Genomic DNA, 57671 nt, shown 5'->3' with positions numbered 1-57671 from the left:
TGTTAGACGCTGTCCCTCGACATCATAGACGCGAATCTTTTGGTTGCCTCCGGCAGTCGCATACACATGTTTGCCATCCGGACTATAGGTGACACCCCAAGTCAGAGATTGCGGATATTTGTACTCCAGAGTTTGAATGATTTCCCCACTCTTCACATCAACGACCATCAGGGAATGGATGGATGTTCCACTATTGCTGTATATAATGGTTTCTCCATCCGGGCTCATGACTGAACTGTAAGGGCGATCACCCAACTTCACTTGTTTTCCAGCAGGCGTGAGGGCCCAACCGTCTGCCGGTTTTTCAATTTCCGCTCCCCAAGGGAATTGATTATAAGCAGCCAAAACTGCTGTTCCCCCACCGAATGTCAAGCTTACGGCCAAAGTTACCCCCATCCACTTCTTCCATTTCTTTTTCATATTCTCACTCCTTACCAAGATTTTGTATGTGCCAAACTACATAACTTGTTCGACTTCCGCGATTTTTCCTGAATCAAGTGCTGACTTCCGATTCATCCATTCATAAATAATAGGGATGATAAACAAGCTAATGCATGTCGATGTGAGCATGCCCCCTACAACCACAATTCCGAGACTCTGCGTCACAATCGTGTCCCCCCCGGACGTAAAACATAGGGGAAGAACCGTTAAGATGGTTGTACCCGCTGTCATTAAAACGGGACGAATTCGTGTCATTGTGCCTTGCAGTACGGCATCTCGCGGTATCATTCCTTCCCTGAGGTTCCGTTCGATTTTGTCCACAAGTACGATTCCGTTGGTCACAACAATTCCAGTGAGCATCAACAGCCCGACAAAAGCACTCAAATTCCACTCTTTACCGAATAAGATTAGCCCCCAGACGGAACCGATCAAGGCTAAAGGGATGCAGACAAGAACAGACACCGGAACCTTCCAGCCTCGGAAAAAAGTACTGATGATAAGGAGAACTAACAGCGTCGATATCCCCAACGCGATAGCCGATTCGACCACCATTTGCTTCACCTGTTCCGAAATTCCGCCAAAAGTATACGTAACTCCCCGTGGCATTTGCACATCCTTCAAAATGCGCTCCACTTGGTCAGTGACCTCTCCCACATTCCTTGAGATAACATCAGCTGATACGACTGCAAAAGGACGCCCATCCCGTTCACGGATAACCGGATTGCGAAAATTGTGCTGAAGGGTTGCCAACTTGTTAAGAGCGACAACGCTTCCATCCGCTGCGGTAAAAGTTTCATTGGCTAATGCATCAATGATGTTTTGTCCCGGCAGGACGGTAGCATCCGCTGCCACAGGTACGGCTTCCACTGAGGTGACCGCATCATTTTCCAGGACAATCGGAACTTCCCTAGAATTGATTTTGACCGAGAGCTTTTCCCCTTGAGAAAGATAAGGCTTAATCCGATCTAGGACATCCTCCATTTTAATTCCAGTACGCTTAAGCTCGTCTCGATTGATGTTTAATAGATAAATAGAGTTGCTGTCATCGTTATCCGCTGCCCCTTCCACACTTAAGCCCTGTACTAACTTCAGCTTGCTTTGGATCACTCGCGCCTGTTGTTCCAGCATAGCAGTATCTGATCCTGTAAGGACCACCTTCAACCTCGAGTCGTCCCCGGCGATATTCATATTCGTGACCGTAAACAACGCTTTGCTCGGGATCGCTTTGACTTTTTTGGTCAGTTCCGCCGAGTAAGCTTCCACATCTGTTCCCTCTTTCACCGTGACTGTGATGTTAGCTACATTATTGCGTGGAATCCAGCCTCCGCCTTCATCAAACACATCGTCAAATTGCGGCAGAAAATTAGAGCCAATCGTAGCCGAAAAGGTATCAATGGCAGGCTCCTTGCCTAGCACATCTTCAATCTTTTTCACCTCAGCATTAACCTGGGATAGGGAACTATTTTCCGGGAGCTCTACCTCAATGTTGATTTCCCCCGAACGTCCCATTGGCAAGACATTGGCGGGCAGGAGCAGCGCTGCAGCCAATGTAACAGAAAAAAGCCCTGCACAAACCGCTGTCACTGTCTTCTTACGTGGCAGTGCCCAACTAAGCATACGGTGAAGAATGTTTTCCATCCGTTTGCTGTCTCCCTTGAGGGAACCTTTATTCAACCAAAATAGCGACAGACCCGGTATCACTACTAGCGACACTACCAAGGAGGTTACCAGCGCGATCACCACCGACCAGGCGAATGTTGAGAATGCGGCACTAATCATCCCTCCAACTAAAGCGATAGGGATAAACACTGCCACCGTTGTTGCCGTTGAAGAGACAATCGCTGGAATCATTTCCTTTACAGCTCCTGCAATGACAGGAATCGTAGCCTTTCTTCCAGTCTCCTTCACCCGACGATAGATATTGTCCAAAATGACGATCGAATCATCGACGACCCGGCCCATCGCCACCACTAGACCGGATACAGTGAGCATATTCAGAGTTATGTCCATCGCCTTCAGAAAGCCGGTTGTCACTAAGAAACAAATTGGCAGCGTCAAGGCGATCAGCATTGTGGCCCGAACATGGCGGAGAAAAGCAAAAACACAAATCATGGCAAATAAACTGCCCAATACCCCTTCCTTTAGCAGGCCAAAAAGAGACTTTTGAACTTGAGCCCCGTAATCATAAAGGATGTTCATCTTTACGTCTTCGGGCAATTTTGCCTGAACTTCATTCACCCGTTGTTTGATTCGATCTGATACGTCCGTCACATTGGAGGAAGGCGTTTTCAGCACATCGATGAGAACGCTCGGTTTACCGTCCGTCCGCGAAATCGTCTTTAAATCTACCATGCCTTCGGATACACCGGCCACAGAGGAGAGATTTACCGATTTGCCCTCAGCATTGCTTATCTTTATCTGCTTCAGCAGTTCAGGATTGATAGTATCGCCTGTTACTTGAATCGGAATCAGAGCCTGCTGACTCTGAATCTTTCCTTTCGGCCATACCGTATTGGCGGAAGACAACGCCTTCTCGACGTCTTTCAACGTCAACCCGTTTTTTTTCAATTCATTCATGCGGACCGTTACGACATAACCTTTCTGTCCTGTCCCCGTAAGGCGTACTTCTTTTACCCCCGGAACATATTCCAGCTCCTTTGCTACCTTTGTTTGGATTTCTGTGCGAAGCTGTTTCTCGTCGGTCGCTGTCCCTTCACTTACTAATCCGATTCTCATCATAGGAAAAGAGTGTGTACTGACTCTCGTGACCACCGGCTTTTCGACTCCTGCTGGAAACTGAGAACCGTTCAAGGCTTGAATAATCTCCTGTTCCGCCTTTTGCACGTCAAAATTGAGCGGAAAATAAAGACTGGCAAACAACCCACCATCATAGGAGTTGGTTTCTAGATATTGAAGCCCATCTATTCCTCTCACAGCTTGTTCCACTTTACTTGCAACATCACTTTTCACCTGATTGGCATCAAAGTTCTCCGCTCTTACCGTAATCATCAAAGTCGAATTGTTAATGGCTGGCATGTAATCACGCTGCATTTGATAAGCTGAAATCCCGCCCCACAGCATAATCAGAAGGATCGACATCATAACCAGCATAGAACGTTTCGTTACTGCTTCTATCAATCGTTCCATCGTTTTTTAATCTCCTTCTTTCGCATGTAGAATATCGTCTGCTACCTTTCCCATTCCGCTCTTTTCATTTTTTATTTGCTCTCCCTTTGTTTCCTTGTAAAAAATTTTGATTAAAAATACGCTATGAACATTGATTTATCAATACGACTTCGTTTTATTTTTTGAAAAAAGATTGATCAAAATCTTTTTTCATCTGATATTTCAGACTGTATATTTTAGAATAAAGTTCGATTTAAAATGTTCATAAGTCTTGTTTTATCAACGTTCTTATAAAATATGTACTGTATTTTAATCAATCTTTTTTATAAACGGTGCAACTTTATTTTAAATCCCCCTTCAGAATCAAATTTGCTTTTCTGCTTAATCGTAAGTGAAAAAATTTAATAGAGCGTAAATCCAATGTAAAATTTTCGTAATTTTTCGTAAACGATAGAGGAACGAGGATTATCAATGGCTCACAAGACCATTATGTGGTGGGTTCATCAGTATAGTTCTGAATTAGACAAGCGACTTCGGCTTCATCTAAAACATACAAATGATTCATGGAGAGTATACGAGGCGTATTTCAAAGTTTCGATTTAAAAATAGGAAAAAGTTCGGCATATAACCGAACTTTTTTCATCTGTTTATCACTTCAATAAAAGGTGTATTCCCATTGTTCCTAATTGTAGAATGGAATTTTTGATTTTCTAATGTCTCAGCAACTTGTTCTAATTTTTGTACATCATCATGATGAATGAGTAAACTGTCTGATCCACTTTCTTCAATGTGGATATGTTCAATATTACCAATGGCTTTGTGTACGGTTTGTAAAAAATCGGGTTTCATAAATAAGGCCTCCTATATTTACAGTTATTTGCTTCTATTATTTCCTTATTTATGAAAAATTAGGCCGGTTTATAAACGAATCTTGGTAATTTTGTTTTTTTAACTTGTATATATCCTAACTATCAACTGACTCATTATTTTCAATCAGCATTTGAATTTGACAACTATACGATTCCGTATTAAAGAAATCATTAAATAACTCCACTTCGATGAAACTTTTAACTTTTAAGTTATTTTCTTTTATATATTTAATTATTTTATTTCTACGTTCCTCTTCATTCTCTTTACTATAGGCTAACGTTACATACTTTCCCTTTGGTAATATTTTTATATTTTCTTCAACTTCTATATTAGAATCCCCTTGAAATCTACTAAAAACATACCTCGGTTCTACATTCCATTCTGAATTAACGCTATATATAATTCCTATTTCCATTGACATTTTTTCTTCCTTATCTTGAATGATTTTCTCTAAGTCTGAATAGTAAAGTAACTCCTGTAAACTTCCCACTTCTTTACATGGTGCTACAATTACATAACGCTCTTCAAAGAATGTAATAGATATTTCGCCATTTTGTAATACATCCTTAGAACTCTCTACCTTCATATGTAAGGTATCAATGGTTTTGATTATTTCTTTCATTTTATTTATGTTTTCTTCTGCTTCATCTCTTTTTAATTGTAAAAATTTTAGTAATTTCTCCGTATCACAGTCCTTAAAAATCTCTTGTAGTTCTACTATACTCGTTCCTAACTCTCTACAGCTTTTTATAATATCCATATGAATAAATTGATCTATAGAATAATATCTATAACCTGTTTCCTCATCAATATATCTTGGAATAAGAATCCCCATTTTGTGATAATATCTTAACGCTTTTATTGTAATGTCCTTTATTTTCGCAACTTCCCCAATAGAGAATAAGTTTTTCACCCGAATCACTTCCTTTATATTTTTTCTTATATTCTCGTTGACTCTCCTCTTAGGGGAGACCTTATGATCATAATAAGGCATTTGCAAGAAAATACGAAATGAAAGTTTACTTATATAAAGAGGAGTTTATAAACATGGATAAAGTAATATATAGAAGCCTAGTTAAAGAAGATTATGAACCAGTTAAAGAATTGATCGGTGAAGCATTTGGCTTCAATGAATTTATTAAGGATAAGAAATTTTTAGATTCAATATTAAACATCTATCTACAAGGTTGTATTTTAGAAAGTTCATTTAGCAAAGTAGCAGAAAAAAACAATAAGATTATTGGTGTTATTTTGGGCGATTCCAAAAAAGACAAAAATCGTTTAAAGAAAGCTCATAATACTTTAAGCCTTGCCTATAGTATGCTTAAAGTACTCATGGCTAATAAGGAGAATAAAAAATTCATAAAAGAATTCTCAAAGGTTCAAGACACATATAAAGAACTTATACAAGGAAAAGAAGATGATTTTCAAGGTTGTATACAGTTATTTATTGTATCAGGGGAATCTAGAGGTCTTGGTGTTGGAAAAGCTCTAATGAACCATTTATATAATTATATGAAAAGTATGGATGTAAAATCCTTATATCTATATACAGATAATAGATGTAACTATGGATTTTATGACAGTCAAAACTTTGAACGTATAAATGAAAAAGAAATTAATTTTGATTCAATGAAAGATAAACTGAATGTATTTTTATACTGTTATGATTTTTAACTAGTAGTAAAAACCGTATCACTTATTTGTGATACGGTTTTACGTAACAGGGCAGACGGTCAATTTCCCAATTTCGTACTACTTCGGCTTCCCTACGACCAACCCAAAGAAAAACAAATCTATCAATTGATCCATACTCCTCGTTATGCGTTCTTGATTCGACGCTTCCAAATGCCGCCCCAGCTCATTTTTGTACATCTTGAAGTACAGCATAATTATCTCTTCTGTTTGATCTCTATGAATGTAGCCCTCTTGCTTTCCAATCGCGACAAACTTCATAAAAAATTGCATGACTTTCTGCTCACTATAATTTTTCAGCTTTTGCATCAACCCACTCCCCTCAGAGAATGGGGATTTCTGAAACTTATCCGATAAAATTTGTAAATTTTTAGCTTCCAGAAGCATAATTTCCTTCGTCTTCTCAGGAAAGGAACACGCTGAATCCAGAATCTTCTCATACTGCTCCAACTGTTTGTCCATCCAATTCATAAGCATGTCGGCATAGAGCTGTTCTTTTGTTCCAAAGTAGTTATAAATGGTAGAGGGAGAAACATTCGCATTTTGAGCGATTTCATTCATGCTTACTTTTTGAAAACCATATTTGGAGAACAATTCAAATGAGGAGCTGTATATTTGCTCAATTTTGTTCTGTTTCCGTCGTTCGAATCCATTCATATTCTCCACCTCACTTGTAGCTCAAGTTTTAGAGTAAATGCAGAAAATGTAAGTTTGTACCGGAGATTCGGGTTTACTCAAAGCAAAGAAACACAAATCGACAAGGTACAAGTATATTGTATGTTCTATCAAAAAAATAGTTCGGGCAACGGAAATTCCGAGATTTCGGCTCTATTATATAAATAAAAAAGTGGCCGATTTAATGGCCACTTTTACTAACTTGTATGTCCAAAATAAAGGGAAACCTAAACGATAAAGGTTTCCCTTTATTTATTGAAGTATGAATCTATAGCACGATACTATAGCGGCGGATTTTCCACTCCTAAATGAATCCAATCTTCTTTTGGCGGACCATACACTCCAAATGGTTTTATTCCTGCTTGGCGCATAAGAATTGTAACTTGCCCACGATGATGAACAATGTGCTTAATGAGCCCCATTAAGATTGTAGCGTTTGATTCCTGTCTTCCAAATGCTTCTTGTACTTGCTTTAGGGATTCATCTGTCCATTGTTCTTCAATCACTTTGGCTGCATCAAGACTTATATTTTTAAAGGTTTCAGCAATTTCCTTCGCTGAAGTTGGTACACTCTCTGCATTTTCTACTCCATCGATCTTCAACCCAAAATGAGCTAAATACTCTGGGATACTTGTTGTAAAATGCCATGCAATCCTCCCCAAAGTACGACCTTCTGAATACACTGGTTGTTTTAATGAATCATCTGTCAAACCATCCAAAACGTTTTGAGTTAGTAATGCTTCCCTATTCCATTCATTAATAAAATCTGAAATTGTTACATACATAAATAATTCCTCCTCAATCAAATATTTTCTCGAAATACAGTACAAAACATTCGTTTCTATATCTTAATTTCCCTGCTTGAATTAGAACAACTCATTGATAGAATTGTTTTTTTGTATGTGGTACAAGCTATAAAATGCTTTGCTCACTTTGATAGTCAATCAGAACATCTGTTCTCTATTTAACTATATCAAGAATTCAGAAAAACATCAAATAGATGGTAATCATTTAAGAAATTAAATTGGAAGCTGTGTCTGAGAGACCTTAGCTCGCCCGTTCGCTCCAACCTGCTTATTTCGTCATCATAACAATCCACTCTTCGGATAAAGTAAAACTTCCATCAGTGGGAGATTTTCATCCCACTCTTATCTTCTTTGACTCTCTCTAAGTCTTAAGGTAGAATCTTACTGCCCACTAATGCTGGATAAACACCAAAAAAAGCCATACAAGTTTGATAAATTTTTAAAGGCAGCAAAAAAGTGACAGAAAGAATCGGAGAAATTGAGAATAATCATTCTTGACTGTCAGCTAATTGTAAAATTGCAAAGGAGTGTTCCTTGATGACAAATAGTAGAATGAATCCTAAGGTCGATGAATTTTTAAATGCGGCCAAAAAGTGGAAGGAAGAATACGAGAAGTTGAGAAATATCGTTCTTGACTGTGAGCTAACCGAAGAATTTAAATGGATGCATCCTTGTTACACGTTTGAGAAAAAAAACATAGTTTTAATACATGGATTTAAAGAATATTGTGCGCTTTCGTTTCACAAAGGTGCTTTGTTACAGGATACTCATGGGATTCTAATCCAACCAACGGAGAATGTACAGGCGGGGCGCCAGATTCGATTCACCAATGTTCAAGAAATAGTTGAAATGGAAGCCATCTTGAAAGCCTATATTTATGAAGCCATTGAAGTTGAAAAAGCCGGTTTAAAAGTGAAAAAGAAAGAGCATAAAGAATTCATAATTCCTGAAGAACTTCAAAATAAATTCGATGAAATGCCTACTTTTAAAACTGCTTTTGAATCATTGACACCGGGACGGCAAAGAGCATACATTCTTTATTTTTCTCAAGCCAAACAATCCAAAACTCGAGAGTCAAGGATTGGTAAATATATCCAGAAAATTCTCGATGGAAAGGGATTAAATGATTGTACTTGTGGGCTATCTCAAAAACAGCCCAACTGTGACGGCTCACACAAGTCATTGGATAAGAAAAAATAATAATCAAACTTTAAGATATTGTCTCACTTTGCGTTCATTCGAAATCTTTTTAGATCGCAGGTAACATTCAATCAAATAATTTATTCGCAGAGTATAAACAAACTACCGTATAACAGGCTTACGCATTATCAGTTAAGAAAAGAAAAATACTGTACACAAAAGTGTACCCTTTAGCTTTTTGCTGAAAGATACACTTTTCTTGAACTAACAGGTGCTTTAGTTGAATAAGCCAATCTAAAAAAGTCGGTTCCTTAGCGTACAGGAATTCGACTTTTTTTAGATTGGCTTAGCGTACAAAATTTCCGAAATGTTGGCGGGACCCCATGCCTATCAAACCAAGACAAATCATTACCCCCATAACGAAAAAACGCCATCTTTTCTGTAATTTAATGGAAATTATGGTATTTTTTAAGTGCATTGAAGTTTCAAATGCAAGAAACAGGGGTATGTAGTAGAATAGATCATACTGGAGGGGGATTGATGAAAGAATATATTTATGCGAAAAACGAAAAAAAGGCGAACTTGAAATTTGGAATTTTAAAAAAAGACATTGTATTTACTATATCACTCTTATTAGCAATCGTAAGCTGTTTATTCCATGCACCAAAAATAGAATATATTAATTTTAAAGTATTAATCAGCTTATTTAATCTTATGCTCGTAGTTAAGGCTCTGGAAGATCTTAAACTATTAGATAAGTTCGCCATTGCTATACTAAGTAAATGTCATACTAGTAAAAGTGTTTCAGCAATCCTAATTTTATTATGCTTTTTTAGTTCCATGCTTGTGACGAATGATGTGGCATTAATAACATTTGTACCATTAACACTTATAATTAGTAAGTTTATACAAACTTCTATGTTAGATACTATTATACTAGAGACAATTGCGGCTAACATCGGCAGCAGTCTAACTCCTATGGGAAATCCTCAAAATCTTTTCATATTTACTAACTATGGAATAAAGCCTATACAATTTTTTACAACAATCCTTCTATTAGTGGTTCTTGGAATTATTCTGTTATTCTTTCTTAATCAAAGATTGAATAGTAAAACATTGGAAATGGAACTTCCGTATATTCCTATAAAAAATAAAAAAAAGGCAACAGTATGGGGAATACTATTTGGCATCATATCTGCATCCATACTAGGGGTTTTAGACTACAAACTTGCGTTCATCATCGCCTTGGGAACCGCATGTATACTTGATATAAAATTATTGAAGAAAATTGATTATTTATTGCTTATTACTTTTATATGTTTTTTTATATTTATAGGAAACATATCGGAATTACAGGTAGTTCACACATTTGCAAGCGAAAATCTCAAAAGTCCCACATCTATCTTTTTCAGTTCCATAATTTTAAGCCAACTGATAAGCAATGTACCAGCTGCGATCTTTTTATCAAAATTCACCATGGATTGGCAGCCTTTATTAGTAGGTGTGAATTTAGGTGGACTTGGTACGATTGTTGCTTCCCTCGCAAGTGTAATTTCATTTAAACTTTTTATTAAGAGAGATCCACAAAAAAGTAAAATGTACCTTATAAGGTTTAGCTTTTATAACTTTTCGATTTTAGCTCTTTTAACTCTTGTTTATTATTTTACGATGAAAAATCAACATTTCTTTTAATACAAAGTAATAGATTTAAACAACTTTGGGTCCTACCAAGATAAAAACCAAATTTCTCGAATTTTAATACTGAGAAATTTGGTTTTTTATCTTGGACTTGCCTTTACGTATGCCTATAGGGGTACCACCCCATCGCCATCAAGTTAAGATTTTGAAGTATCCCCAAAACGAAAAATACGCTATTCTTTTTGAAGAAATATGCAGAAAGGATGGCGTTTTTGGTATAAATTTATCGATTTCTGATGAACTAGAATTGTTTCTAAAGAACCCCTTCCACAAACCTCCCATACTCCTTCAAAAAACATACCTCCTCCTTGTTTCATCCTTTTTGTATTCTTCTCACAAATTTGCTTGAAATATAATGGTATTCATTTAAGGTATAATAAACTGTAAGACTATTTACATTATTCCTTCAATACAAATGCCTTTCAAGAGAAAGAGAACACGATGAAACTTAGCAAATTACAAAAAGGGATTAAATTTGGATTTATTCCCCTTCATCACCAACAACTTATACCGCACATACAAGATTTGATCGAGCAAAAAGATTTTTGGAGAATAAATAGAAATGGTCTTTCCTTTTTATATCAAAATGAAAAATGGGGGATTGGATATGAGTGAATTAATTGGGAATGAAACAGGACAAAAACTAGATATAGGTGGTATTGAATTATACTATGAATTGTTAGGGAAAAATAATGAAGGTCCAACTCTAGTTTTTGATTCTGGATATGGAGCCACTTTGGAAAGCTGGAATCCTATTAGAGATGACATTTCAAAGTTTTCAAAAATGTTTATTTATGATAGAGCTGGTATTGGCAAAAGTGGAATGGATGAAAGACCTCGCCATAGTCAACAAAGTGTCGAAAATCTGCGTAGCTTACTTCATAAAGCAGGTATAAAACCTCCATATGTATTAGTCGGGCACTCATTAGGAGGATTAAATACAAGATTATTTGCAAGCACATATCCAGAGGAAGTAGTAGGAGTAGTTCTCTTAGACTCAACTCACGAGGATCAAAACAGAATATTACCTTCTCTATTTACAAAAGAAGTTCAGGAGGCTTATTATAACCAATTTACTTTGGAAGGTTCTCTTAATGAGGTAGAAGAAAGTTTAGAACAAGTTCGTACTTCTAAATCTTTTGGAAGTATTCCACTTATTGTCGTAACAGGTGGTTTGCAGCCTTTTCATACAGTAGAGTCTATGGCTGCTTGGATGAAATTCCAGAGAGAGCTTGCTAACTTGTCGACTAATAAAAAACATATTATTGTTGAAGATGCTGGACACGCAATACATATTGATCAACCTCAAGTTGTTGTTAATGTAATAAGGGATATATTAGATATGGTGAAAAATAATAACAAACACTCTACTCTGTAATCATTTATTATTACTGAAAATTCATGTTGTTGAATCATTATTACGTGCATTAATAATTTAGTTTACATTCATGTTAGGTATCCTATTGCTACACTAAGAGAGAAGGAGAAAATATTTTCTTACTAATGGAGGAACCAAGAGGAACACACGCAGAAGAGACGGATCAAGAACTTATTTATACGGGAATCACTCGATCTAAGGATAAACTTCTGTTTCTACATTTACAGCAGAACCGTTATCAAACGTTCTTTGAAAATCATTCAGACATAGTTGAAACATTGGATGCCCAAAAGCTATTACTGCCTAATTAAAGAGTTTTTATCAATTTATCCAACCACCAAGAAATGAGACATCAATTTCTATAGTTCATTATAAGCAAATCCTTCCTGACACCAATTCCACAGGAAGGTTTGCTATTCTATACAAATGTTAAATACAAAAAAAGTACCGTCCGCAATAGACGATACTCCTTTAGCTTCATTTCTTGCTATGACTTCTTATAACAAAAGTGGATGCGATGATACCTCCGATTAATCCATCAATCATATCAAACATCGTATCATCGTGATCTCGACCTTGTGCGGTGAAATGAAACAGTTTATCACCAGCAAATTCAAGAAGCTCCCATGCTCCTGCAATTGCTAGCGCAAATAAAATAATATACAACCCAATAAAGAACTTAGGAAGCTGATTAATAATAGTTTTTCCTACTAATAGCCCCATTAAAATCCATGCTCCACATCCAATCCATATCCCTGAAGTTAAATGCAGAAAATCATCAAAATGAGGAATGCTATAAAATCCACCAAACGTTCCCAATCCTACAGCAATAAAAATAAACACATATGTCATTCCGGCAAAGAAATCTGGAAATGCATAACGTGACTTTCTTTGCCAAATACCAATTGCAATTAAGCTAACTACCGTTAACAATCCCATGAAAGCTTTCGTTCCTCTACCATCAAATAACATATATGCACTCCATGCCGTAATAATGATAAGGACTGCCCACCAAATCATTCTAACTATATTACTTACTTTTTTACTTTCCATTCTTATATCCTTTCCCTCACCTATATTTCATTTATATGAAAACATCACAATGAATGTTCTCAAAACTCATAAATTATTATATTAAAAAAATATCATACTATTAGCAGTTAAGGTAAGGAAAAAATTATATAATCACCCAAAAGCATTATTTACCCTTTACCTTCAAATAACGTACAATAATCAATAAAATCTTCTTGTTTCTTAAACCTTCTATGGTCAATCTTAGTATCTTCAATCCCGATAAATAGTCTAAACCGCTTAATCAGCATGGGGGCACATATTACCAGCAAACGAAGGAAAAATGGTAAAATATATGTAAAAAATTAAGAATCATAGAAAGTATAATTTATCTTTCGTTATTAGTTTGTTAGGAAAGTCGAATGACCACATCATTAATGAAAAACGATTACTAGAGGTGAAACAATTACAAAACAACTATATAAAAACACTTTCTACCGTTTATTTTCGTAAGTTCATTTACAGCCAAGGCTTTCTTAAAAAAGCCTTTGGCTGCTCGTTTATCTCTTGATTCGCTTAGATAAAAATCAATGGTATTTCCTTTGGAATCTATTACACTATACAAGTACATCCATTGATCCTTTACTTTGATATACGTTTCATTAACTCTCCAAGAGTCATTTGTTGACTTAAGATGACACCGTACCCTTTCCTCTAATCCAGGCCCATATTGATGAACCCAACGTATAATCGTTGTGTGGGCCATAGATAAGCCGCGTTCCTCCATCATTTCCACCAAATCACGAAAACTGAGGTTGTACCGTGTAGGCACCATCTCACGGTTAGTAAAATAATACCAGGCAGATAATGCTTCCATTTGAACAAATTTTGATTTTCCATACCGATTACATCCCTTTTTTAGAGTACTAGTATCAATATGTCCAGGATTCAGAGATTAATTGCAATTATCTTGAGGTTTTTGCACCAAAACCAAGCGCTGCTTTTTCCCATTATTGGTGTTTATCGGATAAACATTGTATGAAAGTTTGTTATCCCTATTAAGTAGACTTGCTATATAGAATAATTTTTTTATATGATAAAGTGGACTTATGCTTAAATGAAAAAAGGAGAGTGACCCAGATGACAAACCAAAATGAAACGAACGCTTTACCGCCAAAAACATGTACGATTGAACGTCTCATCACGATTCAGGAGGACATTGAAAAAGTGCTTGCAGGACAGAAAACGGCTACTCGCCGCAACGGGAGATATGCGGATGTCGGGGAAGTGATGGAGCTTCAAGGTCACCGGTATGTTGTGGAGAAGGTCTATTCGCAGTCACTTGGCGAATTGACTGATGAACATGCCCGTCAAGAAGGCTTTGCGAATGTGGAGGAATATAAGCAATCTATCCTGTCTCTTCACCCTGGCATGCCGTGGCTGCCAAAGATGAGAGTTTGGGTTCATGAGTTCCGTCCCATCGAAGGTTAATGTAATATAAGGATGGACATGTTGTATCGACTGCTTCTGTATGTACATATTTTCAGTGTAATCTTATCCATCGGCCCGTTTTTTGTATTGCTTCCGCTCATCAAAAAACTGCGGGCTTCAGAGGCTCGAACACAGCAGGCTTATCTGGATGTATTCCGATTTTCGGTCAGGCTGGCCAAGCATGCCGGGCATGTGCTGGTTGCATCCGGGGTTCTGCTTGTACTGGCGGGCCCTTGGACTTGGAAGACCCCTTGGATAGTGATGACCCTTATTCTCATGGCGAGTTCATTATTTTTCCTGGCCCGCGCCTTTTCGCCGACCATTCGGAAATTCAGCGAAACGGGCCAAGACAAGAACGCCTTGATTCAATTGTTGCGGCGTTCTGTTTGGATTTACATTGTTCTTTTAATGGCGATGCTATGGTTCATGGTGACAAAGCCTGCGTTGTGGCAGGGGTGATAGATCTAGGGCGAATAGCGGCTTCGTGTGATTGCCGTTTGAATTCGCCGGGCGGCATGGAACAAGGACAAGCCAAAACTGGCTTGTCCTTGTTGTAGTTACGCTTTGAAGAGGTGATGGAATAGCCTTTTACGATCTGAGCCTATTACCCCAAAGCAAGGTTTTTGCCTGAGTTACTCAGTTTTATCATTTTGAGGTAGTTTATTTTTGTTAGGTTGATGAGCATGGGGTAGCACTCACATTTTAACGTTTTTATACGCTAAAGGAACAAAGTAGTTAACGATTTTAAACAACAGTACTGTAAATATAGCGAATTTATTTGGAATGAAACATCTTTAATGTGAAGCAATACTTAATACATAATTTTTCTGTTCTTAACTACACCCACTTCTAATGATTTACTAAAATGTTGTGTAACTTCTCCGCAAATTCTTTATGATGCATTGTGTTATAGCCCACATGATGTCCAGGAAACTCCACAATTTCTGTTCCCAGTTGTTCCGTTAATGCGACTGCGCAGCGGTAAGCAAAAAAATCTCGTGATGCACTTCCTGCGGCTGGAAGTACCTGCATCGATGAGGAGCTTAATGCGTTCTTCAATCTATCGATGTCTAGCGAATAGTTAAGAATTCCTGGGATTTCATACTTAACGAAATACGTTGAATTCCCAAGAAGACGCTCTGTTAGTATATCCTTCGATTGTCCGGGCTCCATAGCGTCCATTTCCATATTTGACAATAACTTAATGACCTCACTCCGATGATTTTTCTTAAGATCTTCCATGAATTGTTCGGCTTGTTTTAGCTCATTTCCAAATAAAAATTGCAATAAGATTGGTTCGTGTGGTATCAGTAGCTTAATCTGTTCTGGATGATGTATGCACAGATCAATTCCGATGACAGCACCGGAGCTGCTTCCGAATACGTACGCCGGTTCATCAGTCAGTTTGGCTATTAGGCGGTGAGCGTCGTCGCTGTGTGTTTCTACGTAATAATCCTCAATTTGATTGGTGAGATTGCTACGAGAATGGCCGCGGCGGTCGTAGGTAACAACTGTATACCGGTCAGCAAGGTGGTTTGCAACCTTCAGAAACTTATCAGCATCACCACCTCCTCCATGAATGAAAAGAAGTACAGGTCCCTTTCCACGTACTTCATAGTAGATACTCACTTCATGTACTTGCAATATTCCATTCTTCGCTACAGTCATTTACAATCCCTCTCCTCTCTTCTTATCCATCATAATAATTATCACTTTTTAATAGATTCTAAGCATGGTTATACTCATAAATCGCTAGTTTCCTTTACTTTATATGATTTGTAAATGATATAAAATGCAGGAATTAACTAAGAAACAAAACCGCCATATTTAAAAGCACTGATCAAAATGTGATTGAATAGCATTTTGATCAATCTTTTTTATAAATGTAGTGTAGTGCTATCCTAAGGGGAAGTAAAAAATCCCTCTTGGTAATAGCACTATTTTTATACCGTAAACAGTTGTTTTGTGCCTTTTAAAACATTTACAGGAAATTAGTATTTTTTAAGTCTTAATCTACCCCTGTTTCAATTTAACGCGGATTGTTTGCTTTTCGCGGCTACGCTTTCCTGAACACGATAGCAACACCAAGCGCCGAGGCCGCCGGTACGAAGAGGTCGCCCGAGTTCGTCTCCGCTATCGGTAAACCGTTCTCTTCGAGATAACTTCGGGTGTGGGAGATGTCGCTCACTGCTACCGCGTACCCGGCGAATCCCGGCATCGGGGGGGCCACCTCTCCTGGTAGCAGCTCTGACAACCGCGATCCGGGAACGATTGTGATGCGAGCCCCTTCCAAGTTGAAGATGTGTGTCACTCCATCCGTCCGGACCTCACAATCCAAGTATTGGCCGTATCGCCTAGTGAATTCATCCAGCTCGGAATCGTCTACGCATAAGATTGATTCGACTAGATCCGTCGCCCCATTCGGATGGTTCGGAGGTATTTGCTCCCCCATTATGGCTGAGGGTGGGTTTTCCGCTGCGGCCAGACGACCTTCGTGCACGTTGTCCCCGTCAATTTCCAAATAACGTACGGGAATAAGTTGAATTCCCCCGGACATCTCAAGAGGTCGCTGTACGGTGTTAACACCGCCATGACTGATTCCACTCCGTTGGAAACGGTCCGCTGTCTGGTCGGCATCCTCGGTACCGAAACAAAGAATATGCGCTCCTTCATAACGGGACAGACATCTGGAGACAGTATCGACAGTGCGTTTGATTTTTCCGATTATTACTTGGAGCACATCCGGCGATGCCTGCAACGGAACGAGTTTTGCATTGATCGGAATCCTCGCGCCTTTCTCGGCAACCGTTACGATTTCGATGAAGCTGCCTAAAAACTCGGCATGTGAATTGGCTGCTCCGAATGGCTTCGGAGGTTCTCCTTCATTCTCGGCCATCGCCGGATAGGACGGCGGCGAACAGACAAATCCCAGTTTTCTGTACAGCTCGAGTGCAGCTTCCATATCGGAAACTACATGGCCGACGTGATGAATGAATTTGATTTCAGCATGCATCTGCATCCACTCTCCTTGAATTCAATAATTGTGACAAAAGAAAAGTTTATTTTAATTACATTGAAAAATTTGAGGTAGAGACACATAGCCATCAAGCTAAAGTTTTATTGCACCCCTAGAACGAAATTTTTAGGCTTTCTTGTAACGAAGAAGCTTATTTATCGTTTTTGGGGTGACTTGTTTTCTTAAGTTGATGGCAATGTGGTGGTACCCCAATTTATAATCCTTTGTTTAGTTGATTATTCTTATTTTTAAGAACCTCGATGCTTTACATCTGCGGATACGCCTCCCGCTATAGGCTATGTCCTCCTCCAAAACCAATTAATCCCTTATATAATTCCCTTGTTTTATACTCTTTCGCGTATAGTATGTAGTCTTTTATTTTTAACTAATTTATTCTGAAAAGACTACGGAAATAATCGAACTTTATTCAAAAGCTAACTATACACGGCCTATTTTATGATAAGAATACATACAACCGTAGAGATGTTTATGAGGTAAAGACTAGAAAAATAATACCTTATTCAAATACAATTGCCTCCTCACCTATTCCCTTCCACAAACCTCCCATACTCCTTCAAAAACATTAACTTCACAACCCCAACAGGCCCGTTCCGATGCTTTGCCACATGAATTTCTGTAACATCTTTATCCTCTGTCTCCTGATCATAATAATCCTCCCGGTACATGAGCATAATCACATCCGCATCCTGCTCAATCTGCCCTGTTTCCCGTAAGTCAGACAAAAGCGGTCGCTTATCTTGTCGCGACTCTACGGCACGTGACAGCTGCGACAGCGCTACTACGCACACATTCAAATCACGGGCCATCAGCTTCAGCTTGCGGGAGATTTCACTCATTTCCTGAAACCTGTTTCCCCTGTGTTTTGAATCACCTGTAATGAGCTGCAAATAATCAATGATAACGAGCAGTTTTTTATTTGGATACTTTCGTTTCAGCTTTCGCACTTGCACCCAAATCTCCTGCGTTGTGACACCCGCTTTATCATAAATCTCGAGCGGCAAATCGCCAATTTCCGCAAATGCTCGGCTTGTTTTCTCCCAGTCTTCGATCGTAAAACGATGCTTCGGATTTTTCAGCCTTTTTCCCGATACCTCTCCCACGCAAGACACCATCCGTTTTAGCAGTTGCTTGTCGCTCATCTCCAAAGAAAACAACCCAACTGCCGCACCCGATTTTGCGGCATGAAGAGCAACATTTAAGGCAAATGCTGTTTTTCCGATGGAAGGCCGTGCACCAATTACAACAAAGTCACCTTCCTGCAAACCGCACGTCATCTTGTTTAAAGCAGAAAAGCCGGTCTCAATTCCTATAAGCTCTTCTACGTCCTGATGAAACTCTTCGTACAATCCAACTAAAGAATCCTTCAAATCAAAATCGAGCGTACAATCGTCCTCTTCCAGTTCACAGAGTGCCGTAATCGTCTCTCCGATTACTTTCTCATCCTTCTCTACAAGAAGCCGTTCACTCATACTTTGCGCCATGATTCCGGCATGATGCATTTTCCATGCGCTCCGAACAAGCCCCTCGTAATAGGAGAAGTTAGCAGTATTCGGAACACTCTCGATGATATTGACAAAGTACTCAATCCCGCCAATTTGCTCCAAAAAAGAAGGATCCATTCTCGAAACAAGCGTAACAAGGTCAAGCGGCTGTCCGTCTTCCTCTATTTTCCGTATCAACTTGAATATCGCTTGGTGCACAGCCATAGAGAAATGCTGCTCTGTCAGCCGGCACTCTTTAATCAGTTCACCATCAAGCAACAACGATCCTAATACGGTCTGTTCAGCCTCAACATTTTGAATACTCATGGACGCCACCCCTTTTCCTGCAAAAACTTCTGCAACTCTTCTTCAGACGGTACGTTTTTCTCCCACTCTTCACACTCCTCCAAAAACTGCTCGGTCTCATGAACAGCAGACGGTTCCTTCTTCCGGAACTTCACTGCCGCTTCCTCTACTTCACTAAGTTTCGTATATCCCTTTCCATGCCAATCTCGTAAAATGCCTTTTACGTAAGCAAGCGTCCGCTTGTTGTTTTCATGAGCAATTTGGAGTGCTTTCAATACGAACTCCTCTGATAAATCATCAATCCATCCGCTCAGTTCCTCTGCGGTATACGGCGACAAACTGCCGAAGTTTTGTTCATAAAACGTGAATACATTGCTGTCAGAATCTATTTTTTCATCTGTTTCACAGCTTTCAGGGTCGTCTTGAGAAGCAGCCTGAGACTCTTCAACCGGCATGCCGAAATGCTCCAGTAATAGCGGAATGCTTAGCTCTTCCTCCATGCACTTTTGAAGAAACATATGGACAAACTTTTTACTTTTCACAGTCTTTAACTCACGCAATACACATTTCTCGACGTTCGTGTTCGTAACTGGGTTATAACGCAACCAATTCTGGATATATAACTCCTTCGTTTCTGCATCATATAGTATTTTTCCATAATCGATAAACCGCTGCAGCAACTTCTCGACAGTCTCCCTGTTGTAGCCTGTTTCCATTTCTGCCAAACGCTTTGGCAACGGATAAATGCCGCACTGCGTCGTTTTAGAGCATGTCAGCAAGTATATGTAAAAGTATCGCTCCTCTGGCGTTAAGTCCAACACAAAATCATCCTGCCAAAAATTCACCTGTACATTACGATATACTGCCATATGTATTCCTCCTATCTTTGATCACAAATATGAAATTGCAGTTTCTTTCATATATATAAAGATGAGTGAGGAAATTTGGCATTTTAATTTTATAAAAAATTACTACTACGGTTTTATTTCCTTCGAAGTGATTCTTATAGTAGTAGTTTTTTTGTTTTTGTTTTTTATTTTTGTAATGATTTATTACTTGCAAGGGGCTTAGTAGGGGCTTGGTAGGAACTGTTTTACATTCGGCATCCATAAGGAAAAGAAGTCGCATCAAATGATAATCCCCCTTTTAAACTGCCTTCCCATTTCTTCATCATATTCCCGCATATGCTGCTTCTTGCTTGCGGCGAAATGGGATGCTTCTCTTTACTTCGTGTAGCATCGCCAACAGTAACAGCAACTTTACAACTTTTGTTAAATTTTTAAATTATTTAACAAATTTATTTATCATGAATTCCATACTCTAAATGTTGCATTACAGCTCAATATAGTCATAGAATTATAATTATCCTCTGGCCGAAAGGACGTAAAGAGCTGCTAGAATGAAGTAATAAAAATATGAAGAATGCAGCAAAGAAACGAAGTAAAAGCTAAAAAAATTAGAAAAGGAAAATGGAGAGATGAATTAAATGTTAAAAATCATAAAACATTTAAAACCTTTTACTACCTCAATCATTGCAGTTATATGTCTTTTAACTGTACAAGCGGTATGTGACCTATCACTACCAGACTACATGTCTAACATTGTGAATGTAGGTATTCAACAAAAAGGTGTCGAAAACGCAGTACCTCAAGTCATTCGTAAAAGTGAGTTTGACAAACTTAAGCTCTTTATGAATGAAGATGAGAAGAAAAAAGTAGATAACAATTATGTACTTTTAGATAAGAAAGATCTTTCTCAAAGTGAGTTGCAAAATTACTTAAAAGATTATCCGCAGCTTGATAAAGAACCTCTTTATAAGCTACAGACAAAGGATAAAGATACAATTAATGAGCTTAACGACATATTCGGGAAACCAATTTTAATTACAGAGGGAATTGAAAAAGGCGGTACATCCGCTGCGCCAGGTGGCAGCAAAACACCAACGAATCTTCCGCCAAATACAGATCCTTTCGCAGTAATTGCTAAACTGCCTCAAAGTGAAATCGATGCAATGAAAGAAAAGGCAGATGAAAAGTTTAAGGATATGCCAGGCAGCATGGTAACACAGTCAGCTGTTCCATTCATTGAGAATGAGTATAAAACAATCGGTATAGATACAGGTAAGCTTCAATCAAATTACATTCTTACTTCTGGTGGGAAAATGCTGCTTTTATCTTTAGTTAGTATGGCAGCTACCGTTATCGTTAGTTTACTTGCTGCAAAAGTAGCTGCTGGATTAGGCAGAGACCTTAGAAAGAAAGTATTCCGTAAGGTTACAAGCTTTTCAAATGCAGAGTTTGATAAGTTTTCTACTGCATCTTTAATCACAAGAAGTACAAATGATATTCAACAAGTGCAAACACTTATGGTTATGATGCTTAGAATCGTATTCTATGCACCGATTTTAGGCATAGGCGGCGTAATCAAAGTACTTACTACAGACGTTTCAATGGGATGGATTATCGCAGTTGCAGTTATCGCGATTTTAAGCTTAGTCATTGGTTTATTTAGCGTCGCTATCCCTAAGTTTAAGAGTATCCAAAAGTTAGTTGATAAAATTAACTTAATCACTCGTGAATCTTTAACAGGTATGCTTGTTATTCGTGCTTTTAATAACCAAAAGCATGAAGAAAAGAAATTTGAAAAGGGAAATCAAGATTTAACAAGAACGAATTTATTTGTAAGCCGTTTAATGTCATTTATGATGCCAATGATGATGTTTATCATGAATGCCGTTACTGTACTTATTATTTGGGTTGGAGCACACCAAGTGGATATGGGGCATATGCAGGTTGGTGATATGATGGCATTTATGCAGTATACAATGCAAATCATCATGGCCTTCTTAATGATTTCTATGGTATCCATTATGGTTCCACGTGCTTCTGTATCCGCACAACGTATCGCAGAAGTTTTAAATACTGATGTTACCATTCGTGATGCAGAAGAACTAAAAACATTCTCTTCAGACAAGAAAGGTTACGTTGAATTTAAAGATGTTAGCTTTAGATATCCAGGTGCGGAAGAAGATGTGCTTTCCAATATCACCTTTACCGCAAAACCTGGAGAAACGACAGCTTTTATTGGAAGTACAGGTAGTGGTAAATCAACACTTATAAACTTAATTCCACGTTTTTACGATGTAACAAGCGGCCAAATATTAATAGATGGCACTGATATTAGAGATGTATCACAGAAGGAATTAAGAGAGAAAATTGGTTATGTACCACAAAAAGGAGTTCTATTCTCAGGTACGATCGAAAGTAATCTGAAATACGGTAAAAAAGAAGCAACTGAAGAAGAACTAGCAAAAGCATCAGAAATCGCTCAAGCTATGGAGTTTATTAATGCGAAACCTGAAAGCTTCCGTACAGAGATATCACAAGGCGGTACGAACGTTTCAGGCGGTCAAAAACAAAGACTTTCTATTGCGCGTGCTCTTACTAAGGAATCCGAAATATTTATATTTGATGATAGTTTCTCAGCTCTTGACTTCAAGACAGACGCAGCATTGCGTAAAGCTTTGAACAATGAGATTTCAGGAAGTACTATGCTACTTGTTGCACAAAGAATCAGTACAATTATGAATGCAGATAAGATCATTGTACTTGACGAAGGAAAAATAGTAGGAACTGGTACTCATGAAGAGCTTATGGAAAACTGTGAAGTTTATAAGCAAATTGCTTTATCACAACTTTCAAGGGAGGAACTTTCGTCATGAGTGATAGAAAAATAGAAAATAAAAGACAAGGTGGTCCTGGTCCTGGTGGCGGAGGTCATATGGGCGGCGGCATGAGAAAGATTGAGAAGGCAAAAAACTTTAAGGGAACGATGAATAAGTTACTTCAATACCTAAAGCCATATAAGTTCTCTATCATGATCGTCATTATTTTTGCAATTGGTAGTGCTGCCTTTGCAATCGCAGGTCCAAAGATTTTAGGTAAAGCGACAACAAAACTTTTCGAAGGACTAGTAAGCAAGGTGACGGGAGCGCCAGGTGCTGCAATTGACTTTACTTATATCGGAAACATTGTCGTTATACTCCTTGGATTATATATAGCGAGCGCTGTGTTTGGCATTATTCAAGGCTATATCATTTCTGGAGTAGCACAAAAGGTATCTTATAATTTCAGAAAAGAAATTGATGAAAAGATTAACCGTATGCCGCTTAAGTACTTTGATAAAACGACACATGGAGAAGTATTATCTAGAGTTACGAATGACGTAGATACTGTGAGCCAGACTTTAAATCAAAGTATGTCGCAAATCATCACATCCGTTGTTACAATCATTGGTGTACTCATCATGATGTTCTCAATCAGCTGGCAAATGACATTAGTGGCACTTTTAATATTGCCAGTATCCATGATGCTCATCATGGGAGTCGTAAAAAGATCACAAAAATACTTTAAATCACAACAAGAATACCTAGGACACGTTAACGGTCAAGTAGAAGAAATTTATAGTGGTCACAATATCGTAAAAGCCTTTAACACCGAAGAAGACGAAGTTAAAAAATTCGAAGAGGTTAATGATACTCTTTACACTTCTGCATGGAAGTCTCAATTTTTATCTGGAATGATGATGCCGATTATGATGTTTATCGGTAATATCGGTTACGTAGCTGTATCTATTTTAGGCGGATGGCTTGCGGTCAAGAAAACGATCGCAGTTGGAGATATTTTAGCCTTCGTTCAATATGTTAGAAGTTTTACACAACCAATCGCTCAAGTAGCTCAAATCGCGAACGTACTTCAATCCACAGCTGCAGCTGCAGAAAGAGTTTTCGAATTTTTAGAAGAAGAAGAGGAAATTCCAGAAGCAGAAAATCCAGTGAAGCTGCAAGAGGTTAATGGAGAAGTTACTTTCAAAGATGTTCAATTTGGATATAATCCAGATAAGATCATCATCAATAATTTCTCAGCTCATATTCAGCCTGGACAAAAGGTAGCCATCGTAGGACCAACCGGAGCAGGTAAAACAACAATCGTGAAACTGTTAATGCGTTTCTATGATTTAAATAGCGGTGCTATATGTATAGACGGTCACGATATAAAAGACTTTACGCGAGAAGATTTACGCAATATGTTTGGTATGGTACTTCAAGACACTTGGCTATTTAACGGTTCAATCATGGAAAATATACGTTACGGTAGACTCGATGCTACTGACGAAGAAGTGATTGAAGCAGCTAAAGCAGCTCATGTTCACAGCTTCGTAAAGACCTTACCAAATAGATACAATATGGAATTAAACGAAGAAGCAAGTAACGTGTCCCAAGGACAAAAGCAGCTATTAACAATTGCTCGTGCCCTTCTAGCGGATCCGAAAATATTAATACTCGACGAAGCAACAAGCTCGATTGACACTCGTACAGAAGTACTCATTCAAAAAGCCATGGAAAACCTTATGGAAGGCAGAACAAGCTTCATTATCGCTCACAGATTATCAACAATACGTGATGCAGATTTAATCCTCGTTATGAAAGACGGGGATATTGTAGAACAAGGTAATCATGAAGAGTTATTGAAGGCTGATGGTTTCTATGCTTCGCTTTATAATAGTCAGTTTGAAAGTGCGGATGCTTCGTGAGGTTAATTAGAAGAAGCTTTCTCAAAAGGTTGTTGAATAACGATCTTTTGGAGAAAGCTTCTTTCTTTTTGTGATTTTGTTGTGGTAACTTAATTATCTCAAAAAAGGACGGTTCTTTTTTATTTATATGGTTAGCGTAAGTGAATTACCCTTTGAGGTTAGTATAGTCATGTTGAATTAGCTGTTAGAGTCTTTTTGTATCAGATCTTACTCTCTATTACTGTTGTCTCCAAAGCATTGGTCTTCTGATGAGTATAAGCAATATTTTTTGTCAGCAAACTGACAATCACTAAGACTACAATATTAACAAATAGGGCAATAATTCCTTCATTCAAGTCTTTAATTGCTTGAGGAAGATGAGGAAACATTTGATCAATTTTTATGTTCCCTAAGTCCATAATAGAGACTAACAGTCCCCCTGTTATAATCCCGGCAAATGCTCCATGTTTAGTCACAAAGTTCTTTCTCATCAAACTGGCGAAAAATGCAGGAGCGAGTTGTGTGATAAAATTATAAGCGATTATAGCGAGACTAAAGAGGGTATTTCCACCTTTAAAGGTCAAGTAAATCCCTACGAGCGAAATAAAGGGAACTAAGTATTTTACCAGTTTTGCAATCTGATTGTCTGTTGCAGATGGAGTGAATACATGATATATATTTTTGGCAAGCAATGTTGATATTGTCATTAACAGCAAAGAACTTGGTACTAAAGCAGCTAACACGCCAGCTCCACCAATTAATCCGACAAACCATGGATCAAAAGCCTGTTTAGAAAGCTGCAGCAATACAAGATCGATTTCGCTGCCTTTTAACCCTGATATCTGTAAAATAGCTGCAAATCCGACGAAAAAGGCAAACAATAAAATCAATTGGTACATTGGCATTAGGATTGCATTTTTTCGTAAAGCTTTTTCGCTAGAGGCAGCAAAAATGGGAGAGAACCCATGCGGCCACATATAAAATCCAATGGAACTTAATATCACGGTCGATATATACCACGATATGCTCATTCCTTGTTCAGGAAGTATGGTAAAGTTCGGCTTTACTTTTTCGATAGCCTCATACATAGGTTGAAAACCGCCATAATAATGAATAGGAAAATAAATTCCTAAAAATACGATAATACCAAGAATCAGAATATCCTTTAAAATAGATGTCTGGGCAGAGCCGTGAATACCGGAAACCATCACAAAAATAGTTACTCCAATTGCTCCAAACCAAATAGCGGTTGTAGAAGAGATGACCCCATAGGATGTTGCAGAAACGATATATCCTAGCCCCTTCAATTGCAGAACTAAATAGCAAGTACAAGCTATAACACCTATAACCGCAACGAGCACACCAAGATAAGGACTTTGATATTTTTTTACAAAAAAATCCGATTGAGAAACTAATTGGTGTTTTTTTGCATACCTCCAAATAACAGGAAATGTCCAGTAGGAGATTACTGTAGCCAGACAGCCGTATGTTACGATACTAAAGATGGAACCTCCTTCCCCATAAGCCGAACCACTTGCACCCAAAAAGGTAAAGGTAGTATACATTTCACCTGCGGACAAGAGGAAAACCAATAGAGTTCCCATTCCGCGTCCTCCAACCGACCATTGTTCTAAGTTCATTTCTTGTCCTTTTTTAGCCCGGATACCAATCAAAACAGAAATGACGAAAAAAAATAGGATGAATAACACGGCAATATTCATCTTGAATCTCCCTTCTGATTAGCAGGATCTAGTATATATATAGTCCACATAATACCTGTAGTTATAAAAGACCAGAGTACAATCCAAAAGTGGAAAAATGGCATTCCCAGAACATAAGGAGTCACCTTATTTGTAAACAAAGCACCTAAAATAAATCCTAAAAACGGAATAGCACTAAGCCAATATATGGTTTTCATACTTTTATCCCCCTAGTTTGTTAGGTTTAACATTTTAAAAGTCCCGTGAACAAATAACTTCACCCCGTATTGTAAAGCCTGTTCATCGACAGTAAATTGGGGATGATGGTGAGGATAAATAATCCCTTTTTCTTCATTACGAGCTCCTATTATAATAAAAGATCCCGGAGCTACTTTTTGATAGGCAGAGAAGTCTTCACTCCCCATAATTGGCTTTAAAATCTCTCGACTATTTTCACTAAATACTTCACAGACCGTTTCGTCCATCAATCGTGTCACTTCTTCATCATTAATGGTCGGAGCATAACCGAACTGATAATCGAATTCATAAGTAGCTCCATGCGCTTCTGTAATCCCCTTTACTATACGTTCGATAAAAGTTGGAATCTTTTCCCTCAGTTCCGGATTAAAGCTTCGAACGGATCCTCCAATGCTTATCCTACTTGGAATAACGTTAATCGCACTTCCTGCAAAGAACTGAGTCACTGAAATCACAAGAGTTTCCTGAGCATCTCGATACCTCGAAACAATGTGCTGGAGATTTGTTACAATCTGAGTTCCAATTGCAATAGGGTCAATGGTTAGTTCGGGCTGTGAGGCGTGTCCCCCTTTACCCACCACGGTAATTTTAAAAGTATCAGCTCCAGCCATCATCGGACCGTAACTCAAACCAATTTTCCCTAAAGGAACCATCGACGAGAGATGAGTTCCCATAATCATATCTACTCCATCAAGCACACCGGTTTGCACGATCTCTTGGGCACCACCGGGCGGTAGTTCCTCAGCATGTTGAAATAAAAAGCGCACCTCTCCTTTAATTTGATCCTTTAACTGTGAAAGAATCTTTGCTGCACCAAGCAGCATCGCCGTATGTCCGTCATGTCCACAAGCATGCATCACGCCTGTATTCTGTGACACAAAGTCAAAATCATTCTCTTCTTCAATTGGAAGCGCATCCATATCTGCCCGCAGTACAATAACCTTCCCTGGTTGCTGACCAATCAAACGAGCCATAACACTTGTCTTTGTCGGACGTGAAATTTCTAAATCACCAAAAGTTTGTAACGTTTCATAAACAAATTGTGCTGTATTTTCTTCTTGAAAAGATAGCTCGGGATACTTGTGTAAATATCTCCTCCATCTAATCACTTCGTCTTTGGTATCTTCGATTAAATTATGAATCATTGTTATTTGAGACACTTATTTCAGCTCCTTCTTAATTCAACTTACATAACCAATTTTATTTTCGGATTATTTAAGGAAAAAATTCCTTAAATGAAGTATATTAGTTTCATAGTTAAATTTCAATATTTTTAGAAAATTATAAAAGTATTTTTATCAACTTTAATTTTTTCTCCTTTTGCACACTAATATAAATTGCAAAATAAATAAGCATCCCAATAATGGATGCTTATAACAATTGATAAATTTTACTGGGCCTTCCACGAGTGGCATAGGTCTCTTGGCCGACGCATTGTGCCAAATCAACTTCGCACATATCTGTAACAATGCGTCGTACATTACGTTCTGTCATCTCAAGATGTGTGGCCAAGTCTTTTGTTGTAAAATAATCCCACTTCATTTTATGTATGAGGGCCAATATTTTTTTATACGTTTTCACACTGATATTTCCTTTTCTTAACTTTTCATAAAGGACTTCATTTTGGGTACGACTGGTAAATTGCAATTCTTTTTTGTCGCCCGGTGATTCAACAATTTTGCCATCATCTTGAACGATTACAATTCCGCGCTTCTTCATCCCCTTGGAATGTTGAATTGCACGGAAAGCATTGATTTCTGCCGAATACGCAGTCTCGCCAAAACCAATTCCGACGGCAACGGTAGTATCTGCTTCAAACGCTAATTTTTGAATGGTATCTTCCAGCGTAACTATCTCGCGTTCAATCGCACCGCGAGAACTAAAAATCATATATCTACCGTTTCCTTTCTCTGAAAAAGAACCGTTAATTGTTTCACCAAGTTGAATCAATATTTCTTTCAACCGGAGTTCCAAGTACTGTAAATGATAAGGAGTTTTCATTTCCTCTGCCACTTTGTTAAAATATTCAACTTCAATGATTTCGACTCCAATTTGTGTGTCTTTAAAATAGGAGGTCTTTACTTTTTCAGAAAGAATCCGAAGCGTCTGTCGTATTTCCATCTTACTCATCGACATCCGGTAAGATGGAATTCCATGTTCCCTTAAAGCTTCACACACTGATGGAAAACAAGATAGAGCACCTGCTGTTTTTCCTTTTTCCCATAAATCTATGTGAAAATTCAATAATTCATTTGTGTCAACATCCAACTCAAACACTTTCGTATAAATCTTTGGTTTCTTTATATTTAACTGTGATAAAGCTTCTTCACTAATATTATTTAAAGACATAGTATCGATACTTAGTTGCTCAATAATTTTTCCTTGTTCATAGATCATCTCTAAAAAAGATTTATAAAAACCTGATTCTGTAGCAGGAACATAAACCATTATTTTATCTGTACCTATATATTTTTTTGCAATTTCATAGGGAAGTGGACCAGAAAAAAGCCATGCATCTACATGAGAAGTATGTTCTTTTACAATTTTTTCTACCTCTTCAGTTTTTACATAGGAGTAAGAGATAAATTCCAACTCATGTTTGTATTCTTCTGCCATGTCTAAAATCTGTTCTATAGAAGTTTTTAGACCGACTAATCCGATTTTATACATACTGTATTCAACTTCCTTTATCATATTTAATATGCTCATTGTTACTTGTAAAATATTTTAGTTAGAATAAGTCCCGTTATCGGATTCTCTAATTATTCTGTCGTTTTTCAATATAATTATTTTATCTAACTTTTATTTGTATTAACGAGTTCTATTTATTAGTTCGGCTATTTACTCTTAATTACATAAATAAACCAATAGAAATGAAAAATAACAATATGCAATAGAAAAGAATGATGGGAATGGCATTTTCAGCTGTAAATGCACTTACATCCTTACTAATTTTTCTGTTAATACTATAATCCATTTCTCAGTGTTAGATGTTCTTTTTGAAATAAGAATATCCCTTTAGATAATCATATCTAAAGGGATATAACCTGGCAAATTTTTTACAAAGTTCACAATTCTATTTTAAACATCATATTTTTTATAAACAGCATGATTTTATTTTTAATCAACATCTTTTTACTGTCTAGATTAAGATAATTATATCAAAACAAGTTTAGTAAATATTTTCCCCCTGATTGTACTGTTCTAGTGTAATGTTCCAATCGGTTCTGTTGCAAAGTTTTTTTAAAATAAACAACCCTAACAAACAATATTCTCTTTCTAGATAACCGTTTTTTCTTCCATACCTGTATCTCTATTCACTAAATTCAAGTAGAAATGCGATACTGTTGTCATGTAATATGGATAGATCCAAAGAAACGGGATACTAAATGTGAAAACCCCTATAATAGCCCCTAAAATAAACCATCCGATGAAACTTAAAGATAGTATAAATAAATCTAATTTATGCCCTTTCATCATTTCTTGACTCTTTTTAAGCGCTTCGCTCGCCGTATATTCTGGATGATCTAACATAATATAGTAAGCCATAGAATAAGAGAAACCTTTTATAATACCGGGAACAATTAACAATAAGCTCCATAAAAATACGTATACACCCATTAACACAGCTAACTTCATAGATTTAAATACATTCTTTTTTCGAAACCCTTCAAATAAATCATCAATTGTAGTAGTTTCTTTTTTCGCTAAACGTAATGTAACATTAAAATACCCATAAGTCATAATGCTTTGTACACCTATTAAAACAATACATATAATAGCGAAAGTAAGTACATAAGAAACAGCGCCTACTGCATTTAACGTCTCATCTCCTGTAACCGAAGCACTAGCATTCATGATTTCACTGAATAAGAAGCCCAGGAAAAAAAGGGGAAATCCTATAATAAACATACCAATACTAGAAAGGACATAATACAGAAACGATGCCCCTGCTCCCAATCCCCATCTACCTTTTAATGAAGATAAGGCTGCTTTTTTAAAGTCACTAATCATTTTAATCCCACCCTTCAAACTATTTGTTATCATTTATATAAATATTACATAGAGAATAGTAACATTTTTTAACAAGATTGACATTATGTGTATTTATTTACTTATTTATTAATATCCAAATAAAAAAAAAACGAAGCTGTTTTGCTATTTATGTCTCCATCATAATCTCCTAAAATCTTAATTAGACTTAGCGAAATCTAAAAATGGCCTAAATTATAGAGTTCATACAGTACAATTCTTTTTAATATCAATGTAAGTGTTATATTCTAGAAAAAATCTTTTGTTTTAAATTTAGATATCCGTAAGTAATACTTATCAATTATTATAATTAATCAGTATTTCACTTATTGTATTTGGCGTTATAAAATGAAAGAGGATTTAGAAACTTCAAGAAATTATTTGGTTATAGGAGAAAAACAATACAAATTCAATTGATAATGGGAGTGAATTTTATGATTCTTGGTTTACATCACGCTCAGATAACTATTCCAAAAGGTGCTGAACAAGAGGGGAAAAAATTTTATTGCGAAATTCTTGGTCTACCTGAGAAGGAAAAGCCCGAATCACTAAAGGGGCGTGGAGGATTTTGGTTAAAAGTCGGAGATAGAGATGTACATATAGGTACAGAAGATGGTTTTGAACGATTAAAAACAAAAGCCCATATAGCTTATCAAGTAGAGGATATATCTTACTGGAGAAATGTGTTAGAACAAAATAACATTCAGATAATTGAAGGAGTACCTATACCTGGTTTTGAACGTTTTGAGTTTAGAGACCCCTTCGGAAACAGAGTGGAAATGATTCAAGAAATTTAGTTACTCCATTAACTAATTGACATAAAGGATATAATTTATTTCTGATAAATCATCCTGCTATAAAGAGGATGATTTTTTTATAAAACAATTGGTAATTTATGTTATGGTATTATAAAAGTTTCGGAGGGGAAAATGATGAAAGGAAATAAAAAAGAGATACAAACAAACGACAAAGCGATTCGTTATACACATATAGAAGCGGGTTCCAAAACAATCTGCTTTATGTTTTCAGGTTCAGGTTACAATTACGATAAACCATTGTTTTATTATGCGACGATGGTAATGCTCCAAAACAAAATCGATATTGTCCATATCCATTACTCCTATAATGAGCAACCAACGAAAAACAATATTGAAAAGATAACAAAAATAATGATGGATGATATTAATCCTGTGATTTTAGATGTTTTAAAAAATGGACAATATAACAATTCTATTTTTTTAGGAAAATCACTCGGAACAATACCAATCGCGAATGACTTAATGAAGAGAGAAGAATTCCTAAAGTCAAAAATGATTTTATTTACCCCTCTAATAAATTTTGATTCGATCTTTGACTCAATCTTGAATAGTCATCATCAGGGTCTTTTAGTTATCGGGGACAAAGATCATTATTACAATGCAAATCAAATTGATCAATTAAGTAAAGCGAATTTAAAGGTTGATGTGATTCAAAATGCAAATCATTCCTTAAATGTTGGAGAATTTGAAACAACAAATTCAATTTTAGCTTTATCAAGGGTAATGGAAAAACTCCAAGAAACCGTTAGGACAAATTAGTGATAAACTGATATTATAAAAAGTTTACCAATTTGGGTGCTCATTGCACCTCTTTTTAAATGGTTATTTTTAATGAAGTCGCAAAAGGGGTTCGGAATGAGACCATTCCGAACCCCTTTTGTGACAAACGCTTTTTCAACAACATAAAACTACTAGAATTCTAGTAGTTTGTCAGTTCTGTCTTTAACTTTTTCTAGTTCCGATATAAGCTTCTTCATTTATTTTGCTTATTTTTTTGTAAAAATATTCTGTGATTTACAAAAAACATGTAAAGTAATTAAAGAGTTTGTTAAGAATCATGTAATTTCATTGAACTTTAATGGTTTTTCTCTAAGATGGAAAAGGTAATCTATTATTATAGGAGGACTAAAGACTATGAAAAAATGCTTGGCTGTTTTAACCCTTATTGCTTCTGTTTTCATGCTATCTTTTACAAATGTTTTTGCAGCTGCCGAGGAAGGCAATTCATCTTTATCTAACCAAGAGACTGTGGTTCCTCTTGCAAAAGCTCACGCACATAATGATTACGAGCATACTCGTCCATTAACAGATGCTCTGGAACATGGATTTACCAGTGTAGAAGCTGATGTTTGGCTTGTTGATGGAGAACTCCTTGTTGCCCATGATAAAGAAGATATTCGACCAGATCGAACATTGAAATCACTCTATCTTGACCCATTGAAGAAAAGAGTGAAAGACAATAATGGAGCCGTTTATCCAGGATACGATAAAGAGTTTACCTTATGGATCGACGTGAAGTCGGAGGATGCCGCGACCTATCAAGTGATCCATGAACAGCTTACAAAATATCAAAATATGCTTACAAAGTTTTTGCCTTCAGGGGTGAAACCGGGGGCGATTACTGTCTATATTTCAGGGAACCGTCCAAAAGAACTAATGGAGAGCCAGCCCGTTCGCTATGCAGCTTATGATGGACGAATGAGCGACCTTGAATCAGGTGACTCCAATGAGTTTATGCCAATTATTAGTGATAACTGGACCAAATATTTTACATGGATGGGTGAAGGTGAAATGCCAAAAAGTGAAAGGGAGAAACTAAATCATATCGTTTCAACCGCTCATGCTAATGGCCAAAAAGTTCGTTTTTGGGCGACTCCTGACATCGCATCCCCAGCTAGAGATGCTATATGGAAGGAACTGTTAAATGCTGGTGTTGATTTTATCAATACTGATGATTTAGCTGGGTTGCAGCTTTTCTTAATGAAAAATGATCCTCAGCCTTCTGAACCTAATATTACTTGGGAAACCACTAACAATAATAAATAAACGCTGAGGATTCAGTGTAATCATTTCAGATTATTGTAAAATAATCCTTAGCTAAACCACCACTTGTGTTAATAAGTTCGATTATCCATACAACGGAAAGGCGATGACTGAGTGTCATCGCCTTTGTGTGTTTAATACGGTCTATTGCGGTTATAAAGTGTTGATTTTTTTGTGATAGCCATTACTATTACATCTTCAACTAACGGGTGCGTTAGTTCAACAAGCTATAAGCGATTTTAGGAATAAGCCCATATTTTAGTTATTCCATTAAAGGGCACTATTGCGGAAAATCTAAGGTAAAAAATGATCAAACTTTTTTATAAAACCCAAACTTAAATATGCTAAAGAAGAATCCATTTTGATCAATCTTTTTTTCAAAATGGATTCTTCTCATTTACCGTAAAATACGGGTTTGTGAGGTGTTTTTGATCAAACTTTATTTTAAAGTAACAACAGATCAGCATACAAGCATTCCCTTGCTATCATTATGTTATTTTTACAACATAATGATAACCAAAATAAAAAGTATAGGATGATTATTATGTGTTTTTTATTTTGTTTTTTTCAATTCTGGCGGGATATATAGTAACTCTATGTTTTTAAGTAGAAATTAGTGCAAGATAAATAAAATGTCGAAATTATAATAATTTTGTGATTTTTTGTTGATTTATGTTATTTTTAATGTTAAACTCATAATAACAAAGAAAGAGTAAACGAAAACCCTTAGTGATTAAATTATCAGAATTTTTAGTTTTATAAGTCAGTTTACTCCATGTGATTTACATGTTTGTGTATTGCTTTTCCACTCTTTCTTTGTTCCACCCTATAAAAGAAAACAACCTGTTTTTATCCAAGTTGTTTTCTTTTGTAAAAATTTAATTTGTTGTTCTTATAACAGAGTTGGGATCACTATTTTAAAAGTTATTATGATTTATGGGGGTGACAGCTAATAAATTGGACATTTAATGAGGAGTTTACATTACAATGGGAGTGGATCCAGAAAGAGGTGAAAACTAAGAAGTTTGGATTTTAATTTTTGAAAAGGAAGAATAAAAATATAGTGGACATACAATTACAATAAGGGAATGCAGTATAGATCAGTATACAAGCATTCCCTTTTTATGTGTATGCTATTTTTTGTTTTTAGTTGAGTTTATAAGTATTTATAATCAATAAAGTTGAATATATCATTTTTAACTAGCGCATAATTTTGATAGACTTCGTCTTTTAATTGTGCACATACAATGTGATTTAGAAGAACGCGAATACTATTGGGGGTTATTGTATTATCTCTTCTTTAGGTTGAGTAAAAAAGAAGATAAAAATAATTAAAGGAAGAGCTAGAAGAAAGACTCCACTTTTAGATGGATTAATAGAAGGAATATCGGTTAAAGCCATGTCATCATTCCTTTGTAAGTGTTTTTAATAAATTAGGATTAACATCAAAATGTTTGGACACAACCTTTTGAAAGAAAGTATAATCTCTTTTCAAGTAAGGAAGAGTAGGTTCAAGCTTAGGAACACCAAAAATGGGTCCACTAACATTAATGGTAAATCTGCCAGGTGCAATAAAGCTACCCGTAACACCAATCTCATCATTGAGTAATAAAACGGCGAGGATAACGTCTATTACATCAATAATCACATTCGTAGTTTGTTTTTCAAATTTACCTTCGATTCGACTTTCCCCTGTTAATGGTCCTCCTAATGAAACGCGAAACCCACCTGGTGTCACAAAAACTCCTATAATGGTGATTTGTCCAGTTAATAATAGTGCGACTGTCACAATATTGAGATCGCGTTGGATAGACCGTATGACTTGTATACTTTTTGTAATTTCAATGTTTTTTTCCAATATTGTCACACCCTCTGAATACATATTATTCTGAGCGATGTTAAATGTGAGTAAGGATAAGTATGAAATATAGGAATTTATGTAGTAGTGAACCAAATTATCTTCAATAGACGCATTAATTATAAAAATACATAATATAACTTTATGAATAAATGTGAATTAGGCCTCCATTTATTACAACCCGCCGTCGGCGGGTTATTTTGTTATAATTTCGTAGTACCAGGGGTAGTGACAAGGTTAATCTGTCTAACTTTATGTAGATCACTTCATAGAAACTGATTTTCTTTTAGTTGTTATCTTTATAAAATCTTTGTGCTTTTCCCCAAGCTTCAGTTAATTTTCTTAATTCGATTGTTTCAATTTTACATATATTAGGATCATGGATAGAATATAAATCGGCAATTATGGTCTCATCCTTTTTTACTTGAACTGCGCATAATGTACCTTTAAATTCATTATATTCTTTTAAGTTGTTTAATACTTCATCAATTTGTTGTAACCACCAATTAATTGGAATGCCTTGTATATCATTTTCTAAAAATGTTGCTACAATTTCTAGTTCTTTTGGTAATTCTATTTTTAAAGAATCTAGGCCTTCATTTTTTGTTATATGATATTTATATTTCATATTTTTGCACCTCATATTCTTCAATATATTGGATAAGCGGTTATAATTTTATCATTTTGGCGAATTAATTCTTCACACAAGTAGATAATTCCTTGGGCTAAAGGACGAAAGGTTTGTGCAAAGAATGTTTTTGCACTGTCGTAAGTTTGCCCTTGCAAAACAGCATCGAATACAAAAGCATCAATCGAATTGATGGCTTGTTCCATACCTTGAATGGTTGCTACGCACAAAGCATTCATACTTTGTGTTTGAGCTCGCACTTCTCCTAGATACATGTTTAAACTCATGACTTCACCTCCAGTGCTAATTTTTGGCGTTGATAGTGAGGGTCATTTTCTAGATTACTGAGGTTTTGTTTCTCCTTTAGCAACGTTTCTTTTTGGTCTTCCAGTTCGTGAGTAAGCTTTCTCTCGATTTGTTGTGCATCTTGACGCAGATTATGAAAGAATTGTCCTAGTTCTCTATCGTTATGCCAAGTTTCTAATATACGGTCAAATAAACGATAGCTTTGACCCTTCCGTGAATATTCAGTTTTTTCATTAGAGTAAAATAAAAAAGCACAGATAGCAATATCCATGCCTTTCTAAAAAATATTTTGTACTATTAATTAATCGTCCTCATCTTCAAACTCATATAAGCTATCGAGTAATTCTGTAAAAGACGAACAAACTGGATAAATCGCTTCTTCCATCTCTTCCTCATGATCCCAAAATATAACCGTTGGTGATTGGGGATTGTTTCGATAATCAAAACATAAAAAATTCCCAAATGGATCACGAGCAAACGGGTATACTTTATCTACTAATCGATCTTTTATATTCTCATATCTTTGGAGAATATAGTATTCACTTTCTAAATCGAAAGTTAGAAGGTTATTTATTACGTCATCATCTTGTCCTTCTATATCAAACGTATTAGGTTGTGGATACCCTCCATCATTTTGCTTCACACATTCAATAAAATCATGAGGAAGTTTTACACCAAAATATTGTTCTACTTGTTGAATATGTTCATCTGTAATTGTTTTTTTACTTGTTCCAATCCATGTAACATTGTTTATTTTAATGCACCTCCCTATAAAAATATAGCTTGATATCTATTGAATATAGTAGTCAGGCTTTTCAACTGAGTGTAAGACTGTATTTGCCAATCCTTTAATGTATTTCAGTACTTTGTCCTACTGTCATCACTTTATTTTTCCAGAACTAAATAACTATTGATGGATAGCCAAAGTATAAAGTTCATAATAGCAAGGTTAATACATATTATATAACGGCTAATGAAATCTATGTATAGTATGAATCCATAAGAATTGGTTTATTTGTCATACTTTAAATTTTCTGCTTCCCATATTAAAATTATTTCTCTTAACTCAGAAGTTTCAATTGTGCATGAATATTTTTCATCTTCAACATAACGATTTGGAATTTTTGTAAAATCTGGATTTATTTCTAATTCACAGGCGTTTCCACCAAAGTTTGAGGATTTTTCTTTACCTTACATATTCGCTTCTGAATCCCATACCTCTACAAATTCAAAACCTTTTAAATCACTTTCTAAAACTGTATTTCTAAATTCGTCAGATACTAAAACAGTAGAGGAGTGTAATCTTTGATTTAAATAGGTTTTAAATATTATCTGCCCCTCAACTATATTAGGTAAAAATGCGTATTTTTCGAAACCTATTATTAATCCTGTACTTAGTTTTTCAAAAACTGCTTTATTGTAGTCAATTGCATCAATTGTATTTAAAACGTTTATTAGGTAATAAACTTCACCTGTAACATCATGGGTTAGCGGAAGGAACTCAACATTATTGCAAATTAGAGGTTCTAATACCTCTTTTGCTTTTCTACTAATCATTGGTGTGCCAAGTTCCCCCCAGAACATAGGACAATCACTATGGTTATCTCCTTCTACACATTCAACAAGAATTTCTCCCCACGAATCAGAGAGCTTTACTGCCAAATCAATTTTTTCATCAAAATATTTTTTACGGTCTTCTTTCAAATTTAATAGCTGAAAAGATTTATAGTTATCAAATAAGCTTTTTAATTGCCAAATTTTCATACCTTTTTACTCCTTTATAATTTAATCAGTAAAACAATTAAGATTATTTAGGTTGATTTAGTTTTAAACTACCATCCAATAACCTCTCTCTTATATTCTGCAAGGCTGCAACTGCATCTGCTTGAGTACCACCAAAGCGTTTAACTTCACTTAATACTCTGTATACTTCTCTTATATACTCTGGACTATGATTACCTATATGTAGTGCTTCAGTAGTCACATAATCGTTCACTTTATATGGTAAAAATACCCCATTAGAAGCAGAATCATGATGTATCTCAAACTCTTCTAATAGTTCTTGTACCTGTCCCGCCCTTTTATCATTCCAAGGTGCGATGTGATGTGCCGCATTAGGATATGGTGGTGGATCGATTCCTGCGTCTTTAAGCTCTCCACGTAATTTTTGAGATGCTGTATACGAATCGGGATACTCATTTTTTACTTCTACTTTATCAAGAACTTTATCTGCATAATCTTGGATTACTTCTTGTACATCCTTAACCTTAGTTCCTCCACCTGTTTTAGCAAATACCATTGTATCCTCAGCTTGATTAAAAACAGGAGAATCAAAACTAGGTCTTAGATTAAGTTCACCCATGTCAGCAAAAACAAGTCGATTTTCTATGTTTGAATTATCAACTAAATTTGTAAAAGTTTGTTGTAAGCGTGGTGCAGTGATTTCAGTTACCTTTGTGAAATTTGTACCTTTTACTAGCGTAGAGACCTTACTAGCGCCTTTATCCCCCAGCCATCCTAATCCAAGTCCCATAAAATTATACGTTATCCACCTTGTACAACTCTCAGCATCACCATTGATTACATCATTAATAAATGAATCTGATAAGGCATTCCACATAGTAGAAACCGTCTCTATGGGGTGACCTATAGCATACTTAATGTTCTCTTGTGTCACTGTATCGTCTAGTGATTTGAATCCTTCTACAATATCTCCAACAGCCTGCCCTGAACCATAATAAATCCCATCCCAAACTTTCTTTAACATGGATTTTTCAGAATTACTATCACTCATTTCAGTTTTAAGTTTCTCAGCTTCACGAGCCTTATCCTCTGCAATTTTTTGAATAGATGCCGTTCATCCCATATTCAATTCTTGTATACTAAATGTTCCTGTTGCGGGACTGAAACCTTTCCCACTTTGAACTTTCGCAAGACCTTGGGCAATACTGGCAGCTAGTGTGAAGTAATAACAAAGCCGATTCAATGTAATATGAGTCGGCCTTGTTTACTACAATTTTATTCTTCACCTTTTATAGCTTCTTTTAGTGTTTCAAGGGTCTGCTCTAACCATTCTACAGGTGTTAAATTTAATGCAGGGAAATAAATATCAACATTATATTTAATAAATTCCTCTTTTTCACTATCAGTTAAATTACTGTTTAAAAATGAAAATATATCATTTATAGTATTTTCGATACAGATTTTAGTAACTTCCATTATAAATTCATTAAGAGCTTCCTCAGGTGATTCAATGTCTTGGTGAAATGTTCCTGCTAAAAAGTCACCTAATTCTTCATAAGGGCTATATTTATCTTCCATATAAATTCTCCTCTACTTTTCTGGATATCCTGTAATAATAAAACTTCCTTGGTTATCTTTTTTCAAAACAATCCTAGCATTTTCCACATCTAAAGCAATATCTGATCCTCTTTCGATATATCGACCAATTATATCCTCACCTTTATACCTTAGTGGTAAAGTTGGTCTGCTATTAGTATTGTTTAACCACCTATTTATTTTTGTTATATTTTGCGGGTTACTTAATACTTCATTAGCTACTCTCTCAGCTGTAGCTCGATCAGTAAAAGTTGACGCTGCTGGTATTCTAAGGTCTCTTTGTAATCTTTGTAACAACTCTGCATCTGTCTTTTCTACATGCCTTTCAATTAAATGCCCACCTCTTGCCTTATGGGCATTTAATCCTCCTCCTGGAGCTAAGGGACTACTATCTCCTGGTTTTACAGCATTAGTATCTCCGCCTTTAGTAAACTGATAAGTTGATAGCTTTTCTTCAGTTTCAAAAACAGCAGAATCCAGACTAGACCTTAGATTAAGTCCGTTGGTATCGGCAAAAGCAAGTCGATTTTCTATGTTTAAATCATCAACTAAACTTGTAAAAGTTTGTTGTAAGCGTGGTGCAGTGATTTCAGTTACTTTTGTGAAATTCGTACCTTTTACTAGCGTAGAGACCTTACTAGTGCCTTTATCCCCCATCCATACGAATTATTTTATCTATGGAAACATAATCACAAAAGAATTAAGGCAAAACTAAAAGGCATGAGCCCAGTACAATACCGAGCCCATGCCCAAGAAGTTACCTAATGAAATAACCTATCTCACTTTTTAGGGTCACTTCACCTATAAAAATATTAAAATGTGTGCACTATAAATCAAATTATCTGTTTCTCATCAAAGTTATGGTAATCCTATTAAACCTGGGGTTACCCCTTCTACTCTTGCCCACTCAAATAAACACTCAACTATCATTTGATTCTTACACTTAATTTTTAATAAACCTCCTTCTTCTGTCGTATTTATTTCAAAATAATCAATGATATTTTCTGTACCTAAACCTTCTATTGTTAAATTACGAATAGTATAGAAAGATATTTCTACATAAATTACATCCCACTTATTCCATCGCTTTGGCTTATTTTCAACATTTTCTTTTGTCATCAATTGGATAACTAATGTAGGACCATCTCTTTTAAGACGCACATCTAATAACTCTGATTCTTCAAATTTTGGTATTTTCCCAAAAATACTAATTAGCGCCTGTGGATTTAAAATTTTAAATTGATCAATCATTTTTATACTCCCTATTTTCTATTTTTTATTCCTCTTCTCAAAATAATAATGATCCGCCATCCCATCTACCTGTCCTGTTCGGGTATTGTATTCAGGTCTTACATTATGATGAGGCGGCTGATCTCCAATACCACCTTGTCCAAAATCATGACCAGCTGAATGATCCTGAATTACAATTTTTTGACCTTTTACTTCATATGTCAATTCTCGAGTCATAATAGGCTGTTTATTATCATTTAATATCCATTTACCATTGCTATCTGTTAATGGTACCATTTTTTGACTAATCGGATGTTGAGATTTAGGTATATTTAATTGCCTTTTAATTTCTTTTAAACTAGCTCCCCTAGATTCATGAGAATTTTCCCCCTCAATCTTCTTAACTTCAAAGCTTTTACTAGCATTATTTTCTAATCCCTTGAGTTCTCCACTACTTGCTTTAACAAAATAGTCGTTAATTGAAAACCCTTCATTTTTGAATGAACTCATACCAGCCAAAGCAAAACGGTCTCCCATTTGTAAATTACTTGCAACCTGGGACATGCCTTGTGAGAATTTTGAGACATTCGCACCTTTTGCTAGTGTAGTTACTTTGCTTATTTTACTTACTCCTTTATCACCAATTAATCCTAATCCAATTTGGGATAAAGCGTATGTACCCCATCTTGCACGACTTTCCGCATCACCATTTATTATATCTTGTTTAAATGACTCTGATAATACATGCCACATAGCAGGTAATGTTTCATCCAAGTGAGTAACAGCGTACCCCATATTCTTCCATGTTTCCAAATCACCTAATGCTACTATACCATCTATTGTATCTCCAATAGCTTGTCCTGCACCATCCCAAATACCATCACCGATTTTCTCTAATAGGGATTTTTCAGAATTACTATCACTCATTGCAGCTTTAAGTTTCTCAGCTTGACGAGCCTTATCCTCTGCAATTTTTTGAATAGACGCCGTCCATCCCATATTCAATTCTTGTATGCTAAATGTTCCTGCTGTGGCATTAAAACCTTTCCCACTTTGAACTTCCGCAAGACCTTGAGCGATGCTGGCAGCTAGTTGGAGTGCTGTATCATAATTACTACTAGAAGTATAATTGAATTCATGCAGATGTTCTAACTTTTCTTGAAGCTTTCGTTTCATGGCATCAAAAATATTCACCATAACTTGCATGCCTGGGAGGGTACTACTAATTACTTCAATACCTGCTTTCGTTCGCTCAATCTCTCGAATTTGTTCTAGTATTTCTTGTTCGATGACATCTGTTGAAGCTACCTGTGATTGAAAATCGTTCGGAAAGGCATTATTTTGACGAATTAATTCTTCACACAAGTAAATAATTCCTTGCGCTAAAGGACGGAAGGTTTGTGCAAAGAATGTTTTTGCACTGTCGTAAGTTTGCCCTTGCAAAACAGCATCAAATGCAAAAGCGTCAATCGAATTGATGGCTTGTTCCATTCCTTGAATGGTTGCAACACAAAAAGTATTCATACTTTGAGATTGGGTTCGTACTTCTCCTAGGTACATATTTAAACTCATGACTTCACCTCCTGTGCTAATTTTTGGCGTTGGTGGTAAAGGTCATTTTCTAAATTACTCAGGCTTCGTTTCTCCTTTAGCAACGTTTCTTTTTGGTCTTCCAATTCGTGAGTAAGCCTTCGTTCAATTTGCCCTGCATCTTGACGCAGATTATGAAAGAATTGTCCTAGTTCTCTATCGTTATGCCAAGTTTCTAATATACGCTCAAACAAACGATAGCTTCGACCTTTCCATTCATAAAAATCTGCTTCCGTTTGTTCTTGCCTTTGAATAGCGTGTTGATTTTGAGATTGTTCTTCGGATAGACTTCTTAATTTTTCGTTCAATTGATTGATTTGTTTCTCTATATCTTGACTCATCTTTTTCCTCCTACTGTTTTACATTTATGTAGGCTGTCATATCAGCGAAAAGTTTTTTGAAGTTCGTTATCCATACGCTCAAACTCTTTGGCCACAGAATGAATGTTGTTAACTGCTTGTTGAAAAGCGGCATAAAACTGTTTGGTTAAATCTAAAGCTTGTTGATTGGCTTCTTGTGCTTTGGAGTTAACAGACAACGTTGTACGTTCCGACTTGGTCATGGATCTATTTGTCGCACTTTGAATCGTATCAGCAGCGGTCCCCATTTGCGTCGCGATTTGTTCTGCCGTTTGAAAATTACTTTGAAATTGTCCCATCGCTTGAATCCTCTCTATATTTTTCTGTCCAGTCTTTCAGAGTTTCTTTGAAAATTTTTGGACTTCTTCACAACTTGATAAACTATGAAAATTATACCATATGAATAGATGAAGATTTTATGATAAACTCCTAATTATTGTATATTTTTTCATTTTTGTACCTTCTCAAAGCACTTAACTGTGTTAAATATGGTTACTTCCCCGTCCTCTACACGGTCTCTCTGTTGTAGCCTGTGTCTATCTCCGCGTAATGATAAAACACAAAGGATTGTATTGTCTTCATCTATTCGAATATACTTAGAAAACTCTAAATGCCTACTTTAGTGTAACTTTCTATTTGCTCTTTAATATAATCGTCTGGTTGATAAAATTGCTCTTTAGAAAATTCAATTTCTACTTCAATGAATACATGATTAAGTTATAAACGCTCAGTCCAATCGGATATGAGATAGTCAATTTTTTGAAAAAGTTCATTATTCATAGGTAAAAACCTATACTATAGTAATCAATCATCTTTTATGAAAGGGTGTATATAATGAAACAGCAGATCAAAAAAGTTCTTATTATCGGCGGTGGAATAGGTGGACTATCTGCCGCAATTGCTTTAAGAAAAAATGGTTTATCTGTTACAGTATGTGAGTCTTCAAGTAGTAATTCCCTTAAAGGTGCAGGCATTCTGCAACCTCAAAATTCATTTGGAGTTCTCAAAGAATTAGGTATATATGAACAATGCTTAAATAAAGGATTTCAACTCAATTCCCTAAAAATTTTTGATAAACATGGCACGGTAATAAGTGAAATTAGTGAAAGATTTATGGATGAAAACCTACCAGGTAGAAATGCTATTTGGCGTTCTGAATTAAGCGGAATATTAGTTGCAAAAGCTCAGTCTTTAGGGGTAAATATAGAATGGAATAAAACCCTAAAGTCTTATACCGAACATGAATATGGGGTTAATGTAACTTTTGAAGACGAAAGCACTCTCACTTGCGATATTCTTATAGGGTTTGATGGCATTCGTTCTAAAGTCAGGGATATAATGCTGGGGCGAAAAATCCCCCCTCAATTTTTAGGTATGGGATCATGGAGGTTCCCTATAGAATTTCCTAAGAGTAAATCTTTTAATGAGACGCTCATGCTTCATAGTGGAAGCACTAAAATTGGTATTGTACCATTGTCTGAAAGTGCAGGTTATGCTTTTATCTTGAGGCCGGTAAAGATAGATTACTGGGATGATAAAATGACACGTTATGAAAGAGTGATGAACATTGTAGATCAATTTAGAGGAGCATCAATTTTAATTAAAGAGGGGCTTTCTAAAGATTCTCCCATTATCTTTAATCTAGTTGAAGAAATTGTATTGGAAGAGAACTGGTACAGCAACCGTGTGGTCATTGGTGGAGATGCTGCTCATGCCAGTGCACCAAATTTAGCCCAAGGAGCTGCAATGGCAATAGAAGATGCTATAGTATTAGCAGAAGAAATTGATAATCATGATTACTTTTATATAGCATTTCAATCCTATTTTAAGAGAAGGTATTATAGAGCTCAAAAAATTCAAAAGCTATCTTCAGAACTTATAAGAAAAGAATTACTAAGGGAAGAAGGTAGTGAAAAAATTATAATGGCGTGTCATTCTTTTCTTAGTACAGCCTACTAATCCAAAATATTAAATTAGCAAATACAGAGTGGTCGAAATTAATTCGGATACGAAGATTTGACGCTTACATCTCCGCCAAACGCTTCGACAACAAATAAATACCACATTGCGTAGTTTTAGAGGCTGGATAAACTTTAAAGAGTTTTTAAGAAGATGAAATTAGAATACTATTAACTGAGGTTTTACATTACGGAGAAAGATTAGTTAATTGAACTACCCCCACCTACCGCTTCACGCTTGAGGTGAGGGTCTTACTGCTCATTAATGTGGGATAAAAATCAGAATTCAAAGCTTTAGTCCAAACAATTTATGATGAGTTAACGAATGAAGGAAAGTTTAAAAGGCATGAGCTTGGTACAATACCAAACTCATGCCTTACAAGTTTCCTAATGAAATAGAAGTCAGTTCATATGAAACAATGGTTGTTTTTGTTTAAACTTACACATAATCTTAACTTGTTGACTATGGGTATTCATAACAGCCAGCAAATGCCCCGCCTACACAATGGAAAACACGAGATAAACTCCTATAACAACGAAAACAGCTAACGTCTTAATCAGGGTAATGCCGAAAATCTCTTTATAAGCTTCACGATGCGTTAAGCCTGTAACTGCAAGCAAAGTTATAACTGCTCCGTTATGAGGAAGAGTATCCATACCTCCTGCCGCCATTGCGATTACACGATGCAGTACCTCTAATGGAATACCGAAATTCGTTGCCGCTTCAATATATTTTCCCGCCATTAACCCTAATGTAATGCTCATTCCACCTGACCCCGAGCCCGTCAGCCCGCACAATATATTCGTCATGACCGCTCCACTGATTAAAGGATTTGAAAATGTCCCGGTCAAAAAATTTTGAATCATGACAAAGCCAGGTAAAGCTGCTATAACAGCACCAAATCCAAACTCGGCTGCAGTGTTCATGGCAGCTAGAATAGAACCGCTTACACCCACGCTTGTAATAGATTGAAAATGTTCTTTTACCGCTTGGAAGTTTAATAATACAGCGGTCAGTATACCGATAAGAAGTGCCATTTCCACTGACCAAATACCCACAACTTGCGTCATATCAATCTTTCCGTAATCCTTCAAACCTATTGAAGCAAAATCAAATCCGTTTGCATACCAAACGGGGATGAATTCTGTAAAAACTTTATTCATCACACCGACCAGTACAAGCGGAAGGAATGCTATCCAGTGACCAACTGTAATGGCATCTCCTGAAACAATCGGCGTTGGGGCAGCTTGACTAACACTAGTTGTAGCAGCCATTTCAGAAGTAGCACCATTTTTCCCGAAATAACCTTCGCCATTAGCGGCTGCTTTCTTTCTACACCTTTCCAAATACAGCATGCCGCATGTAAAGATAAATACTGCGCCGATGATTCCTAATGTTGGGGCCGCATAAATATTAGTTTTAAAGAACGTAGTCGGAATGACATTCTGGATTTGAGGAGATCCAGGAAGCGAATCCATGGAAAACGTGAATGCACTGAATGCGATTGTCGCTGGAATGAGACGTTTCGGAATATCAGCTTCGCGGAATAGCTGCGCCGCAAATGGATAAATCGCAAATACCGCCACAAATAAGCTTACACCGCTGTATGTAAGAATCGCCCCCATCAGCACGATGGAAAGAATGGCTCTTTTCGCGCCTATAAAACGAACGATGATTTTCGCGATTTTCTCTGCTATACCAGTGACTTCAACCAATTTACCAAATATCGCTCCAAGCAAAAACACTGGAAAATATAATTTTATGAATCCGACCATCTTCGTCATAAAGACATTGGAAAAGAACGGAAGAACATGCCCCGGCTCTGTCAAAAACACAGCCAATAAAGCACACAAAGGAGCGAACAGAATCACGGAGAACCCCCGATAAGCTAGAAATATAAGCAGGCCGAGCGATAATAACACAATCAATAAATCCATAACTCCAATCCCCCCTCAATAAAAATGGATTTTCTTAAATTCTTGTATATATCGTTGGATGCCTGCCCCTAACAGGCATCCGGATATGAAGCTGCTTTCTTTAGATTTGCAGTAATACTTTTTTATTTATGATGAAAAAGCGGTATCCTTTTTTCTATAAAAGCTTCCACTCCTTCTTTTACATCACTCGTTTGAAATACGTGACCAAAATTTTCGGCTTCCACTTTAAGCCCTTCCTCAAGAGAAAGGGACAGTCCCTTATTGATAGATTGCTTCATCAAAGATAAAGCTGGAAGGGAAAAACGAGCCATCTTCGCAGCCAGCTCCTTCGCCTTATTCAGCGCTTCACCGCGGGGAACAACATGATTCACTAGACCGGCTTGCAAAGCTTCTTCAGCAGTGAACGGTTCGCCGGTGAACATAATCTCTTTTGCCCTTGCTGCTCCTATTAAACGAGGCAAACGCTGCGTTCCTCCCGCTCCTGGAAACAAGCCCAGCTTAACTTCCGGAAGCCCGATTCGGGCATGTTCTTCCATAATCCGTAAATCACAGGATAAAGCCAACTCACACCCGCCTCCAAGCGCTAATCCGTTAACAGCAGCGATTACAGGCTTTGGCAGTCTTTCCATTTTATTTAACGGGTTCTGAAGCCATAATGATTTTCCCTCGGCATATTCACTTCCTTTTCCAATCCATTCTGGAAATGACTTAATATCCCCTCCGGCAACGAAGGCTTTTTCTCCAGCGCCAGTTATCAGTACAACAATCACTTCATCATCCCGTTCAATTTCATCAACCGCTGCCGTCAGTTGTTCGATCACGGCATAGCTCAATACATTAACAGGAGGATTATCAATCATAATGGTCGCAATCCCTTTTTCTTTGGACCATGAAACAACCCGCTTATTTTCCAACGCGATCCCTTCTTTCCAACATGTAATAGGACGAATATTTTCTATAAAACAATCATTTTTAGCTCGTTCTTGTGATTACATATCCGGCCTGCTCGCGATCCCAAGCAGTACCGATTCCTTCCTCCTTCAGCTTGAACTTCTGAATCCGTTCCGTCGCGGTTTTCGGGAAAGATTCACTGAACTGAACATATCGCGGCACCATAAAATAAGCCATGCGTTCTTGACACCAATCTATAATCTCTTCATGAGACATCATTTCTCCTTGCTTCAAAATCACATATAATTTGACATCCTCTTCCCCTACTTCCGACGGAACGCCGATAGCTGCTGATTCAAGAACCTTCGGATGATTGTTCACGACCTTTTCAATTTCCCAAGAAGAGATGTTTTCTCCGCGCCTCCGGATACATTGTTTGATCCTATCGCAAAAGTATAAGTAACCTTCCTCATCCCGATAACCGCGATCTCCTGTATGGAACCATCCTCCTTCCAACGCCTCCTCCGTTTTATCCGGCATTTTATAGTAGCCTTCCATGACTGCCTGTGAGGAACGGATGATAATCTCCCCGATTTCACCAATCGGCACTTCGTCTCCCTCCTCGTTGACGACTCTCGTCTCTACGTAGGAATACGGTTTTCCGATAGAAGGTGGCTTATTGGCGTTCAATGGATTCGTTACACAAAAACCGGTCGTCTCCGTTAATCCGTAGCCTTCAACGATCCGAACGCCGAATCTCTCCTCAAACGGCTTCCAAAATTCTTTAGGCGTAGCGGCACATGCCGTCACCCTTGCAGGATTTTCATGATCGTTCTCCTTTTCCGGCTGCTTGCAGAGAATCGGAATCATGGATCCTAAAGAATTGAAAATCGTCGCACCATGGTAGCGGATTTCATCCCAAAAACGAGAAGCGCTAAAACGCTTGCCAAGAGCGACCGTCGCATTGGCATGAATAGCACCGAGGACTGTATGAGCTTGGGCATTAATATGGAATAACGGCAGCGCTGTAAATAAAATATCTTTTGAATTCGCGCCAACCATATGATCGGCGAATGACTGTGCGGAATTTACATAAGCAGAATGACTTAACATGACCCCTTTAGGCAATCCAGTCGTTCCAGAGGTGTAAAGGATACTGTTGATAGAAGAGGAGGAAACAGCTTCATTTGGAAAATGGTGATAATTTGTATTCAATACATCTTTCAATCCGATTACCGGTCGTTCTTCACCATTCCCCATCATGATGACGCTTTCATTATTGCCATAGACGACAACTTGAATTTCCCTTTGTATAAATGGCAAACAAGAAGCAATTTGCGAAACAAAGTCCTGATCAACGATAATCAACTTACAATCGGAATGGGATAAAATATACTGCAGGCCGTCTCCTTTTAAATGCACATTAAGAGGCACCGCGATTGCTCCCATAAAAGATAAAGAAAACCACACATCCAGATATTCAGGAGCGTTATGTAGCATAATACAAACCTTGTCACCTTTTTGGATACCCAGCTCACGAAATCCCGCTGCGGCCCTTGTGATCCGATGATAGAGCTCTTCATAGGTGACCCTTTGTTCTCCGAATTGCAAATACACCTTATTTGGTGTCTTTTCGATACTTTGCATAATAAAATGCGGCAGGCTATAATTCTCCATCATTGGCTTCTATTCCCCTTTCTACTAAAATCCTTTTTATCCCCAAAATTACGAGGCTTTTATTTTTATATAGCAAGAGGTATGCCAAAACTCTAATCATTCCTAATTCCCTTATTCTTTCAAGGACATGCCGCCAAAATCATTATATGTACACGTGCGCGTGTCGCATTTATGCTACAAATGATAACGATGACTCTTTTATAAACGTCGCATATGTAAGACACCGTCGCAAAAATGCAACAGGGAATATTGCTGCACACTTTATCGACATCTTCAGTCCAAACAAAAAAAGGGCCTGCTTGCCCTTTACATCCCATCATTGTATTCCGTATCTTTCGATTTTCCGGTATAAACTAGCCCGATGAATTCCTAAAAGCTCGGCTGCCTCTTTTCTGTTTCCAGATGTTTTTTCCAAAGCTCTCGCAATCACCCGTTTTTCAGCCAATTCCACTTCCATTTGCAGCAAATAATTCATCTCAATCTCATCTTGATCCACCGCAAACATTTCATGATACAACTCCTCTTGCAAACCCTTTTTCCGCAAGTAAACAGGAAGGTGATGCACTTGAATAATCGTTCCTTCCACAACATTCATCGATCGTTCGAGTACATTTTCCAGCTCCCTAATATTCCCTGGCCAATCATGCTCCATGAATATGTCTCTCACTCTCTCATCCAATGAAAGAACGCTGCTTCCAAGCTCCTCATTCAATTTCTGAATTAAAAATTTCGTTATATGTATAATGTCTCCCTTTCTTTCTCTTAACGGAGGAATATCAATCGCAAAAACATACAACCGGTAATATAGATCCTCTCTGAATTTCCCGTTTTGAACCATTTCAAAGAGATTTCGATGTGTCGCCGCAATAAAACGGACATCAATCTTGCGAATGTTCGTGCCACCGATTCTTTCAATCTCTTTCTCTTGAAGAACGCGAAGCAATTTCACCTGCATGTCCAACGGCATATCGCCGATTTCATCCAAAAACAACGTTCCATTATGGGCCAGCTCAATCTTCCCAGGATTTCCACCTTTTTTCGCTCCTGTAAAAGCGCCCTCTTCGTACCCGAACAGTTCAGCCTCCAAAAGATCCCTCGGAATCGCGGCACAGTTCAAACGAATAAATGAACCTGCAGCACGCGGACTAGCATTATGAACCGCATGGGCAAAGAGCTCTTTCCCTGTTCCACTCTCGCCTCTTATCAAAATGGTAGACCGGCTTTTTGAAACCTTTAAGGCCATATCCTTCACTTCATTCATTTTTTCGCTCTCTCCTATAATGCTTTGAAATGAAAGCTTCCCCCGTTGCAGCCGTTTTAATTCAGACTCATAATATGACAGCTTCGATTCCATCGTACTGATCTGATCCGCCAAAGCCTTAAACTGCTGTATATCATGAAACATAATTTTGCCTATGGCACCAATAATTTTACCTTCCTTGGCAATAGGTATACGAATTGCAATAATATTCCGATTATTTATACGCTGAATGTGCCCAATCTCCGCATTCCCCGTTTTCACGATAATATGCATCCTCGTATTCTCAACAACCTCCGTACAATGCTTCCCAATCGCATCCTTTGGGTCATCGATTCCTAAAAATTGCGCATAAGAACCACTTAAGAAATTGATGATTCCTTGCCCATCCACCCCTAGAATACATTCAGACAGCAAATTCAAGGCATTTTCATACTGACTGATGATCGTTTCCAAAGACTGTACGCTCTTTTCCTTGCTTTGCTTGTTTTCCAGTATTACAATCGATCCTTGTCTTTTCCCATCCTGATATACAGGGGATTCGTTCACGATAAACACTTGATTGCCGCTCTTATACTCATACTTGTACAGATTATCATTTCGATTGACTAATAGCTTTTTACTGTTGGGAATGATTGTTGATATGTGCTTGCCCGCGATTTCGTTTTCTGATTTGTTTAACATACTACAGAATGATTGATTGCTGAATGTGATGGTTCCGTCATAATTTGTGACGGCTATTCCGTTATTCATTAACTGAATAACATGGCCGGTTAACCGCAGATTTACCCCTTCATCAATATGCATTTGAAAACCTCCCCTATCAAATAGCACTCTTTCTCCTATGTAATATATATCCATTTTACAACACCTTGTGAAATACTTGGAACTCCTAAAATTATTTAACAGTTCATTTAGTTGATTAATCGGCTTTATATTGATTTTTTTAGGGTTAAATTAAAATTAACAATTTTATCAAAGGTTGTCTTATTTCTCTTCAAAAATGGAAAATAATCTACAGAAATACGAGATCGAGCCTGGGCGTGGATTCGGTCTCTTTTCCATGCCCGTGATTGCCAAAACACAAGTTTCGTAAGGGTTTAGTAGCCTTTCAATTCCTTTCCAGCTGGGTTTCTTACGGTATAGAATCTAAAGGTTTTCGGTAGCTTTTCCTGTGTTTTTTCTAACAGTTTCGTTTCGGAAGTAGCTGAAAAAAACGATTGGTATTCATTCGGTTCTTTACCAAAATATAGATGGTGTTATTTATACTTTATTTAGCAATTATTAATTGCAAAATGCAAATGATTATTTACATTTTGTAATCAATCTTTTACAATGATGGTGATAGAAAATAAAGGAAGGAAAATCAAAATGCTGGAAAATAGGGTGAGAGAATTACGGGCACGATTTAAATGGACTCAGCAGGACTTAGCTGATGCAATTGGAGTGACAAGGCAGACAATCGGATTAATAGAGAAAGGTGATTATTCTCCATCTGTCACTATGGCGTTAAAAATAGCTGCTGCGTTTCAAGTTACCGTAGAAGATGTTTTTTATTTAAAGGGAAAGGAATGATTATGATGAAACAGGTTTTAAGATCTCCGCTTATGGGGGCCAGTATATTTGTGTTGATTATTGCGTTTTTACTATTTTCTCTTATGAATACACAGGTCATTTTAGCTAGATTATGTTTTGGAATTTTAGTTACGGTTACTTTTTTATGGGTCATTCTTACAAAGTTTTATAACAGGAAAAATCATGATGATAAGATTAGATTATTTGGCTTTATACCATCCGAATTTCGTGAAATAGATGAAGGGCAGCAGTGGGTAACCTATAAGGCTTGCCGAAATGTGTATATTTACTATAGTATTGCACTTCCAGTAACGGCAGGGATTTGCTTCCTCTTTTCTCAACATAATTTTGTTCCATTACTGTGCATTGGTGTACTAGGTGCGGGTCAATACATTGTCTATTGGTTAACTACTATTCTTATTTTAAATCGTATTTAATCTAAAGAAAAAAGGGGATGGAACGATATGCTGGAGTGGGCTCAAAATGCAGGTGCATTATGGCAATATGTAGTGTTATTTCTATTAGCTTTTGCCCCATGGATGGATGTATCAATCGTTGTACCACTTGGTATCGCATGGGGGTTACAACCATTTGCAGTAGGAATAACAGCATTTGTAGGAAATCTTATTTTAGTTCTAATACTAGGCTTTTTCTTTAAACAGTATGCCAAATGGCAAGCAGCAAGAAGGTTAAAAAAAGGTATAACAACACCTTCTAAAAAAGAAACTCGATCAAGAAGAATATGGGAACGATATGGTATTCCAGGTTTGGCCTTGATCGCTCCAATTCTTGTAGGGACTGATATTGCGGCCGTATTAGCTTTAACATTTGGGTCTAACCGGACACACGTTATAAGTTGGATGACAGTTAGTCTAGCAGTTTGGACGGTTATCTTTGCAGTTGCTTCGATATTTGGATTTAGCTTTTTAAATATTATTTAGGAGAATGAGAAATAACAATCAATTAGTTCTATTCGATTGGGAACGTATAGGATATGGTTCTCCTACTATTGATCTGGCTATAATAATCCCTGGATTAGGAACTACAGATAAATTACTAGAAGCCAGCATTGCTAATACATACCTCAAATTTTGGAAGGCTACCTCAATACCTTTTCCATACTCGATCTCAGAATTAACACAACAAATTACAGTAGCTAAGATATGGAGTGTATTAGATTTCATAGTTAACAATGCGGAGACATTAGAAAAAGAAACATTAGAGATTATACTAAAACAGCTAAGTAATAAATTAGAATACGAATATGCAACTTTATAAAAGATACAACAACTTTCGATAATGAAAAGGAAACAAAAGGTGCTTTCTAGACGTGAAAACCCCTTTTCAGTCTACAACTTTAACAGTCTAATACTTTTTTCTATGGTCTAAAACATTTTTTTAATAAGACATTTTGATTAGATTTATTGTCCCTACACATCATCCAACAATCCAAATCCCCTTTAGGTTTCATAATCTAAAGGGGATTTGGATTGTTCTAGTGCGAAGATCCTATTAAACTTGGATATAGTGATATTCAGCTCTCCCGCCGCTTGAGCTACACTTTTTCATTCCTGCAAGATTGTCTTTTAAAATCTTCATCATACCTTCTCACGTAGACGCCTCATGTTTAATTTTTCTCATTAATAATCCGTGTCTATTATTTGGTCTACTATCACAATTCATCAATTCTTACACAAGACATACCGCGGCTAGATAGTTCTTTAAAGACATCTTTTAATGCATGAATGGTATTCATAGGAGCATGTTCATCCGCTCCAAAGGTTTTTCCACAATCATGCAAGAGGATAACATCCCCATTTTTTATATCCCGTAATAGTCTTTTTTTAACTTTTTCACTGCCGCCTTTACTGCGCCAATCCTCTGCCATTACCGACCATAGGATGATTTTATACTTTTTCATTAGAAAAAAATCGAATAAGTTCAATAATCCCCATGGCGGACGATAATAGATGGGACGTTTCCCAGTAATATTTTCAATGATGGAAGCACTCTTCCTTACATGCCGCCTTATCGTCCAAGGGGCCATAATCCAGTTGGACTTGTGCACGTAATTATGCATTCCTATTAAATGCCCCTCTGCTTGCATTCTTTCAATTAACTCAGGGTATTGTTCCGCTTTGGAACCAACGACAAAAAATGTCGCTTTCATATTATTTATTTTTAACAAGTCCAATAGCTGCGGAGTATAAATAGGATTGGGACCGTCATCAAAAGTAAAAGCAATTTTTGCAGAAGAATCTTTCCTTTTTAATACCCCGATACCAAAACCGGTAGTAAGAATATATGGAACAAGCCAGTATAATGCTAGTAAGAACAATACCAGTAAAATAACCTTAACCATCTCCTACACTACCCCCTTTCTATCATTTCTGTTCTTGTAGTGTTTCATTTTAGAAGTGCTTGATGTATGAAGAAAATACAAATATATTCCTGTAAGAAGTAAGAAGACAAATAAACTTCCAATAGATAAAGAGCGAGCTACTGGTTTCTTGAACTTGTATGACGCAAACATTAAAATTCCCATGTTTTACTTTATTAACTAATCATGAACCAAACGAATACATTAGGTCATGTCCATTGTTATTGTTTTCTTTTGTATTCATAATTACTTCTACTGATGCGAACGCAGATTCTTTAGGATGAAATTGTTTCGAATTCTCCCTCATCTGTTGAAGTAGTTCTACATTGCTCAGTAATTTGGATAAATGATCCGTTAAATCCCGATCCGTTTTTGCTTGAATCGCCACGCCTGAACGAACTAAAAATGTAGCGTTATCCTGTTCTTGACCAGGAATAGGTTTATAAAGAAGTATAGGCAATTCCATGGCAATCGCCTCAAAAGTAGTGACCCCTCCTGGTTTTGTAATCATTAGATCGGAAATAGCCATTAACTCATGAACGTAATTGATATAACCAGTGAGATGGATGTGATGTTTGGAATCCTTTAACTTTTCCTTTAATTGCATACGGAGTTTTTCATTATGTCCACAAACAATGATGAATTGAATAGGCTGCGATAACGCATCAAACTCCTGAAAGGTGGAACTTCCATCACCAATCATGCCATAACCGCCCCCCATTACTAACACTGTAGGAATATGAGGATCTAAACTATATTTCTCGAAAATTTTCTCTCGTTCAAAGGACTGAGAAAATTGCTGACGAATGGGAATCCCTGTATGAGCAATCCGATTCTCTTTAACGCCTAAGTTAATCAAAGAATCGCGGACAATACTTGAGCCGACGATATATTGATCCGTAAAAGGATAAATCCAGCAACTATGATCTGTATGATCAGTAATAGTGGTTACAGTAGGAATATCGGTTAAACCATAGGATTTCAACCTTGACATCACAGCTGCTGCCAAAGGAAACGTACTGACTACAACGGTCGGCTGCACTTCTTCAATCAATTTTAGCAATCGTCCGAAACCTGTAGAGAAAATCGTCTTTATCAAATTGGATAAAGTGTTCACTCTCCGTGTTTTTTGATAAATATACCCATACACCTGAGGGAATTTTTTTACTCCTTCAAGGAAAAGAAAACGGCTTACATGATTAGAATAGGGATGGACCCATTTCATAAAATCGAAAATCACCGGTTCTAATGCCGGAAATCGAATTTGTATCGCTTCATGTAGAGCTTGAGCTACTTGAATATGACCATCCCCATAATTTCCGGTAAGGATTAAAATTTTTTTCTTATTTACTACCTCCATTGATCTCTGCTCCTTTAAAGTGTTAATGTGACTTTTATCTACGGGTTTCGAGTACCCCACATTATCCAGTGGTTCATCTCAACACTAATGGCTAAACTGAAAAAGATTTCTTGGCAACATGTTTTACTGTACGGTTCGGTAATTACAACCACTTATACACAAGCTCTACAATTTTAAATAAACATTCAGCCAATACAATGACGGTTATAGCATCCATAATGACATGTTGTTTTATAAATAAAAACCATCTAATCTAACAACTAGATGGCTTTTTCTATACATAATATTCTTATGTTATTTTTAATGGTATCGTTCTTTCTTCACATTCTTTTTTAGTATCTTGCTTGTCGCATTTTTAGGCAGAGAATCTACTGATAGTAAGTAAAAAATGTAAAGGTTCATTCTTAAACTTTTAGAAATTTAAAAACAAAGATAACAACAGAAGTAAACTTGTTCGGCTATTAAGACCAATGTAATCTATTATTTACTAAAAAATATTGTGAAAAAAATTTTTTAAAATGATACTTGTCCAAACCATATCTACTCTATTTCATATAATGATTGTAGTTAGATGATACTAACTAATAATTTAAACCCAATTTGGAGGGATATTGGAATGGATGATTTAAAAAAAATGATTTCTTCAACACTTAATGAAAAACAAAATAATGAAATACTCAATATAGTACTTTCAGATGTTTTAAATAGAAATGATATAACAGATTCATTTCTAAAAAATTTACCCTCAGAGAAAAAAGCACAAATTAAAAAAGTCTTTTCTGAATTACAAAATCAAATTAATAACATTTTAGACTAAAAGGAGAGAGTTTATGTCTGGAGTTTGGTATCCAAATCAAGATAAAAAATGGAGTGCATTAGATTCTTCAAAACCTCATCCATCCTTCAACGATCCAACAATTTCAGAAGAAGCTAAGCAAAAAAATAAAATGTATCAATTGTCTGAAGAATATATTGCGATTGTTGACTCTGCTGACGTTCAAGTTACTACCACAGATACAAAAGTAGCACTATCGATTCAAGCAGCATTACAAGCAGCAATTACTGCTATTATAAGTATATCTATTGCAGATAGTGAAAAAGCTGATAGAATAGCACAAGAACTTTTTCAAAAATCAGCTATTACACAAATCAATAGACAACGTACTATTATTAGAAATTCTCGAAACGTTTCAGTAACTACTACAGATACTGATATAGCAGTAAATATTCAAATCCTTCTTCAAATTTTAGTAGCTTTATTAGTTAAACTAAATATTTTATAAAGATAATTTAACTTTCCTAGCAAGGTTGTGAATAAAACACTTCCCCAATCCCCCTCCTATTGGGTTTTTTTTTAGAGCGAATATATTATTAACATCATAATAGGAATTTATAACAGTATCCTTATTAAACTAAATGGATAGAGTTTAATAAGGATACTATTAATTCAAATTTAAATAAATGCCTACTTAGGGGGAAAATAGGCATTTTAAACTTCAATTATAATAGGAAGAATCATTGGCTTTCTTTTTGTATGTTCGTATAAAAATTGTTCAGGTGTTTCTTTTATTTCTTTTTTAAGAACATTCCACTGGTTAATATTAGTTTTTAGTAAATTATTAATGATTGTTACAGCTAATTGATTAATTTTCTTCAAAAAATCTTCCGAATCACGTACGTATACAAATCCACGAGAAATTATATCTGGATCAGAAATCATTTTTCTATCTGTTTTACTAAGAGTTAT

At 36.6% G+C, this 57671-nt stretch carries 52 protein-coding genes and 6 pseudogenes (2 of these 58 cut by a window edge); 21 read left to right on the top strand and 37 right to left on the bottom strand.

The window, feature by feature from the left end:
- Together NKR74_RS04900 and NKR74_RS04895 are read right to left on the bottom strand one after the other, a co-directional pair.
- On the bottom strand, positions 1–420 hold the start of the coding sequence (locus tag NKR74_RS04900) for a bifunctional YncE family protein/alkaline phosphatase family protein (protein ID WP_253628818.1). The gene continues 2016 nt to the left of window position 1, outside the view; only the first 420 of its 2436 coding nucleotides appear in the window; its start codon is at positions 418–420; the stop codon falls past the left edge of the window.
- Between the two features lie 36 nt (positions 421–456).
- On the bottom strand, positions 457–3588 hold the full coding sequence (locus NKR74_RS04895) for an efflux RND transporter permease subunit (protein ID WP_253628817.1): 3132 nt from the start codon (positions 3586–3588) through the stop codon (positions 457–459).
- A 429-nt stretch (positions 3589–4017) separates the two neighbouring features.
- Here NKR74_RS04895 and NKR74_RS04890 point away from each other — a divergent pair.
- Positions 4018–4161: pseudogene (locus NKR74_RS04890) on the top strand (IS6 family transposase); the annotation flags it as partial.
- A 45-nt stretch (positions 4162–4206) separates the two neighbouring features.
- Here NKR74_RS04890 and NKR74_RS04885 read toward each other — a convergent pair.
- Together NKR74_RS04885 and NKR74_RS04880 are read right to left on the bottom strand one after the other, a co-directional pair.
- On the bottom strand, positions 4207–4416 hold the full coding sequence (locus NKR74_RS04885) for a hypothetical protein (protein ID WP_253628816.1): 210 nt from the start codon (positions 4414–4416) through the stop codon (positions 4207–4209).
- A 115-nt stretch (positions 4417–4531) separates the two neighbouring features.
- Positions 4532–5350: a MerR family transcriptional regulator gene (locus NKR74_RS04880; protein WP_253628815.1), complete on the bottom strand. Its 819-nt coding sequence runs from the start codon at positions 5348–5350 to the stop codon at positions 4532–4534.
- Between the two features lie 134 nt (positions 5351–5484).
- Here NKR74_RS04880 and NKR74_RS04875 point away from each other — a divergent pair, with 134 nt between their 5' ends.
- Positions 5485–6114, top strand: coding sequence for a GNAT family N-acetyltransferase (locus NKR74_RS04875; RefSeq protein WP_253628814.1), 630 nt, complete (start codon positions 5485–5487; stop codon positions 6112–6114).
- Between the two features lie 78 nt (positions 6115–6192).
- On the opposite strand, the gene NKR74_RS04870 is transcribed toward NKR74_RS04875, so the two are convergent.
- Both NKR74_RS04870 and NKR74_RS04865 read right to left on the bottom strand, forming a co-directional pair.
- Positions 6193–6789, bottom strand: a complete 597-nt coding sequence (locus NKR74_RS04870; protein WP_253628813.1) for a TetR/AcrR family transcriptional regulator — start codon at positions 6787–6789, stop codon at positions 6193–6195.
- A gap of 299 nt (positions 6790–7088) precedes the next feature.
- Positions 7089–7592 carry a DinB family protein gene (locus NKR74_RS04865; protein ID WP_253628812.1) on the bottom strand — a complete coding sequence of 168 codons (504 nt, stop codon included), beginning with the start codon at positions 7590–7592 and terminating at the stop codon, positions 7089–7091.
- 558 nt (positions 7593–8150) lie between these two features.
- Between NKR74_RS04865 and NKR74_RS04860 the strand changes: the two genes are divergently transcribed.
- The 4 genes from NKR74_RS04860 (at position 8151) to NKR74_RS04845 (ending at position 11829) form a co-directional block, all read left to right on the top strand.
- Positions 8151–8813, top strand: a complete 663-nt coding sequence (locus tag NKR74_RS04860; protein ID WP_098305882.1) for a DUF1801 domain-containing protein — start codon at positions 8151–8153, stop codon at positions 8811–8813.
- 480 nt (positions 8814–9293) lie between these two features.
- Positions 9294–10445 carry an SLC13 family permease gene (locus NKR74_RS04855; protein WP_253628811.1) on the top strand — a complete coding sequence of 384 codons (1152 nt, stop codon included), beginning with the start codon at positions 9294–9296 and terminating at the stop codon, positions 10443–10445.
- Between the two features lie 447 nt (positions 10446–10892).
- Entirely contained in the window at positions 10893–11066 is a 174-nt protein-coding gene (locus tag NKR74_RS04850; RefSeq protein ID WP_253628810.1) for a hypothetical protein, read from the top strand.
- The gene (locus tag NKR74_RS04845; RefSeq protein ID WP_253628809.1) at positions 11059–11829 is read left to right on the top strand and encodes an alpha/beta fold hydrolase; all 771 of its coding nucleotides are present in this window, start codon (positions 11059–11061) and stop codon (positions 11827–11829) included. The genes NKR74_RS04850 and NKR74_RS04845 overlap by 8 nt, the downstream gene beginning before the upstream one ends.
- Positions 11830–12306: 477 nt before the next feature.
- Here the strand turns inward: NKR74_RS04845 and NKR74_RS04840 are convergent, their stop codons facing one another.
- Together NKR74_RS04840 and NKR74_RS04835 are read right to left on the bottom strand one after the other, a co-directional pair.
- Positions 12307–12882, bottom strand: a complete 576-nt coding sequence (locus tag NKR74_RS04840) for a DUF2238 domain-containing protein (protein WP_253628808.1) — start codon at positions 12880–12882, stop codon at positions 12307–12309.
- A 463-nt stretch (positions 12883–13345) separates the two neighbouring features.
- Positions 13346–13740, bottom strand: a pseudogene (locus NKR74_RS04835) (IS6 family transposase); the annotation flags it as partial.
- Between the two features lie 240 nt (positions 13741–13980).
- Between NKR74_RS04835 and NKR74_RS04830 the strand changes: the two are divergent.
- Both NKR74_RS04830 and NKR74_RS04825 read left to right on the top strand, forming a co-directional pair.
- A complete protein-coding gene (locus tag NKR74_RS04830; RefSeq protein WP_253628807.1) occupies positions 13981–14331 on the top strand; it encodes an ASCH domain-containing protein in 351 nt (116 codons plus the stop codon).
- 18 nt (positions 14332–14349) lie between these two features.
- On the top strand, positions 14350–14790 hold the full coding sequence (locus tag NKR74_RS04825) for a DUF2269 family protein (protein ID WP_253628806.1): 441 nt from the start codon (positions 14350–14352) through the stop codon (positions 14788–14790).
- A 390-nt stretch (positions 14791–15180) separates the two neighbouring features.
- On the opposite strand, the gene NKR74_RS04820 is transcribed toward NKR74_RS04825, so the two are convergent.
- The 4 genes from NKR74_RS04820 to NKR74_RS04805 form a co-directional block, all read right to left on the bottom strand.
- Positions 15181–15999, bottom strand: a complete 819-nt coding sequence (locus NKR74_RS04820; RefSeq protein ID WP_253628805.1) for an alpha/beta fold hydrolase — start codon at positions 15997–15999, stop codon at positions 15181–15183.
- Between the two features lie 388 nt (positions 16000–16387).
- Complete coding sequence (locus NKR74_RS04815; RefSeq protein ID WP_253628804.1) at positions 16388–17350, bottom strand: VOC family protein; 963 nt, start codon at positions 17348–17350, stop codon at positions 16388–16390.
- Positions 17351–17886: 536 nt separating this feature from the next.
- Positions 17887–19176, bottom strand: coding sequence for a replicative DNA helicase (dnaB, locus tag NKR74_RS04810; protein ID WP_253628803.1), 1290 nt, complete (start codon positions 19174–19176; stop codon positions 17887–17889).
- Positions 19173–20024: a DnaD domain-containing protein gene (locus NKR74_RS04805; RefSeq protein WP_253628802.1), complete on the bottom strand. Its 852-nt coding sequence runs from the start codon at positions 20022–20024 to the stop codon at positions 19173–19175. Before NKR74_RS04805 ends, dnaB begins: the two co-directional genes overlap by 4 nt.
- 617 nt (positions 20025–20641) lie before the next feature.
- On the opposite strand from NKR74_RS04805, the gene NKR74_RS04800 reads away from it, so the two are divergent.
- Positions 20642–22876 carry an ABC transporter ATP-binding protein gene (locus tag NKR74_RS04800; RefSeq protein WP_253628801.1) on the top strand — a complete coding sequence of 745 codons (2235 nt, stop codon included), beginning with the start codon at positions 20642–20644 and terminating at the stop codon, positions 22874–22876.
- Positions 22873–24747: an ABC transporter ATP-binding protein gene (locus NKR74_RS04795; RefSeq protein ID WP_253628800.1), complete on the top strand. Its 1875-nt coding sequence runs from the start codon at positions 22873–22875 to the stop codon at positions 24745–24747. Before NKR74_RS04800 ends, NKR74_RS04795 begins: the two co-directional genes overlap by 4 nt.
- Before the next feature lie 200 nt (positions 24748–24947).
- Here NKR74_RS04795 and NKR74_RS04790 read toward each other — a convergent pair whose 3' ends face one another.
- The 5 genes from NKR74_RS04790 to NKR74_RS04770 form a co-directional block, all read right to left on the bottom strand.
- Positions 24948–26447: a sodium:solute symporter family protein gene (locus tag NKR74_RS04790; protein WP_253628799.1), complete on the bottom strand. Its 1500-nt coding sequence runs from the start codon at positions 26445–26447 to the stop codon at positions 24948–24950.
- Positions 26444–26644, bottom strand: coding sequence for a DUF3311 domain-containing protein (locus NKR74_RS04785; protein ID WP_253628798.1), 201 nt, complete (start codon positions 26642–26644; stop codon positions 26444–26446). Before NKR74_RS04785 ends, NKR74_RS04790 begins: the two co-directional genes overlap by 4 nt.
- 12 nt (positions 26645–26656) lie before the next feature.
- Positions 26657–27829: a M20 family metallopeptidase gene (locus NKR74_RS04780; RefSeq protein WP_253631082.1), complete on the bottom strand. Its 1173-nt coding sequence runs from the start codon at positions 27827–27829 to the stop codon at positions 26657–26659.
- A gap of 226 nt (positions 27830–28055) precedes the next feature.
- The gene (locus NKR74_RS04775) at positions 28056–29354 is read right to left on the bottom strand and encodes a hypothetical protein (protein ID WP_253628797.1); all 1299 of its coding nucleotides are present in this window, start codon (positions 29352–29354) and stop codon (positions 28056–28058) included.
- A 609-nt stretch (positions 29355–29963) separates the two neighbouring features.
- Entirely contained in the window at positions 29964–30698 is a 735-nt protein-coding gene (locus tag NKR74_RS04770; RefSeq protein WP_253628796.1) for a DUF975 family protein, read from the bottom strand.
- A gap of 452 nt (positions 30699–31150) precedes the next feature.
- On the opposite strand from NKR74_RS04770, the gene NKR74_RS04765 reads away from it, so the two are divergent.
- The 3 genes from NKR74_RS04765 (at position 31151) to NKR74_RS04755 (ending at position 33580) form a co-directional block, all read left to right on the top strand.
- Positions 31151–31513 (top strand): VOC family protein, encoded by a 363-nt coding sequence (locus NKR74_RS04765; protein ID WP_253628795.1) that lies wholly within the window; start codon positions 31151–31153, stop codon positions 31511–31513.
- A 135-nt stretch (positions 31514–31648) separates the two neighbouring features.
- A complete protein-coding gene (locus tag NKR74_RS04760) occupies positions 31649–32293 on the top strand; it encodes an alpha/beta family hydrolase (protein ID WP_253631081.1) in 645 nt (214 codons plus the stop codon).
- 375 nt (positions 32294–32668) lie between these two features.
- Positions 32669–33580 carry a phosphatidylinositol-specific phospholipase C/glycerophosphodiester phosphodiesterase family protein gene (locus NKR74_RS04755; RefSeq protein WP_218007836.1) on the top strand — a complete coding sequence of 304 codons (912 nt, stop codon included), beginning with the start codon at positions 32669–32671 and terminating at the stop codon, positions 33578–33580.
- Between the two features lie 1402 nt (positions 33581–34982).
- Here NKR74_RS04755 and NKR74_RS04750 read toward each other — a convergent pair.
- The 9 genes and pseudogenes from NKR74_RS04750 to NKR74_RS04710 all read right to left on the bottom strand — a co-directional run bounded on the left by NKR74_RS04750 (position 34983) and on the right by NKR74_RS04710 (position 40365).
- Positions 34983–35444 carry a hypothetical protein gene (locus NKR74_RS04750; RefSeq protein ID WP_253628794.1) on the bottom strand — a complete coding sequence of 154 codons (462 nt, stop codon included), beginning with the start codon at positions 35442–35444 and terminating at the stop codon, positions 34983–34985.
- 277 nt (positions 35445–35721) lie between these two features.
- Positions 35722–36063 (bottom strand): hypothetical protein, encoded by a 342-nt coding sequence (locus tag NKR74_RS04745; RefSeq protein ID WP_253628793.1) that lies wholly within the window; start codon positions 36061–36063, stop codon positions 35722–35724.
- A gap of 50 nt (positions 36064–36113) precedes the next feature.
- Positions 36114–36350: pseudogene (locus NKR74_RS04740) on the bottom strand (T7SS effector LXG polymorphic toxin); the annotation flags it as partial.
- Complete coding sequence (locus NKR74_RS04735) at positions 36347–36640, bottom strand: DUF3958 family protein (protein WP_253628792.1); 294 nt, start codon at positions 36638–36640, stop codon at positions 36347–36349. The gene NKR74_RS04735 and the pseudogene NKR74_RS04740, both read right to left, overlap by 4 nt.
- A gap of 30 nt (positions 36641–36670) precedes the next feature.
- Complete coding sequence (locus tag NKR74_RS04730) at positions 36671–37123, bottom strand: SMI1/KNR4 family protein (RefSeq protein WP_253631080.1); 453 nt, start codon at positions 37121–37123, stop codon at positions 36671–36673.
- Positions 37124–37560: 437 nt separating this feature from the next.
- The gene (locus NKR74_RS04725) at positions 37561–38133 is read right to left on the bottom strand and encodes an imm11 family protein (protein ID WP_253628791.1); all 573 of its coding nucleotides are present in this window, start codon (positions 38131–38133) and stop codon (positions 37561–37563) included.
- A 43-nt stretch (positions 38134–38176) separates the two neighbouring features.
- Positions 38177–39328: pseudogene (locus tag NKR74_RS04720) on the bottom strand (AHH domain-containing protein); the annotation flags it as partial.
- A gap of 59 nt (positions 39329–39387) precedes the next feature.
- Positions 39388–39690 carry a contact-dependent growth inhibition system immunity protein gene (locus tag NKR74_RS04715; RefSeq protein WP_253628790.1) on the bottom strand — a complete coding sequence of 101 codons (303 nt, stop codon included), beginning with the start codon at positions 39688–39690 and terminating at the stop codon, positions 39388–39390.
- 12 nt (positions 39691–39702) lie between these two features.
- A complete protein-coding gene (locus tag NKR74_RS04710; protein WP_253628789.1) occupies positions 39703–40365 on the bottom strand; it encodes an RNase A-like domain-containing protein in 663 nt (220 codons plus the stop codon).
- Between the two features lie 15 nt (positions 40366–40380).
- Here NKR74_RS04710 and NKR74_RS24055 point away from each other — a divergent pair.
- Positions 40381–40473, top strand: a pseudogene (locus NKR74_RS24055) (IS3 family transposase); the annotation flags it as partial.
- A gap of 93 nt (positions 40474–40566) precedes the next feature.
- Here the strand turns inward: NKR74_RS24055 and NKR74_RS04705 are convergent.
- Genes NKR74_RS04705 through NKR74_RS04690 form a run of 4 tightly spaced genes read right to left on the bottom strand, consistent with a single transcriptional unit; the run spans position 40567 to position 43186 of the window.
- On the bottom strand, positions 40567–40959 hold the full coding sequence (locus NKR74_RS04705; protein ID WP_253628788.1) for an immunity 50 family protein: 393 nt from the start codon (positions 40957–40959) through the stop codon (positions 40567–40569).
- An 18-nt stretch (positions 40960–40977) separates the two neighbouring features.
- Positions 40978–42510 carry an HNH/endonuclease VII fold putative polymorphic toxin gene (locus NKR74_RS04700; protein WP_253628787.1) on the bottom strand — a complete coding sequence of 511 codons (1533 nt, stop codon included), beginning with the start codon at positions 42508–42510 and terminating at the stop codon, positions 40978–40980.
- Positions 42507–42869, bottom strand: a complete 363-nt coding sequence (locus tag NKR74_RS04695; protein ID WP_253628786.1) for a DUF3958 family protein — start codon at positions 42867–42869, stop codon at positions 42507–42509. The genes NKR74_RS04700 and NKR74_RS04695 overlap by 4 nt, the downstream gene beginning before the upstream one ends.
- Before the next feature lie 41 nt (positions 42870–42910).
- Positions 42911–43186 (bottom strand): TIGR04197 family type VII secretion effector, encoded by a 276-nt coding sequence (locus tag NKR74_RS04690; RefSeq protein WP_253628785.1) that lies wholly within the window; start codon positions 43184–43186, stop codon positions 42911–42913.
- Between the two features lie 535 nt (positions 43187–43721).
- On the opposite strand from NKR74_RS04690, the gene NKR74_RS04685 reads away from it, so the two are divergent.
- The gene (locus NKR74_RS04685) at positions 43722–44846 is read left to right on the top strand and encodes an FAD-dependent oxidoreductase (RefSeq protein WP_253628784.1); all 1125 of its coding nucleotides are present in this window, start codon (positions 43722–43724) and stop codon (positions 44844–44846) included.
- A 497-nt stretch (positions 44847–45343) separates the two neighbouring features.
- Here the strand turns inward: NKR74_RS04685 and NKR74_RS04680 are convergent, their stop codons facing one another.
- The 4 genes from NKR74_RS04680 to NKR74_RS04665 form a co-directional block, all read right to left on the bottom strand.
- Entirely contained in the window at positions 45344–46783 is a 1440-nt protein-coding gene (locus NKR74_RS04680) for a GntP family permease (RefSeq protein ID WP_253628783.1), read from the bottom strand.
- A 122-nt stretch (positions 46784–46905) separates the two neighbouring features.
- Positions 46906–47697 (bottom strand): enoyl-CoA hydratase, encoded by a 792-nt coding sequence (locus tag NKR74_RS04675; protein ID WP_253628782.1) that lies wholly within the window; start codon positions 47695–47697, stop codon positions 46906–46908.
- A gap of 58 nt (positions 47698–47755) precedes the next feature.
- Complete coding sequence (locus NKR74_RS04670; RefSeq protein ID WP_253628781.1) at positions 47756–49354, bottom strand: ATP-dependent acyl-CoA ligase; 1599 nt, start codon at positions 49352–49354, stop codon at positions 47756–47758.
- A 313-nt stretch (positions 49355–49667) separates the two neighbouring features.
- Positions 49668–51416, bottom strand: a complete 1749-nt coding sequence (locus NKR74_RS04665) for a sigma 54-interacting transcriptional regulator (RefSeq protein WP_253628780.1) — start codon at positions 51414–51416, stop codon at positions 49668–49670.
- Positions 51417–51980: 564 nt separating this feature from the next.
- On the opposite strand from NKR74_RS04665, the gene NKR74_RS04660 reads away from it, so the two are divergent.
- The 4 genes from NKR74_RS04660 to NKR74_RS04645 are packed head-to-tail and all read left to right on the top strand — an operon-like array spanning position 51981 to position 53462.
- Positions 51981–52184, top strand: coding sequence for a helix-turn-helix transcriptional regulator (locus NKR74_RS04660; RefSeq protein ID WP_035432022.1), 204 nt, complete (start codon positions 51981–51983; stop codon positions 52182–52184).
- A gap of 2 nt (positions 52185–52186) precedes the next feature.
- A complete protein-coding gene (locus NKR74_RS04655; protein WP_253628779.1) occupies positions 52187–52621 on the top strand; it encodes a hypothetical protein in 435 nt (144 codons plus the stop codon).
- A gap of 27 nt (positions 52622–52648) precedes the next feature.
- The gene (locus tag NKR74_RS04650) at positions 52649–53125 is read left to right on the top strand and encodes a small multi-drug export protein (protein ID WP_253628778.1); all 477 of its coding nucleotides are present in this window, start codon (positions 52649–52651) and stop codon (positions 53123–53125) included.
- A gap of 4 nt (positions 53126–53129) precedes the next feature.
- Entirely contained in the window at positions 53130–53462 is a 333-nt protein-coding gene (locus NKR74_RS04645; protein ID WP_253628777.1) for a hypothetical protein, read from the top strand.
- Between the two features lie 394 nt (positions 53463–53856).
- Here NKR74_RS04645 and NKR74_RS04640 read toward each other — a convergent pair whose 3' ends face one another.
- Together NKR74_RS04640 and NKR74_RS04635 are read right to left on the bottom strand one after the other, a co-directional pair.
- Positions 53857–54546, bottom strand: coding sequence for a polysaccharide deacetylase family protein (locus NKR74_RS04640; RefSeq protein WP_253628776.1), 690 nt, complete (start codon positions 54544–54546; stop codon positions 53857–53859).
- A gap of 202 nt (positions 54547–54748) precedes the next feature.
- Positions 54749–55924 (bottom strand): MGDG synthase family glycosyltransferase, encoded by a 1176-nt coding sequence (locus tag NKR74_RS04635; RefSeq protein ID WP_253628775.1) that lies wholly within the window; start codon positions 55922–55924, stop codon positions 54749–54751.
- A gap of 616 nt (positions 55925–56540) precedes the next feature.
- Here NKR74_RS04635 and NKR74_RS04630 point away from each other — a divergent pair.
- Both NKR74_RS04630 and NKR74_RS04625 read left to right on the top strand, forming a co-directional pair.
- Complete coding sequence (locus NKR74_RS04630) at positions 56541–56741, top strand: spore coat protein (RefSeq protein ID WP_253628774.1); 201 nt, start codon at positions 56541–56543, stop codon at positions 56739–56741.
- 13 nt (positions 56742–56754) lie between these two features.
- Positions 56755–57207: a spore coat protein gene (locus NKR74_RS04625; protein ID WP_253628773.1), complete on the top strand. Its 453-nt coding sequence runs from the start codon at positions 56755–56757 to the stop codon at positions 57205–57207.
- A 206-nt stretch (positions 57208–57413) separates the two neighbouring features.
- Here NKR74_RS04625 and NKR74_RS04620 read toward each other — a convergent pair.
- Positions 57414–57671: pseudogene (locus tag NKR74_RS04620) on the bottom strand (ribonuclease J); its annotated part runs 42 nt beyond the window's last position; the annotation flags it as partial.

The sequence above is a fragment of the Bacillus sp. 3103sda1 genome, from assembly GCF_024159135.1.
Taxonomy (GTDB): Bacteria; Bacillota; Bacilli; order Bacillales; family Bacillaceae_G; genus Bacillus_A; species Bacillus_A rhizoplanae.
Note: the sequence above shows the minus strand (reverse complement) of the source record. Positions and strands in the feature narration are given on the sequence as shown.

Coding starts and splice junctions, on each gene's coding strand:
- NKR74_RS04640 (WP_253628776.1), bottom strand. CDS start 54,546: ATGGTTAAGGTTATTTTACTGGTATTGTTCTTACTAGCATTATACTGG.
- NKR74_RS04645 (WP_253628777.1), top strand. CDS start 53,130: ATGAGAAATAACAATCAATTAGTTCTATTCGATTGGGAACGTATAGGA.
- NKR74_RS04825 (WP_253628806.1), top strand. CDS start 14,350: ATGTTGTATCGACTGCTTCTGTATGTACATATTTTCAGTGTAATCTTA.
- NKR74_RS04680 (WP_253628783.1), bottom strand. CDS start 46,783: ATGGATTTATTGATTGTGTTATTATCGCTCGGCCTGCTTATATTTCTA.
- NKR74_RS04660 (WP_035432022.1), top strand. CDS start 51,981: ATGCTGGAAAATAGGGTGAGAGAATTACGGGCACGATTTAAATGGACT.
- NKR74_RS04820 (WP_253628805.1), bottom strand. CDS start 15,999: ATGACTGTAGCGAAGAATGGAATATTGCAAGTACATGAAGTGAGTATC.
- NKR74_RS04840 (WP_253628808.1), bottom strand. CDS start 12,882: ATGGAAAGTAAAAAAGTAAGTAATATAGTTAGAATGATTTGGTGGGCA.
- NKR74_RS04735 (WP_253628792.1), bottom strand. CDS start 36,640: ATGGATATTGCTATCTGTGCTTTTTTATTTTACTCTAATGAAAAAACT.
- NKR74_RS04700 (WP_253628787.1), bottom strand. CDS start 42,510: ATGAGTTTAAATATGTACCTAGGAGAAGTACGAACCCAATCTCAAAGT.
- NKR74_RS04665 (WP_253628780.1), bottom strand. CDS start 51,416: ATGCATATTGATGAAGGGGTAAATCTGCGGTTAACCGGCCATGTTATT.
- NKR74_RS04860 (WP_098305882.1), top strand. CDS start 8,151: ATGACAAATAGTAGAATGAATCCTAAGGTCGATGAATTTTTAAATGCG.
- NKR74_RS04805 (WP_253628802.1), bottom strand. CDS start 20,024: ATGGCAGTATATCGTAATGTACAGGTGAATTTTTGGCAGGATGATTTT.
- NKR74_RS04875 (WP_253628814.1), top strand. CDS start 5,485: ATGGATAAAGTAATATATAGAAGCCTAGTTAAAGAAGATTATGAACCA.
- NKR74_RS04845 (WP_253628809.1), top strand. CDS start 11,059: ATGAGTGAATTAATTGGGAATGAAACAGGACAAAAACTAGATATAGGT.
- NKR74_RS04780 (WP_253631082.1), bottom strand. CDS start 27,829: ATGATTCATAATTTAATCGAAGATACCAAAGACGAAGTGATTAGATGG.
- NKR74_RS04855 (WP_253628811.1), top strand. CDS start 9,294: ATGAAAGAATATATTTATGCGAAAAACGAAAAAAAGGCGAACTTGAAA.
- dnaB (WP_253628803.1), bottom strand. CDS start 19,176: ATGAGTATTCAAAATGTTGAGGCTGAACAGACCGTATTAGGATCGTTG.
- NKR74_RS04785 (WP_253628798.1), bottom strand. CDS start 26,644: ATGAAAACCATATATTGGCTTAGTGCTATTCCGTTTTTAGGATTTATT.
- NKR74_RS04630 (WP_253628774.1), top strand. CDS start 56,541: ATGGATGATTTAAAAAAAATGATTTCTTCAACACTTAATGAAAAACAA.
- NKR74_RS04815 (WP_253628804.1), bottom strand. CDS start 17,350: ATGCAGATGCATGCTGAAATCAAATTCATTCATCACGTCGGCCATGTA.
- NKR74_RS04755 (WP_218007836.1), top strand. CDS start 32,669: ATGAAAAAATGCTTGGCTGTTTTAACCCTTATTGCTTCTGTTTTCATG.
- NKR74_RS04790 (WP_253628799.1), bottom strand. CDS start 26,447: ATGAATATTGCCGTGTTATTCATCCTATTTTTTTTCGTCATTTCTGTT.
- NKR74_RS04765 (WP_253628795.1), top strand. CDS start 31,151: ATGATTCTTGGTTTACATCACGCTCAGATAACTATTCCAAAAGGTGCT.
- NKR74_RS04770 (WP_253628796.1), bottom strand. CDS start 30,698: ATGATTAGTGACTTTAAAAAAGCAGCCTTATCTTCATTAAAAGGTAGA.
- NKR74_RS04695 (WP_253628786.1), bottom strand. CDS start 42,869: ATGAGTCAAGATATAGAGAAACAAATCAATCAATTGAACGAAAAATTA.
- NKR74_RS04745 (WP_253628793.1), bottom strand. CDS start 36,063: ATGAAATATAAATATCATATAACAAAAAATGAAGGCCTAGATTCTTTA.
- NKR74_RS04760 (WP_253631081.1), top strand. CDS start 31,649: ATGAAAGGAAATAAAAAAGAGATACAAACAAACGACAAAGCGATTCGT.
- NKR74_RS04670 (WP_253628781.1), bottom strand. CDS start 49,354: ATGATGGAGAATTATAGCCTGCCGCATTTTATTATGCAAAGTATCGAA.
- NKR74_RS04715 (WP_253628790.1), bottom strand. CDS start 39,690: ATGGAAGATAAATATAGCCCTTATGAAGAATTAGGTGACTTTTTAGCA.
- NKR74_RS04885 (WP_253628816.1), bottom strand. CDS start 4,416: ATGAAACCCGATTTTTTACAAACCGTACACAAAGCCATTGGTAATATT.
- NKR74_RS04830 (WP_253628807.1), top strand. CDS start 13,981: ATGACAAACCAAAATGAAACGAACGCTTTACCGCCAAAAACATGTACG.
- NKR74_RS04870 (WP_253628813.1), bottom strand. CDS start 6,789: ATGAATGGATTCGAACGACGGAAACAGAACAAAATTGAGCAAATATAC.
- NKR74_RS04710 (WP_253628789.1), bottom strand. CDS start 40,365: ATGGGGGATAAAGGCACTAGTAAGGTCTCTACGCTAGTAAAAGGTACG.
- NKR74_RS04655 (WP_253628779.1), top strand. CDS start 52,187: ATGATGAAACAGGTTTTAAGATCTCCGCTTATGGGGGCCAGTATATTT.
- NKR74_RS04795 (WP_253628800.1), top strand. CDS start 22,873: ATGAGTGATAGAAAAATAGAAAATAAAAGACAAGGTGGTCCTGGTCCT.
- NKR74_RS04865 (WP_253628812.1), bottom strand. CDS start 7,592: ATGTATGTAACAATTTCAGATTTTATTAATGAATGGAATAGGGAAGCA.
- NKR74_RS04705 (WP_253628788.1), bottom strand. CDS start 40,959: ATGATTGATCAATTTAAAATTTTAAATCCACAGGCGCTAATTAGTATT.
- NKR74_RS04690 (WP_253628785.1), bottom strand. CDS start 43,186: ATGGGACAATTTCAAAGTAATTTTCAAACGGCAGAACAAATCGCGACG.
- NKR74_RS04850 (WP_253628810.1), top strand. CDS start 10,893: ATGAAACTTAGCAAATTACAAAAAGGGATTAAATTTGGATTTATTCCC.
- NKR74_RS04635 (WP_253628775.1), bottom strand. CDS start 55,924: ATGGAGGTAGTAAATAAGAAAAAAATTTTAATCCTTACCGGAAATTAT.
- NKR74_RS04685 (WP_253628784.1), top strand. CDS start 43,722: ATGAAACAGCAGATCAAAAAAGTTCTTATTATCGGCGGTGGAATAGGT.
- NKR74_RS04775 (WP_253628797.1), bottom strand. CDS start 29,354: ATGTATAAAATCGGATTAGTCGGTCTAAAAACTTCTATAGAACAGATT.
- NKR74_RS04800 (WP_253628801.1), top strand. CDS start 20,642: ATGTTAAAAATCATAAAACATTTAAAACCTTTTACTACCTCAATCATT.
- NKR74_RS04725 (WP_253628791.1), bottom strand. CDS start 38,133: ATGAAAATTTGGCAATTAAAAAGCTTATTTGATAACTATAAATCTTTT.
- NKR74_RS04895 (WP_253628817.1), bottom strand. CDS start 3,588: ATGGAACGATTGATAGAAGCAGTAACGAAACGTTCTATGCTGGTTATG.
- NKR74_RS04650 (WP_253628778.1), top strand. CDS start 52,649: ATGCTGGAGTGGGCTCAAAATGCAGGTGCATTATGGCAATATGTAGTG.
- NKR74_RS04625 (WP_253628773.1), top strand. CDS start 56,755: ATGTCTGGAGTTTGGTATCCAAATCAAGATAAAAAATGGAGTGCATTA.